This window comes from Imperialibacter sp. EC-SDR9 (assembly GCF_902498805.1).
Lineage (GTDB): Bacteria > Bacteroidota > Bacteroidia > Cytophagales > Cyclobacteriaceae > Imperialibacter.
In genome coordinates this window covers 286,895-333,994 of record NZ_LR701573.1, presented here as the reverse complement: position 1 = coordinate 333,994, position 47,100 = coordinate 286,895, and the positions used below count along the sequence as shown (strand labels likewise).

The window sequence follows — 47,100 nt, the reverse complement described above, 5'->3', positions numbered from 1 at the left end:
CCGCCTCGTTGCCACCTCTTTCTTTGGCCGTGCCTCTGAAAGCGGATGCAAAGGTAATCACTTCTTTTCCCTAAATCCAAAAATTATTTTATAAATATTTTTTGAAGGAATAGAACAGTAGGTCAGTAAACTTTTTGAGGGCGTTTCCCTCAAATGGGACTGCAAAAGTAGTGGACTGCTTTTAATATACAAGAGGCATGAGCAATTATTTATGATGTTTTTTTAAACACTGGCACCGTACTGCAAGGCTCTCCGTACATAAGACTTGAAACCCAGGGAATTAGCTTTTGCGTAGCTTCGAAAAAAGAAAAATCAGGGTCGACCAAATCGCTGCAACCTTTGATAATTACTTTGGCTCCATCGAAAGTTGACCAGTCTTTTTTCTCTAACTCTTGTAGGAATAACTTCTTTTCCAGCTCTTCAGGGGAGCCTTTCACACTGAGAGCAGCAATAGCATTTACCTTAGTGGCCACCAACATATAAGCCCATGTGGGTATAATCGCATCAGTTGAACAGTAAATAGCGACTGACTTACCCAGAAAGACTGACCAATCAAATTCCTTAATGGCAAGTCTAAAGTCTTTTTCTCTAAGGATCATTCCCTGAAAAAGATAATCCTTCAAATCAAAAACTGCTCTTTCTCCCTTAGGGATAAACTCCGCCAGGTCGAGAGATATTAAAGAACTGCTTGCAACTCTATTAATAATTGGTTGTTCCATGGGAAAATACTCTGAACTATTCGAACACTAGCTGACGGATTTTGGTTTGGTTGCTCTGAATTCTTTTAAATAAAATGGCTCGAAGTACGCCAGGTCTTTATAAGATTTGGACAGTAGCTGTTCATATGCCAACTCTCCCATGGCCTTCGCAGAAGGCACTAGGTTGGATATAAAAACGGCGTTGACATTTTTACCGATCAGTTTTTTACACTTATCGGAGCCATTCCCAAAAAACCAAACCTCCTGTTTGTCAAGGTATTCTGAAAATGAATTCTCATCTATTATGTGTGGCGAAGTTTCTTGTTCAACTCGTCCCGTCGAATTAACTACACAAGCATACACTTCCATTCGTCTGGCATCTATCATTGGGCACAATAAAGCGTCTTTCGTATTAAACTTATTCACCTCTGCTGCCATGGCTTGCAGCGTGTTAACAGCCAGTAGCGGAACTTGTAATGCGTAACACAAGCCTTTTGCAATAGAGGTGCCTATCCGAAGGCCAGTGTATGAGCCAGGGCCTTCAGAGACGGCGATGGCCGTCAGATCAGCCTTGCTGAGAGACAACCCGTGCAAAGTAGTATCAATAATAGAAGGCAACAGGTTTGAGTGTGACTTGTCTATTCTGTATTCCTGATATCCCAACAACTGCTTGTCGGCAAAAACCGCCACAGAACAAACCGTCGTGGCTGTCTCCAAACATAAAATTACGGACATGTTTAGTTGGTTGGATTTAAAAGCTCACTATACCTCCCCTCAGCTCGGAAAAGCTTTACAGCCTCGAGAATATCGGGATCATAGCTGAAAGAAGATTCGATAATGCCTGCCTCGAAGTAGTAGCGACTTAATATCTCTTCTTCAAGCACGTCTTTTATCTCATCCTTGAAATGTTCTAAGTCTGAGCTCTTCATCTTATTCAACTGATTTCTCAGCTGCTGTATTTCATTTTCCAGCGGTGTGAGATACTGCTCCTTTTTAGCGGAAGCTTCAAACCCATCAAGTGACCTCTCCATGGCGCTTGAGTACTTCAAATCTCGTTTAGCAAGCCAGCTTTTAAAACTGGCAAATTCCTCATCCGACAATTTAAATGTGGCCGGAGACGGGATGGTCTTGTGCTCAAAATGATATTTGGTTGCATAGTCGAAGACATGATTGCCATTGACCAGGCCAAGAGTGACCGGCGCATACTCAATCACTTCTGCTGTAATGTCGGGATTAACGCCACCACCGTCGAAGACCACCCGACCTTTTGATGTTTTAAAAGCCACCATCAGCGAGTCAGGAATCTTTGCCACGCTTCCGTCTGGGTTTCTATGGGCATAGTCGATCGCCTGAATGCATCGACCGCTTGGGATATAGTATTTGGCTGTAGTAATTTTTAATTGGGAATTGTAGGCCAGGGGCCTGGTGGCCTGAACGAGCCCCTTTCCAAATGTTCTTCTCCCGACTAAAACACCTCTATCGTAGTCTTGAATAACACCTGCAACAATTTCCGCCGCCGAAGCACTGCCGCCGTTCACCAAAACAGCCAAGGGGATTTCGGTGTCAACTGCATCCTGATAGGCTTTGTAAGTTTTGTTCCAATCCTTCACTTTGCCTTTGGTGGTTACGATCTCCGATCCTTTTTTAACAAATACATTAGATACATTGATTGCTTCGTCGAGCAAACCACCTGGGTTTCCTCTTAGGTCCAACACAATATATTTTGCGCCGTGTTTTTTGAGATCAGTTAATGCGTTTCTTACTTCTTTGCCTGCGTCGGTGGTGAAGTCAGACAGCCGGATGTAGCCGATATCGGATTGAAAAAGGCCATAGAACGGGACGTTGTTGATGGTGATCTTTTCCCTGACAAGTGGCACGTCAAAAGCTTTTTCGACCCCGTATCTTTCAATTGTCAAAACAATGGGGGTATTAACAGGGCCTTTCAAAAGGTCACTGATATTGTCTGAATACTTCCCTACAATGTCTTTTCCATCAATTTTGATCACCTTGTCGCCTATTTGAAGGCCTGCCCGGTAGGCTGGAAAATCCTTAAAGGGCATAATGATGGTGCTATAGCCGTCCCTCTTCCCGACCAGTGCACCTATCCCGCCATACTGGCCCGTGGTGATGGTACGAAAATCGTCATACTCGTCTTCTGAAATAAAATCTGTGTAGGGGTCAAGTGAACTGAGCATAGCATTGATGCCACTTTTCACCATATCATCAGGGCTAACCTCATCAACATAGTAGGTATTCACCTCTTTAAAAAGTGTGGCAAAAATATCCAGACTCTTGGCTATCTGAAAATATTTGTCGTCTGGCTCAGTAAATGAAAGGCTAAAAACTCCTCCAATAACCAGCATCAACAAACTGCCTCTGATAATTCTTTGTTTCATAGACTTGCTATGTTTTTGCACTTTTTACATCATTCAAACGCTTCAACGCCGCAATAAGTTGACGCTCGATAAGTTGATAGGTGGCTTTTTCTTTACCAACGTAAATATAGGCGATTAAGAGGAAATTCTCCTGATCAGGCAGGGATCGGAGTGTATGCTTGTGCAGCCGGTAAGCTTCGAACATTCTGCGTCGAAGCAGGTTTCTGTCTACCGCTCTTTTAAAGTTCTTCTTCGAAACTGAAAAAAGAATTTGATTAACCCCTTCAGGAACAGGGGATTCCATATACTTGATAAGAAGGGGGTATAAAAAAAAAGAGGAACCTTTCTGGAAAAGTTCCTTAATACGCTTGTCTCTCTTTAACCTCTCCGACTTTGAAAAGGTAGCAGGTAGACTTTTATATTCCTGCTCCTTCATAAAAGCAGTGAAGATTTATTTCTTGTGGCGACGCTCGTCAGACACAGTCAGTCTTTTTCTTCCTTTGGCCCTTCTGGCAGCCAACACCCTACGACCATTAGCAGTCGACATTCTTTCTCTGAAGCCGTGCTTATTCTTTCTCTTTCTTACTGAGGGCTGAAATGTCCTTTTCATATCTATCTATTCTTCTTTGCCTAACTTAAAGTATCTTTCCGAGGCATACAATTGTAGTTCTTCAGAAAAATTACGGGCTGCAAAGTTAAAGAGCTTTTAATTAATTGCAAACAAGGAAGAGAAAGAATAGTTGGGAATTATTAAAAAATGATCAGATATATAGCTAGTTACAACAACCCGCTCAGCCACCTTATAAATATTGTTATGACTTTTGAGGCCAATACGGCCCAAAACGTGGAAGTTAGGCTGCCAACATGGAGGCCGGGCCGCTATGAGTTAGGGGATTTTGCAAAGAATATTTTACGTGTTTCAGCAAAAGGTTCGACGGATGGGCTTCTGCCCATGAGAAAGTTAAACAAGAGCAGTTGGTCATTGCTTGTAAATGTTAAGCAGTCCATTGAGATAAGCTATCAATACTATGCTTATAAAATGGATGCCGGCAGTTCATGGCTTCATGATGACCAGCTTTATGTAAACCCTGTCAACTGTTTGATGTATCTGCCCGATAGAATGACAGAGCCGGTTGAATTGCTTCTGGAACTCCCGGACCACTATGAAGTGGCCACTGGGTTGAAAAAAGAAGGCCACCGGCTGCTGGCTGAAAGCTTTTACGAATTGGCCGACAGCCCGTTTATTGCAAGCCCCTCCTTAACTCACCTGACCTATGAAGTTGACGGCATCACTTTTCATATCTGGCATCATGGATTGACGGATGTAAAACCGGCTCAAATGCTGGAGGACTTCCGAAAATTTACAACCACTCAATTGCGGCTTTTTGGTGACTTGCCGGTTACAGACTATCATTTTTTACTTCAATTTCTGCCCTACCCGGCCTATCATGGTGTGGAGCATGCCAATTCCACGGTCATTACTTTAGGGCCGTGCACCGGAGAGCACACTGCGAGCTTCTATGAAAAGCTACTCGGTATATCGTCGCACGAGCTTTTCCATGCATGGAACATTACCAGGATTCGCCCTGCAGAGCTTCAGCCGTATGACTTTTCGAAGGAGAATTATTTTGAGACTGGATATGTGGCGGAGGGCTTCACTACCTACTATGGCGACCTGATGTTGGCAAGGAGTGGCGTTTACGGCGAACAGTGGTATTTGAATGAGTTGAATAAACTTCTCAGCCGTCACTTTCAAAACTTTGGCAGGTTCAATCAATCGGTGGCGGAGTCGTCGTTTGATCTATGGCTGGACGGCTACCAGGCTGGTGTGCCTAACAGAAAGGTTTCGATTTATGTGAAGGGGGCCATCATTGCGCTTATGCTTGATTTCACCATCAGGATTTCCAGCAACGGCAAGTATTCGATGGACGACGTGATGCGGGCTCTTTGGGACGATTTTTATAAATCTAGAAAGCCCTACGAGAAAAACGATATTCAAAAGATTGCAGAAAAATTAGCCGCTCGCCCGCTGCAAGATTTTTTTGAAAAGTTTGTAGATGGAAATGAGATAATTGAAAATGAACTCGGCACTCTGGCTGACCAGTTTGGGCTGGCTCTGCAAAAGAAGCTACCTGACGCTCTTCACGAAAGGGAGCTGGGCTTCAAAGTGAGGGCTGATGCAGACAGGTTGGTGGTTTCTCATGTACATCCTGAAAGCGGAGCATTCGAAATGCTGTCAGTCGATGATGAGATTGTGAATGTGAACTCAGAAACTGACGTCGACAAAATGCTCGCTGTTTTTGCGGCCGATTCTACAATTAGAATCAAAAGATATGGTAGGACTATTGATCTTTCTATTCCGACTGGCGGGCCATTTTACGAAAGCTACTCTCTTGAAAAGAAAAAAGACCCAACGGCCGTTGAGTCTTCTCTTTTTAAGGGTTGGTTGATACGCTAAGCTATTCGAACAGGTGATTCATTATTTCCTTTACCTGGTGCCATTCTAACCGGGGGCCGTACTGCGAAACCACTTTCGACGAGGCCAAACTGGCCATTTTTCCGGCTTCGGCAATTGAGTGGCCATGTGTGATTCCATAAAGAAATGCGCCTGCGAACATATCGCCGGCACCTACAGTGTCCACGGCATTTACTTTGTATGGCTCGATATCAATGAAGGTATCTCCATCGAAAATCATGGCGCCGTTTTTGCCTTGCGTGATGGCGAATTTTTTTGCTGCCTTTTTTAATTCCTCCCGGGCATGGAGAATGTTGGTTTTGCCGGTGAAAAGCATGGCCTCCTCTTCGTTGCAAAAGAGCAGATCGACACTTGCGCCCACAACTTCTTCCATTTGAGTCTTGAAGTACTTTACCATGCTTGGGTCAGAGAAAGTCAACGCTACTTTCACTCCATTTTCTTCGGCAATTTTCTTGGCGTGTTTCATAGCGGCAAGGCCTGTCTCACTTGTCACCAGATAGCCTTCGATATAGAGGTACTGTGAGTCCTTTAAGGCTCTATCATCGATTTCGGCATTGGAAAAATTAGACGTGATCCCCAAAAATGTATTCATAGTCCGATCTGCATCCTCGGTCACCATTACCAGGCACTTTCCAGTGATTCCCTCCGGGGCTGTCGCATCAGTCAGGTTGGTATCGACGCCGTTTTTCCGAAGGTCTTCAAGGTAGAAGTGGCCAAATTTATCATTGGCAACTTTGCAGGCATAGTAGCATTTTCCGCCAAACTGACTTGTGCCGATAATGGTATTGGCTGCTGAGCCTCCACACTGCATCATGTTCTCGTCAAGGTGAAGTGCTTCAATAAGTTCATGTTGACGGGCTTCATCCACCAGCGTCATCAAGCCCTTTTCTACTTTATATTTTTCCAGAAAGCTATTATCAGCATCAAACACAATGTCCACCAAAGCATTCCCGATACCAAAAACGTCGTAAGTCTTTTTCATTTATATCAACAGCTATTTTTTACAGCGGGCAAAGGTAGTGAATACCTGATAATTATGAAGCTACCTGTTCGATCAGGTTAGGGTAGTCGGTGATAATGCCGTCCACACCCATTTTGATGAGCTCCTGCATTTCCTTCACCTCATTCACCGTCCAGGGGATTACCTGTAGGCCTTTGCCGTGTAGCAAAGTGACATCGTCCGGCGTCAATTTTTTGAAATAGCAGCTATAAACTGCCGGGATGAAGCCTAGCTGGCTAAGGTTTTCTTCGACGGACAGGTCATTCCCGATGAGCACAGAAAGTTTGACTTCAGGGTAGGTTTCATGAAAATAACGAAGTATCCGAAAATCAAATGACTGGATGGTCAATTTGTCGAAAGGCACCTTGCCGTTGATTTCAGCGTACACAAGTTCACAAAAAACGCTTGGTTCAGGGTGGTATATATGGTCTCCCTCCTCGTCTGACTTCAATTCGATATTGTAGAAAGGAATGTTGAGGCCTTTGTCATCGGCATATTGATCCACTGCTTTAAACACTTCCGACAACAGCGGCTTATTAACGCTCATCTTTTCCTGATCTGGAAACCCTGGGTGAAGCTTGCTGCCGCAGTCGAACATTGCGAGCTCATCACTTCTCATTTGATAAATATTCCATTTCATTTCAGACCCTTCCGCAATCGAGTTGCCTAAAGAGTCGGTGCAGAAAGTTGGGGACAGAAATGAATCGTGAGACACTACTACCATGTTGTCGGCCGTTATGACCACGTCCATCTCAAGTGTCTTGATATCGTATTCCATGGCCTTCAAAAAAGCCGGAATAGTATTCTCAGGCATTAGCCCTCTTGCACCCCGGTGGCCTTGCCAATCGAAAGATGGAACCTGAGGTGTGCATGAAAATAAAAAGGCTGCTAAACCAAAACATAAAATATTGCGCATCATTTTTGAGTAAGACCTTGTGGAAATGTTTGACATAAAGATTTCGACGAATTTGAACAGGTATAAACGGTTGAGGAAGAATAGCGTTATTCCGACTGACCTTCTTCGAATTTGAAAATGAATTAGATAGCCGAAAAATAATCTTTTAATTTGAGCCACGAAACGGAACTATGAGAAAAGCCCTGGTAAATAATTTAATATTTTGTTCAATCTTTTTTTTGGGCTGGAGTTGCAAGCAAGCAGAACCCGCTGAGCTGATCAGGTTCCAAAAGCTCACTTTCGGCCCCGTTGTCAACAACGAAACACAAGTTAGAGGGGAAGCACTGTTATACAACCCGAACTCTTTTGGTGTAAGCATTAAAGAAATTCAGCTACAGATCGAAATTGAGTCGACTAAGGTGGCCTCTTTAAGGGAGGTTAAAGTAGTAAAGGCGGGTGCAAAAAAGGAATTTGTAGTCCCATTTCAGGGCATACTGGTCATGGCTGATATCCAGAGAATTGTTGAAAAAGATGGCTTGGCCTATTTGCTGGGCAAAAAAGTGCCCTTGCAATTTACCGGCGAAATTAAAACAAGCATCGCAGGCTGGTCGTCGAGATATCCTGTGAATGTGAAAGAAGAAGTAAGCCTCAGTAAATTGCTGTCAAGATAGATGGATTGGCAACTGCGGCCAGCAAAACAACCTTCCGCTTTTCATTCCTGGCATTTCGCCATTAAGACAAAACCTTGATCCGGGTGAAGATATAATCCAAGTCTTCTTTGTTAATGACCATTCTGTAAAAATCCGTGTCTTCGAGCTGCTCCGGATTGTAGCCAGTTTGTCTCAGGTATTTTTCGGTTGCTTTTTTATCGAACCAATGAATAAGAGAAATGGATCCATTCTCAATCTCGAGGCAGGTGATGCCACGCTTCCCGATGACTGTGCCTGAATTAAAAAGAACGGGAATGTGAAAAATGGAATGATACAGGTTGCCTATTTCCAGAATGGGGAGCTTCTTGCTGTAAATAGATTTCAACTCCCTTTTATAGGCCTTAATGCTCTTCAGAATCACAGACTCCTCCCCCTCCTTCAGTCCAACAAGCTCCCTGCATAGCTGCTCTATTTTGTACTTGAGTCTTTCCGCTTTTGACAGTGATTCAAACAGCGGGCGATGCGTGTGACCAATCACAGAAGCAATCTTATTGAAGACTGAGTAATTATAAACCCGCCTTTCAATTTTGTATTGCTTTCGGCTGTCGTGCGCCACAGAGAAGTTTTTGATTCGAAGCGGGTTGGCTATGTATTTCAGCGTAAAGCCAATAAGCCTGTTGCTTTTCTGATATTTTTTGGAAGCCTGGTGGCCGTGAAAAATAAAGATCGGATTATCTTTATACATCAGCTTAACCGACTCGTACAGTTCGTATTGGAACGGCTGCTCCGGTTCGGTTACCAGCGTGAGGTCATGGTTGCCGACAGTTTTTATGAGCAAGTTGTTCCTATTTATTTCATCAAAGAGCTCATAAACTTCCGCCCATTGCTTTGCTATTTTCTTAAGAGAAAATCTTTGAAGCTCCTCTACATCTCCATTCAAAACCATGGAGAAACCTTTAGGGATATAGTAGTCCTTTACCGACTGAATGAAGAGGCTGGAATTGGGAAGAAAGTCGTCTTTGGAACTTCCGTCTCCCATATGTAGGTCGCTAAAAATGACAATCTTGCTCTTCTGGTCAATTGGAAACGACGGGGCTCTTTCGAACAATTCATCGAGGTTTCTGTAGACTAATTTGGCTTCGTTCATTTGGTTAGGTTGGGATGAAACAGGAAAGTAAAGGCCTTCTTTTCAAAACGAAGAAAAGTGCATTTTAAATAATTATTAACCGATTGTTATGTCTCTGGCGGTCATCCCCAAATTCGTTGTGGAATCTGAGATAGCTACCCTTTACAAGTTAAAAATAAAGCACAATACATTGCGGCATACTTTTAGCTAAATTGCATTATCAGGTCTTACTTTTTAAAACATACTGTCATGAGACTCCTCCTAAGTTTCCTATTTTTCTTGACTTCATTCGTTGCTGGGGCACAGCTCCCTAAGCTTATTGTGCCGATTGGCCACACCAACCCGGTGATTGGTTTGGAAACGGATCCCTCCAACACCTATCTGTACAGTATTGATGGTGGTTCGGACGTTACCGTTTGGGATATCCGGACAAAAACAGTCTTCACTTTTTTGGAAGGCCACAGTGGCGCCATTACGTCAATTAGTGCCTCAGCTGATGGGAAATATCTCGCTACAGCAGATGCGGCTGGCAAAATTGTGATCCGTCATCAGTCGGACTGGAAAATTTCAGGTATTGCCGATATAGAGGGAAATGTTACTCAAATTCAATTTGATGCAGAAGGAAAATTATTGGGTGCACTTACCACAACTGGCAGGCTATTGTTGATTACAGCCAACAAGCCTCAGGAAGCTTATACTGTTGAATTGAAGGAGAAGAAAATTACCAGCTTCACCTGGAACGCTGCAGGCAAGCTTGCTCTCGGTTGCGCTGATGGCACTTTGGGCATGCGCCAACAGGGTGGTGAGGTAGCTACCATTGTCACCAATTCGGCGAAAGCGGTAACGGGCATTGTGCCAGGAGCAGAAGAAGATTCCTGGGTTTATGTGACAGGAGACGGCGAAGTGACCAATTTTCAAAACGGCAAAACCATCTCCCAAGCCATGTCACCTCTACCAAGAATTATCAGTATGCATGCATCGAAAGATTTGCTGGTATTAACCGGAAGAGGCAGCGCCAGGAACCTCCACTTTTATCCGCTGTCCGGTGGTGAAGAAGCCTCTGACAAAATACAAATCCCAACAGCTTTACTCGAACAATCAGGCAGTGCCATCGGGCTACAAACAGCGATCTTTTCGGCCAATGGGAGAGAACTATTTCTACCTGACTACCAAGGGGGCATTCACGCCTATGACCTGACCACCGGAAAGTACAATGGTGCCTTTGTCGGCCTAGCTTCCAAAATCCTTTCTCTGGCGATTAATAAAAGCGGCACGCAGCTGGCAGTCGGCAGAAACGATGGCGTCGTCCTTTTCGACCTGACAGGCGCCACCGCTCCAAAACAGCTCAAAACTGCCTCTGCACCAGTTATCGGACTTGCTTTCGGAACCAACCAGTATCTGCTGGCTGGTGTGCAACAAAATGGAACAGTGTCTGCCTGGGACACCAAATATGACGCAGTAGTATATAGCAGAGCTACGGGTGAGCAACTGACCTACCCCTACCTGGAAGTGACGTCCGACGACCAGCGCATCATCAAAAAAGTAGACAATGGCACAGGCATTTTCTCAATTAAGAGCGGGAAGAAGCCCAAAGTAATCAAGCTGAAAGAAAGCTTTGACCAACGGCTAACGCCCGACGGGAAGCTGCTACTGGCTCAGGATGCCTCGGCCGGCATTACGTTCTATGATACTGAGAACTTCAAAAAACAAAATGCTATTAAAATTGAGGGGCTTCAATATTTCGAAGTAAGCGCCGACGGAAAATGGATTGGGGCCGTTGTTAAAAACAAAGGAACCAGCCTCCAGCTTATCGATATGGGCAGTGGTAAGGCGGTGAAAAAGATTGCCGTACCTGATGGCAAAACAATTACAAGGTTGAAGTTTGATCCGACCGGCAAACATCTTGTTACGCTCTCCAATGTGATCAGTAAGGGCAGCAGCCAGGGAGATTACAGTATCACTTTCTGGGATCTTGAAAAAGGTGCTGAAACTTTCCAACTCAAAGGCCATTCTGCAGCTGTTTCAGGGCTGGCATTCAGCAGCTCTGGAGAAGTGCTTTTTTCCTCTGGTTTCGATGGGCTGATCAAATGCTGGTCGTTGAGCGACAAGAAGGAGCTGGCAACCCTAACGCCTTTAAGTGCCGCTGACTGGGCGGTGGTGGCTGGCGATGGGTTGTTCGATGCTTCAAGAGAAGCTATTTCTCTTATGCATTATTCGGTTGGTAAGGAGTCCATTGCTCTGGAGCAAATGAAAGACAAATTTTATGAGCCTTACCTTTTACCAAAACTACTTGGCTTTCATACAGATCCCATCCGGCTATCTCCTAAGCTGGACGGCTTTGACCTTTACCCGGAAATCAAACTGTCACACCCTGAACAAAATGACGGTAAGCTGGGCATCAATCTGAATGACCAGGGAGGTGGTATCGGGCGAATTGTAATTTTTATCAATGGCAAGGAGGTGATTAATGAGTCGAGAGATGTGTCAACCACTACAGATGGTTTTGCCAGCTTCGACTACGGCATTGAAAACCACCCCTACATTAAAAAAGGAGGGCTTAACAAAATCACCGTAAAGGCATACAACGAGGATGGCTACCTATCGAGCCCTGAGAAGAGTGTGTACCTGATTGACGAGAACAAAGTTGGTGGTGCCACACCTCCTAAAGTATATGGCATAGTGGCGGGGGTTTCGGACTACCAGGGAAATGACATGGATTTGAAATACGCTGCGAAAGATGCCGAAGACTTTTATGGAGCCATAAAGCTGAGTTCTGAGAGTCGATTTGGAAAAGAGAATGTGAGCGTCAAATTGCTTTCAACGCTCCCAGGCCACGAAAAGCCCACAAAAGCGAACCTCGTTTCGGAGCTGGCAAAAATCAAAAATGTGGCTACGTCAAACGACTATCTCGTTGTTTATCTTTCGGGCCACGGTGTGGCCGATAAGGGAGAAGATGCTGACTTTTATTACTTAACAGCTGATGCTTCGAGCATGGAAGTCAATGGCAATAAAGAGAGAGCTAATTTTTCGCTATCAAGCAAAGAGATCGCCAAGCTGATTATGGAAGTGCCTACTATCCGGCAGGTGCTTATCATTGATGCCTGTCATTCGGGCCAGCTGGCACAGAACCTTTCGGGCAGCAGCTTCACCATGAGCTCCGAAGAAGCAAGAGCGCTTGAAACCCTGAAAGATCGGACAGGGCTCTATATCATTGCCGGGTCGGCTGCGGATGCAGTTAGTTACGAGGCTTCTGCTTTCGATCAGGGCCTCCTCACTTACTCCCTTTTATACGGAATGAAGGGGCCTGCCTTAAGAGAAGACCGATACATTGACATTATCAGCCTGTTCAACTTTGCTTCGCAAAAAGTACCCGAGCTGGCCTCAGAAATTGGCGGCATTCAAAAACCAGAAGTGAGAGTGCCTAACGACCTCAACACTTTCGACATTGGGGAACTCAACGGGGAGCAGCGAAAGCAAATTGCGTTGAAGGCCAACAGGCCAGCCGTGGCGGCGTCTCTTTTCCAAAACGAGGCATCGTTTATTGATGACTTACAGCTGGGTGAATTGATAGACCAGCGCTTAAAGAAACTTGAAGGTCAGAACAGCCAGGCGGGCGTGATGTTTGTTGACGTAAAAACGTTCCCGGAAGCTTATGTGATCAGGGGAAGGTATACCGAAGACGGAGAGAATATATCAGCAATCGGTGCAGTGTTTCAGGGCAAAAAGAAAATTGCTGATGTAGAGGCAACGTCAAAAGATGCTAGTCAATTAGCAGACATGATTATAGATAAGGCACAGCAGTCGATCAAATAGCAGCTACTAGTTGCAGATCACACAGGTACCTCCTTCGGCTCTTTCGCAATCGGTTTGCGTAGCATAGCAGGTACCGGCTCCGGCTTTTGACCATGGGCTTGCAGCTGTGCAACCAGTACAGGTAGGGTTTTCGTCGTCCAAACCACATGACACAAAAATAAGCGTACCTGCAATCAGTACACCCAGGCTGACTGATGAAAGAATGCGCTTTTGACTTAAAAGAAAGGCTTTCATATTATCGGTTGATTGTGCTAATATAGCTAAAGCCTAGAAATTTGTTCGTCACTTTTAAAAAGTGTTGTTTTTCTTCCTACAAAACCGTGTGGCACCTTTCCACATAATTTCAGGGATTTTCATGGAATTAGTTCCTAAATTATGACCTACCCTAATTTGCAACACCTATGAATTCTGCTTCGCTCCCAACAAGGCTTCGCCTCCACGCCTTTCTCCAATTCGCTGTGGTTTTAGCCGCCAAACCAAAAAAAGCACCTCCATCTTCAGGCCCCATTCAACCTTATTGAGATCGGCCAACCTTTCCAACCTCGACTACAACGAACATCCTTCTATGAAACCCATTGTACAAATCTCCCTTGATCTTACCGATATAGCCGAAGCACTCGAAACCGCTGCCATGGCACTGCGGGCAGGTGTCGACTGGCTGGAAGCGGGCACGCCGCTCATATTGGCTGAAGGGCTTCATGGAGTGAGAAAACTGAGGGAAGCCTTTCCCGGCACCCCAATAGTAGCTGACCTCAAAACCATGGATGGTGGCTATCTGGAAGCTGAGATGATGGCCAAAGCTGGTGCTACCCACGTGGTAGTAATGGCCAGGGCTCATGAAGAAACCATTAAATGCGTGGTGCAGGCTGGGAAAGACTTTGGTGTCAAAGTAATGGGCGACAACCTTGGCTGCCCTGATATGGTAGAGGGGGCGAAGTGGCTTGAAGACCTTGGTTGTGACTATGTTGTCCATCATATCGGTTATGATGAACGAAGAGGCATAGCGGCGGCAGGAAAAAGAATGCCTAGTCCGCTGGATCAACTACGAGAAGTCGTTGGGGCGGTAAGCATCCCGGTGCAAGCGGTGGGCGGATTAAGTTTGGAGCAAGCGATTCGGTGCCCTGAATTTGGAGCTCCGTTGGTTGTTTTGGGTGCTCCGTTGACAATTGACGCCGATGCCTTTAAAACAGCTGATGGCAATCTGGAAAGCTCACTGAGGCTGATTTGCGAGAAAGTGCACGGCTATGGGGAGGTAGAAATCAAAATTGCGGCCAATAGGCAATAACTGCAAAAGAAATACCATATCGAAAAAATGATCCGAGGCGTGTGGAGACACCCGCCTCAAACAAAACACACATCACAACAAATAAAATAATGGGAAGCATTAAATCTACAGCCGTAGTCAACTACTCAGAGGTAAAAGGCTCGGTAGAAATAAGGGAGGTTGAACAGCCTGTGATCGGAGAAGACGAAGTGCTGCTGGAAGTGGCGAATGTCGGTGTTTGTGGTAGCGATCTCCACCAGTGGACGTCGGATCATAGCTGGGCTGTTAACTACCCGGTAGTGCTGGGGCATGAGTTTGGTGGGCATATTGCTCAGGTGGGGAAAAGAGTAGCTGATTGGAAAGAAGGCGACAGGGTAGTGAGCGAAACTGCTGCGGTGATCGATCAAAACAATCCCATGTCAAGAAGGGGTTTTTACAACCTCGACCCTAATCGCAAGGGCTTTGGCTATGGTGTGAATGGCGCTATGACAAAGTATGTGAAGGTGCCGGCCCGTTGCCTGCACAATGTGCCTGCTCAGCTATCCTTCGAAGAGGCTTGCCTTACAGAACCTTGCTGCGTTGCCTACAATGCCGTAGTGGAAAACAGCCGAATCAAACCAGGCGACAGAGTGGTCGTAATTGGCCCAGGCACCATCGGTATTCTTTGCGCCGCTGTGGCTCAACTTTGTGGAGCTGAAGTAGCCATTATTGGGTTGGGGGCAGATAAAAAGAGGTTGGAAATTGCCAAAAAGTACGGTCTCCAAACAATTATTGGAGATGCCTCCGAATGGGCGAAAAAGGTCGACGGCATGGGAGTCGATTGTGTGGTGGATGCGGCTGGCGTCAGCGACTCTCTTCAAATCGCTCTTGATTTGGTGCGGCCTAAGGGTCAAATTACAAAAGTCGGCTGGGGGCCTACCCCACTTGGGTTCTCACTAGATCCTATTGTGCAAAAGAATGTAACACTACAGGGAAGCTTCAGCCACAACTGGCCTGTTTGGGAGCGGGTTATTGCCTTGCTGGCAAGCGGGTCGCTCAATGTAAAACCTATCATCGGTGGTGTGTGGCCCGTTACCGATTGGCTGGAAGCATTTGAAAAAATGCACCACCACGAAATTGTGAAAAGCGTTTTGAAACCTGTTTAAACATGAGACTACAGGACAAAGTAATAATTGTTACGGGGAGCACCACAGGCATCGGCAAAGCCATTGCTTTGCGATGTGTGGCAGAAGGGGCCTCCGTCATCCTTCATGGCCTAGAAAAAGACTGGGGCGAATCCGTGTTGAAGGCCATTGGCAAGGAGCATGCGAGACTGCACATAGAAGACATCAGCAAGGAAGGAGCACCCCAGAGGCTGGTAGACTTAGCCATCAAGTCCTTCGGCAGGCTGGATGCTATTGTTAATAATGCGGCCAGTGTGCTGTCGTCCAACATTCACACGACCGACGCTGCTTTTCTTCGCAAAGTCATTGAGGTCAATACCATCGCACCATTTAACCTCATCAAAGCCGCATTGCCAGAGCTGAGAATGAACAGAGGCTGTGCACTTAATATTGGCTCGGTGAATGCCTGGAGTGGCGAACCCAACCTCCTGGCATACAGCATTTCCAAAGGTGCTTTGATGACCATGACCCGCAACCTGGGCGACACCCTCCACCGGGAGGACGGAGTGAGAGTGAACCAGATCAATCCTGGATGGGTGCTCACAGAAGTTGAAACCATCCGCAAACGGGAGCATGGTCTGGCCGATGATTGGTACAAAGACCTGCCAGACGTGTATGCGCCAGCAGGCAGAATATTGGCACCAGCAGAAATTGCCGCCGCCGCCGTTTACTGGCTTGCTGATGAAAGTGGGCCTATCAGCGGGCAGGTGGTGGATCTGGAGCAGTATCCCTTCATGGGCAGAAACCCACCTAAAGACACCACTACTATCAAACCAAAGAAAAAATAGATTATGCCTCAAATCGCTGCTTTCCCCAAAGCTTTTATGCAAGCCCTTTGCAAAGACGGAACAATGACGGTTTCAGAATGGATTGAGCTGGCCGTAAAACTTGATATCGACGGACTAGAATGGTATGCAGGGTTTCTGGAGATGGCCAATGAAAAAAACTGGTCTGAGTTCCGAAAACAAGTTGAAGGACATGGGAAGGTGATTCCGATGATGTGCTGCTCTCCCGATTTCACCCACCCCGACAGTGGCTTTCGGCAAAGAGAGATAGAGAAGCAAAAACATTGGATTGACATGACTTATGCCCTTGGAGGCAGCTATTGTCGTGTTCTTTCCGGACAAAAAAGGCCCGAGCTCACTATCAATGAAGGTGTGAAGCTGGCTGTCGATTGCATTGAGGTGTGTCTACCATACGCAGAGGAAAGAAGCATCACATTGATTATTGAGAATCACTATAAGGATGACTTCTGGGAATATCCTGAGTTCGCCCAAAAAGCTGACGTTTTCTGCCAACTGGTTGAAAGCATCGACCATCCAAATTTTGGAGTGAATTACGACCCAAGCAATACTTACCTGGCTGGGGAAGACCCCAGCGAGCTACTGAAGCGGGTTTCGCACCGGGTGGTGACGATGCATGCCAGCGACCGGTATTTGAAATACGGATCCATTGAAGATTTGCGGAATGAAGAAGGAGGAGCCGTGGGGTATGCAAAGCGTCTTAGTCATGGAGAGATCGGCAAAGGACTGAACGACTATGATGCCATTTTTACGGAATTGAAGAAGGTAGGCTTTGACGGCTGGATAAGCATCGAGGATGGTGTAGACGGCATGGATCAGCTGGAAAGGAGCGTGGCTTTTGTGAGGAGAAAGATGAGAGAATACTGGGGAGAGTGATGACCTGGCCTGAGCTTTAAGCCCTCTAGCCCGTTTTGAAGATAGCTCACGAACATAGAATGTCCCCCATTAATCAAAAAACATCTCCTGTAGAGGCTTCTCGAGGTTCAAAACATAAAAAAGCGTGAATCCACCAATAATATCACCTTCGACTTTCAACTACGTGCTGGCAGTGTGCTAATGTTCGTAATAAACCCCGCTAAACCTTTGACTCCCATTCTTGAGACTAAAGCGGGGTAAGAATGCAACGGAGGCCTTACGACTGACCGTTAACATATCTTCGCTCATTTAACTAGTAGTCGGTCTAGAATGATAATATCTATACTTCGATTCCCAATTTCGAAACGGCTCTTCTAAACTTTCTGACCTCTGCAAATCATCTTTCGAACTGCCCTTCATAACGATGGTCTGCCAATCATCTTTTTCATCATACACGTCACGTAGATAAGCTGACTTCACAGCTACTTCAAATTGCCTGGACTTAGGGCTTATGTGATCGACAAACGAAAAAGGGTGATGTAGGAAATGAGTTATTTCTGATACATAAGGAAAAATAATGGGATCAATACCTAAATCAATCAACTTTTTAAAAAAAGCTTTCGAGAATTTCTCCTTAGCAATAGGATCATTGTTTTCTGCGAACACCAACCATAAACTATTAATTTCCTGAAATTCAGAATTAAATAATTTGATTGCATTGGTGAATGTTGTCCTTTCAACCTGTCTTTCCATTATACTCTTTTCATTGTCATCACTATGCCAAAACAAAAAGGCTAGATAACTTTCAATAACTTTCTCAATAACAACCCATTCATGTGATATTAGAAAAAAATAGAAATCGACGGGGTACTCTACATTGAAATATATGTATCTATCGTGCAAGGCATTATGACTACCATTAGCGTAGGCATGGAGGTTCTTATTCACCAGAAGCTCTTCTTGGGTTGATGGGTAAAAAGTAAAGCAAAGAGCATTATCTCGAACCCTAAAGTATTTCACCGCTTTCATTCTTTCCAAGAGATCTTTAGGCGAAATTCCGGCGTAATCGTGGATCGACATATTCGGAATCCAGGCATTCCCTCGAAAATGATCCTTGATAAGGAAATTCACAAATCGAGAGAAATTGTCCTCGCTTGATTTAATTTTTTCTTCTAGCTCAGCATCAAGCCGTATCGATTTTGTGGTCATACTTGATATATTAGGTTATATGACAAATATATTAATCGGATACAAATTATAAAATATAATACAAAATACTTTTTGTATTATATCACATCTAACTAAATGCTTAAATTTGAAAGGGATAACTTAGGACTCCATCAAAGAAAGGCCTTCAAAGACCGTACTATTATCAGAGGCCTAAAAAACGTAAGACTCGATGGGAGGATAAGCATCGAGGATGGCGTCGACGGCATGGATCAGCTAGAAAGGAGCGTGGCTTTTGTGAGGAGAAAGATGGCTGAGTATTGGCAAGACTGATGGCTAGCTGCAAGCTTAGTTGCCCTTTGTGCTACAGATTTTGAAGCCAACGCATAAGTAAAGTATCGTGCAAGGTATGTCTGCCATCATTTACAATGACGAACTCCTTTTTTGTCAGCGCCTGTAAGGCTGAACTCACTGAGCTTGCCGCTCCAAAGCCATGCTTACCCAAAAACTCCTGAGAAAGTGGATTCTCCACCTCTTCTGATTTGGCAATAGCAATCAGCAATTTCCATTGAAAGGTAGTAAGCAATTGCTGGTACGTAGAAAAAATTGGCACCTCCTGGTAAATAATTTCTGCAAGCACTTCATCGAGTACCTTCTGGTCGACAACATTGCTCCTTCCATACAGCTTGTTACAAACCAGCTGTACATAGTAGGTTTGCCGCCTCGTCCACTCAAAAATTCTATCGATAAAGGCCGTGCCGATCACCTTCCCAGCGTTGCTGAATCGAACCGAAATAAAATCTGAATACTCTGCAACTGGAAGAGCCTCTAGTTTCAGCATTTGAGCACTTCTATAAAAAGGCCTCGATGCTTCACTGAACATAGATTCCATCATCTGCCGGTGGCTTCCACTGAATACGAAGCGTACCATCGGAAATTCCTGCATCCAGGTGCGAAACGTGGCCTCTGCGTGCTCCTCCTGGTAATTAACTACTTGTTGAAATTCGTCAATGCAGATCATCACGGGTTTCTTCCTTGCTTCCAGGTATTTGCCCATAGCTTCCAGGGAGGATGGCACAGACTGATCTGGAACAAGGCCAAAAGTTACCTGAGGGGTTCCGCTAAGTGGGTCAACGCCAAAAGTGGCGCCAATAGAGCCAATGAATTTGAGTAAACCAGCCCCTATTCCTTTGCTGGTATCATTTAGCTGATGGACTATGGCAGTTGCAATCCGCTTGTTAGCTTCACCCAGTGTTGAGGTTCCCAAAAGATCAACAAATACGGTGTCTGCCTTTTTGCTCTTATCCAGATGGTAGAAAAAATGCCTGATCAACGACGTCTTCCCCATGCGGCGCCACGAATAAAGCACTGTGTTTCTCTCGTTATCAAATTGCTCCATCATCCAGGCCAGTTCCTGAGTCCGGTCACAGAAGTGCTCAGGGCTATGATATCCCGAAACAATAAAAGGGTTCGCTGATGGCCTCATGATAATTCAATAATTACGAACTATTCGTAACGTAAAGTACGTAACGCAAAGTACGTAATAAAATTAAGAACTACCAAAAAGATTAGAATGGAGACCCCGGAGTACTTAGTGTTGAGAGGTCTATAGTGAAGTGCCTCACATTAGGGCAAAAAAGAAGGTGTTCTACGAGAACACCCCTTTCAACGCTGCCTATTCGCACAGTATTTCTACTTTACGATCAGACGGCTAATAATTTTTACACCTCCGGGCGTCCTCACTATGAGGAGATAAGTACCCGGAGGTGTTGAGGCAAGGTCGATTGCGTTGTCGTCGGATATAATATCTTGTTGCAAGATCAAGCTGCCTGCTAAGTTTCTTATTTCTAACTGGCCTCCCATCGGTTCATTCCACTCAACTGTAAGCAGTTGATTCGCAGGATTGGGATAGAATTTTAAGTGGCTTGAGAAAATTTTCACTCCTGTTGCTACCGAAGAACTAGTCACGGAAAATTCCACTATCACTGTCGGAGCGGCATTATAGTTATTATTTCCATCCTGAGAAGCTGTTATAGTTATGGTTCCAATATCTGTTGGAGTCAATTCCACACCATTAAGCGTAGCAGGGCCGTCCATCGCAAAACTTACCCCGAGGCCACTTGAAGCAGTGGCCTCTAAAAAAATCGGGGTAACACCATTATCCAGGTCAAAGTCATCTATGTTGGAAAAGGTAATTGTTTGATCTGCTTTACTGACAGCAAGGGTTCGTTCAACACTTTCAGCTGCCATGTAGTTATCGTTTCCGGCTTGGCTGGCGGTGATTGTGGCCGTCCCCGCACCGGTAATGATTACAGTTGTGCCGGATATGGTCGCTACCCCATCATCAGACGATGTGAACAAAACGGCCATACCAGAAGCCCCTCCAGTAGCAGGAAGCTCAAAAGCAGCAGCGCCAAATGCTTTAGATGGAATTTCGTCGAAACTAATTGTTTGAGCAGCCTTACCTACAGTCAGGGTTTGTTCTACAGGCGTTGCTGCTTCGTAAATATCATCACCAGCCTGAGTAGCAGTGATAGTAGTGGAGCCAGCACCAACAATGGTAACAATAGCACCTGAAACGGTTGCTACAGTTTCGTCTGCAGAAACAAAGGTCACTGGCACTTCTGAATCTCCACCACTTGCATTAAGGTCAAAGTCGGCATCACCAAATGTTTTAGCTTCGATTTCACCGAAAGTAATTGTCTGCGCCAGTTTTGGCACAGCCGTAACCGTAAGCACCTGCTCAACCGGCTCGGCTGCTTCATAGTTATCATCACCTTCCTGACTGGCGGTGATTGCAGTTGTTCCAACGCCGACAATGGTCACGGTGCTGCCAGATACCGTTGCAACAAGCTCGTCGGATGATGAAAAAGTAACAGGGTTGCCTGAATCACCGCCTGTAGACTCCAGCTCAAATGAATCGTCTCCAATCGTCTTTTCTGAGAGTTGATTAAATGTGATAGACTGAGCCGCCTTGTTCACAGTAAATGTTCGCTCTACTACAGCAGCAGCATAGTCATCGTCTTCGTTCTGACTGGCCGTGATGGTGGTTGTACCAGCGCCGACAACTGTTACAGTTGAGCCAGAAATGGTCGCCACTGTCTCATCAGAGGATTCAAAAACTACAGTATTACCTGTGGCCCCGGCTGTGAAGATAAGGTCAAAGGCTGCATCTCCGTAAACTTTTGACGCTGGCGTATCAAATACCAGTCCCTGACTCGCTTTTGAAACGCTGAAGGTGCGAGTGACAGATGGTGCCGGATCATAATCAATATTACCAGCCTGGGTGGCCTTTACCTGGACAGTCCCTGCTCCTGTCATCGTTAAAGTAGTACCATCTACAGTAGCCGGGCCGGAAACTATTTCGAACACTACTGTGAGTGAAGAGGTGGCAGTGGCAGTGAGCTCAAAGGCCGGATCACCAAAGGCCTTATCAGCTATTTCAGGAAAATCGATGGTCTGTTGCTCTTTGTGGAAAGTCCAGCCGATAACATTGCCGTTGTTTACAGAGTTGTAGGCGTTAAAAGTGGCGCCGCCCGTAGCAGTGATGTCCTGCAATTCCAGAAAATAGGCATCGACAGTCCCTGACGACTTGCTGATGGTCGATGTCAAACTACTGTTGACAGAAGTAATTATGATGGGGTCATCAGAAGTTCCGACGGCCACCAGATCGCCAACTGTTAAAGTAGCTCCTGTTTGAATTTTCAGCTTCTTGCCAGCTTCTATGGTAAGGGTAGCCAAATTGAGATTTCCATAAACTGATGATTCATCGCTGAAAGTGAGGAACTCAAAAGACACATCGCCAAGATTGATGTCGTTGGTTACGTTATCATAGAAGTCAAGCTGTGAACTCACCTTCAGTTCAGCATCTGTGCCATCGAAAGACAGGTTTGTGGCAGAGCCAACAGTTAAAGTCCTTGTAGTGAAGTCTGATGTGCCCAGCACCATTGTTTTGCTTTCACTCCCGAAAAAATAAAGAGCAAAATCAATCCAAATATCTTTGCTGTTGAAATCAATGGCGCCGCTGTATTGATGGAATTCTCTTGTCAAAAGTGCAGATTGAAACTCCCATGAGCCTGCGCCTGTGAAATACATATAGGCATTGTCTCCCGGAGCTGTGGCGCTGGCAGTAATAGTCTCTGCCTCGTCCGACAGAAAATAGTAGTTCTTTACATTCACACTCATTCCGTCGTCCAGTGTAAGTGAGCCGTAAATATTCATGGTTTTGGTGGTTCCAATAAATGACGGGCTGTTAGTTACGCCCAGCCATGTCATGTCGTGGAAGTTAGCATTCTGATCCAGCGTGACAATTTGGCTGGCGGAGCTGAACGAGTTCTCATCAAATATCACATCGTCCAAAACACCAGGCACCGTGGTTTGAAATGTACTTCCGCCGGAAGTGGTTGCCCAATGGTTGGCGAAGTCCGACCAGTTGCCTCCGTCTCCCACCCAGTAGTATTCAGACCCGGTCAGTTCTGAGATATTCCAACCTGTGTTATTCCCATTGTCAATGGTTTCGGCAGCATTGAAGGTCGCTCCACCGGTAGAGGCGATATCCTTCAGCACCAGATAAGTGGCGTCTACCGTGCCAGACGCCATGGAAACGGTGGCCTGAGAACCGGAAAGATCGGAGCTAAAGTTGATAGGACTGGCCTTAGTGCCACTTAAGTTGAACGCCTGATTAATCGTTTGGGTAGTGCCCTGCTGAAGTGCTATTGATGAGCCAGCTTCAATCGTAAGTACCTCAAAACTATTAGAACCTTTGATCGTCCCGTTTCCATTAAAAACCACCTCGTTAAGCTCAATACCATAGCCATAAAAGTCACGCTCTATTGTAATTGTGGAGGTGCCGAAGTTGACTACAGGAGAGGAAGAAGAATTCACCGAGAGGTCTCGGCAACTGATGCTCGAGCTACCCAGGTTCAATTCAACGGCCGCACTGCCATTACCAATGCTATAGTCTATAGAGCAATCGATGGTAACGTCACTATAGTTAACCGCACCCTTATAGTGATTGAAGCTACCGGTACTAATATCATCCATTAGGGTATAGCTGCCTGTGCCGTTGAAACTCACATAGCTGTTGTAGCCGGTGCTTGCAGCGGTAAAAGTGAGCCCTGTTTCCTCTCCAACAAAGTTGATAGAGTACACATTTTTATTAACCCCATCGTCAAAAGTAACCGAACCGTGGGGGTAAATCGGGTATGAATAAGGAGCGCTGAAAGTAGGCAGGTTGGTCACGCCTGTCCAGTCCATATCATGGAAGTGTGCAGCACTCAGGTCATTCAAAACGGTTTGCCCGGTAGTGGTAAATGAATTGGCATCAAAGAACACATCGTCCAGTGGCCCGGGATAGTCGCTATGCATAGATGATCCACCAGAGGTGGTTGCCCAATGGTTACTGTAGTCGGTCCAATCGCCTCCATTTCCAACCCAGAAGTAGTCTGACCCCGTTACATCGTTGATTGTCCACCCCGTGTTATTACCATTGTCCACAGCGTCGTTGGCTGTAAATGTGGCGCTGCCAGATGTATGGATGTCTTTCAGTTCAACCCAGGAAACAGTTACCGAACCAGAAGCTTTACTTAATGTCGCCTCTGAACCTGTAGAGGTTGTTTTAAAAATAATAGGCTCATGTTTTGTGCCGTCTGCAACAAGGCTGCTCAGGGTAAAAGTATCTCCACTTCTCAATTCAACCTCCAGGCCTGCCGAGACAGTAATTTCATTGAAGGCAGAAGGATACCTCAGATCTGCGTAATTAAAAAACTCAATGTCGTGGTACGTGTAGGGGCCCGCACCTGTCATGTCGCTATAAAACGAAGAGACGATGATTTTTGAACTACCTGCGTTAATAGTCAGGTTGGTGCCGTTCATCCACCATCTTTCCGTTGTGATTTCGGATGAGCCAAGGTTGAGAACTTTTGCGGAAGCCCCATCGGTTTGAAAGTAGGCGCCTGAGTTAATATTGTTGTTATTCGTGTTCAAAGTGCCTGCTGACATGAACAAGTTGTAGGTGTTAAAGTTGTCCTGAAAACTCCATTCTCCTCCAATGCCATTGAAGCGGGTGATAGAAATCGAGCCCAGCGAAGTACCATTGGTTGTGATGGTGTTGCCTGAGGTGGTCGACTCAAACTCTACATATTTGAAATTGGCCGTCATGTCGGGTGACAGTGTCAAAGAGCCAAAAATGTTGAGTGTGTTGCCGTTGCCGACAATGGAAGGAAAACTTGTTACCCCTGTCCAGTCCATCGACAGGCAATTCGCATCGCCATCAAGAGAAACTGCCTGGCCAGATTCGTTAAAAGAATTGGCATCAAAGTAAACATCGTCAGTACTGGCAGGTGCCTGTGTGTGAAAGGTAGAGCCTCCCGAAGAGGTCGCCCAATGATTCCCAAAGTCGGACCAGTTGCCAGAGCCACCCACCCAATAATAGCTCTGGGCGTAAGCAGTAGTTGCTAAAAACGCAAATAAGATTGTGGCTAAAAATTTCATTGGAAAGCATTTAAAGGATTCTTAGAATCCCTTTAACTATTCCAAGTTGCTCAAATGCAGTGAACCCGGGTAGCGCTATTTAGCCAACGACATGATTTTTTTAGTGATCGACAGAAGCAAACGACAATGTGATTACAGAAGGGAAATTTTAGCCATAAAATCTGACTTATAGGCCCGCCCTATGGGGATTTTTGTTTTGTCGAAAAAAATGTACCCCTCGCTGATCATCGTGATTCTGGAAAAGTTGATGAGGTAAGATTTATGCACTCGTTCGAAACCAAAGGCCAGCAGTTTGTCCTCAATACTTTTCAGTGTGTGACTGATGATGTGCGATTGACCCGAAACAAAAATTTTTGCGTAATTATCGAATGCTTCTACGTAATCAATGTGTTCCGGATCAATCGACACCAAACCTTCCTTGTCTTTTATAAAGAACTTTTCTGGTTTGGCTCGCCTTGAAGACAAGATTTTATGAAAGGCCATTTCAACGTTTACCTGTATATCCTGCTGGTTGAATGGTTTTAGGATGTAAGCAACAGGATTCACTTCCTTCGCTCGACTCAGCGTATCCGCATCGTAATAAGAGGTTATAAAAATAAACGGGGTTGGGTTTGTGCGATTAATGAACTTTGCCACATCTATACCATCTTTTTCACCCGAGAGGTTTACATCCAGCAGCACCAAATCAAATGTTGACTCGGTAAGCTTCTTCAGAGCGTCTTCGTATTTGACGGATATTTTAATATCGCTGACACCAAGATCTTGCAGATGAAACGAAAGGTCATCAGCAATTAGCGGTTCATCTTCTACTATAAGTACCTTTTTCTCCATGATCTTTTACGCCAACTTAAAACTAGAAATGAGCAAAGACGCCTCTGTGCCGTTGTCGAAATTAAAGTCGACAGTGGCTTCCAATTTCATTGCAAGTGATCTGATCATTCGGATCCCAAAAGAATCAGATTTACTAATATCTTTTTTGCTGCCTATTCCGTTGTCACAAACCTTCAATTCTAGTTGGTTGTTTGCTCTTTTTAACCATATTGAGATATTCCCTTCCTTGTCATTGGGAAAGGCATGCTTGAATGAGTTGCTTATCAATTCGTTCAGGATAAGGCCGATGGGTATGATGGTGTCTACATCGATATTAAGGTTTTCGATGTCGTAGGTCACCGAAACCCGCTCCGCTTCGACGCCATAGGAGGAACGGAGCGTGCTGGTGAGATTTTCAATGTAATCCAGGGCATCTACGCCAGCCAGGTTTTCGTTTTGGTAGAGCTTCTGATGGATCAGCGCCATTGACTTTACCCTGTTCTGTCCCTCATTCACAGCATCCTTGGCTCCTTTGTCTTCGATGTACCTCGATTGCAAACTTAACAGACTCGAAATAATTTGCAGGTTGTTTTTGACCCGATGGTGAATCTCCTTTAGAAGCAGCTCCTTATCCTTCAATGACTTGGATATTAACTTGTTAGATTTTGTTTTGGAACGAATGAGCACCCCTAGGAAAATTGCTCCCACAATTACTATAAGCGTAACAAATAAGTATATGTTTCGCTGATTGACGGACTGCTGGTTTTCGAGTTTGAGCTCAGTAATTTCCTGCGCTTTCTTTTCGCTCTCATACTTCGCTTCAAGCTCTACCAGCGCCTTTGCCGATTTCTCATTGATGAGGGAATCGTTTAACACTACATACAGATTCAGGTATTCGTTGGATGTTTTATAGTCTCCGGTGGCCTGATATGATTGATACAGTAATTGTGTTGCATCTACGGCCGAAGGAAGAGTTTCTGTTTCATCAGCGAGGAGCATCAGTCTTTGGGCGTATTCAATCACTTTTGTAAAATCTCCAAGTTCGAAAAGTATCTGTCCGGCGTTTTTCAACGAAGTCGTTCTAATATCGACATCAGGATTGGTACCCAGGAGCATCTCATCATAAAGGGACAAGGCCTCTACCATTTTACCCTGATTCTCAAACAGTCGGGCTAAATTAATCTTGTTGTAGTCCCTTAAGTAAGGATCACTATTTTCCCTTTCCATTAGCTGGGAAGCCAGTTGATGATACTCAAGTGCCTTTTCGTATTCCTTTGTCTTATTGTAAATCAGAGCCAGACCAACATAGCTGTACTCCATTTGTGCAGTGTCTTTTATCGACTTTGCATGCTCAAGCCCTCGCAGGCTGTATTGCTCTGCTTTCTCATTGTCTCCCATGCTGAAGTAGATGCTGGAAAGATTGGCAATAATGGAACCTTCAAAACTTCGGCTCATAAAGTCAGGCTTCCCTTCCACAGTCCTCAAAGCATTCTGGAAGCTCTCAAATGCCATCTCATTGTTGCCCTTTTGCCGGCTTACATTGCCTATACCGTTGTGAGCCCGGGATTTGAGTAAATGTTGTGATTCGTTGCCTAATTGCAGCGCCTGGTTGAAGAAGTATATCGATGAGTCGGCTTTCCCTGAAATTCCATAGATAATGCCACAACGAAGAAAGAATTCAGCTTTAACGGAGTCGTCTCCCTCCTTCTGGAGTAGGTTTTCTCCAAGTTTAATAAGCTTCAGTTTATCTCCCGGGTTTTGATTTGTGTCTACCTGACTGATGACTTCAGGGAGGGATTCCTGCGCATTGGCAATAGAACAGCACAACAACAAAAGTGCTAATGAGTGAACTTTCTTTAACATATAATATAGGCAGTCGGTCGATTGAGTCATTCCGAAGAATCGCTCAGCAGTGCCTAAGATAGTAAATTTGAGTTTTAGACAGTCGTTTGTGGGGATGCAATACAGGAATGGCAAAAATAAAAAAGGCCATTCATTTCTGAATGACCTTTTATCGTGGGCCTACCCGACTGGAGGGAAAGTTTCGAAGCCGAAAACGGGCGTTTTCATATCTTTTTATCCTTGCACTAAATAAAACGTATCGTCAGACTTAGAGAGTTGCCTATTTACCTTTTGGGCTCCCTTTTGCTTGTAGTTTAAGGATTTTTTTTAGTTCATGGGCATCCACTAAGTCTTGCATAGAATCATCAAGTCGCTTCGTGTTTTCCTTCATCTGTATTAGATGATTGATGTGAACAACCGGAAATTTAATGTCTTTCAGCGTAATCACATTTGAATGCTGCTTGCACTCGTCCCAACTGAAAATTCTCTGAAATGTATTAGTCATCAAATCGACGTAGGTTGCTTCATCATCTGAAAAAAGTCTTATCGGTGTCGGGCTCTCAACAGGTCTGTTTTTTTTTATGGCTGTTATCGATGCATGGTCATATTTTAACACGTCAACAAGCGCTGAGTAAAGTTTGCTCATGTTGCTTTCGGTAGACTTTACCCAAAGATCCATATCTCCGGTATACCTGTGGAATCCATAGTAGGCAACTGCAAGGCCACCAACGAGGACATATTCGGTGCCCGTGCTATTGAGCGCTTTTGCGATCTCGTAATAAAACGGATCGTTTATGTCCATTTTATGATTCTTTTCTCAAATGTAACAGCTGTCGTGCGGCCCACATTAATTAGTCGCATCATGGCGTTCCAATATTCGTGATCACTCATTGCCATGCAGCGAATCCGGTCTTCGGTCTGAGGGTCGCTCTCTGGGCTCCAGGACAAAGAAGACTTCATTCCGTTGGGCAACACGGTGGTGGAAGAAACCGCCTTTAATGTCTGCTTAGTCTTCATGTTCTTTGTAGTCAGCACCCTTAAAGTTACAAAAACTGGCTTTTAAAAATTAATCATACTAAAGTAATGGGCAAATAGTTGGCAGAATCTTTCAAAAAAAAAGTCACCCATTTCTGAGTGACTTTTGTGGGCCCACAAGGATTCGAACCTTGGACCCCCTGCTTGTAAGGCAGGTGCTCTGAACCAGCTGAGCTATGAGCCCCTTTCAAAAAAGCTGGCTGTTTTCACAACCCGCTTCCCGGTTAGGGAGTGCAAATGTAGTACCCTTTTGTATTTTTGCAAATAGGTTAATAAAAAATATTTCTTCTCTCATAAAATTTATATCGTCAGCGTTGTATCGTAGAAACGCCTTTGATTTGTTTAATTTTATCCTGTGAAAATTCCACGGCTAGCCGCACTGATACTTACCGGAGTAATTGCTTTTGTCACTGCCACGCTATTGGCGTGCCTGCTGTACATTCAAATCAACCGTGATGAGTTCATTCAATACTTTCTGGACAATGTAAATGAGAGACTCACCACCCCGGTTAAAGTAGGGCACATCGACATTTCGTATTGGGACAGTTTCCCCAACATATCGATTGTCTTGCAAAAGGTTGAAGCAGGCACACCAGAAAGCCCACTGGTAAGCATTGGGCGACTATCGTTCAGTTTTCACCTTTGGAACTTCCTTGATAAAAATTACCACATTCGTCAGCTCAACGTAGAAAAAGCCGAGATCAACCTACTCATAGACGAAAACGGCCTCAGGAATTTTGATGTGTTCAAAAAGAAAGTGGTGGATGAGGAATCGCCAAAGTTAACTATTGGCAAGCTGAGAATTTCCAACAGCAAAATCCGCTACGAAGACAGGCCTTCAGAGCTACTGAGCTATTGGGAGTTCAGCCAGGCCCACTTCGATATCCAGTCCATTAACAGCCCTCAGGTTTTCTCAGGACATTGGAAAGGCACCAATCTGAAAACGGTTTACCAGGGCTTTCCCTACCTGGAGGGAAGATTGCTGGAAATAGAACTTCTAGGAATGAGGATCGACAAGGGGCATTTGACCGAAATCAAGGCCTGGGAGCTAAAGGAGGCCAGCCATAACCTGACCGGTACGCTGACGTCATCAAGCCCTGACGAACTGCTACTGGAGTGGTCTGGCAACACAAAATCCCTGAAGGATTTACTAAGCAATATCCCCGCTGGATGGCCGACTGACTGGGCCAGTTACGATTTAGAAGGCGAGGCGACATTCAAAGGAAGCTACACAAAACAAAATGGGAAGCCCACCCTGGTCACCGACTTTAGCGGACAGCATGTCCGGTTCCTTTACCCTAGCCGCCAGCTAGCTTTTTCGGACTTTAGTTTGGATGGTCGGCTGACAACGAACCTTCAGTCGGAAGGCACGAGTCTTCAATTGCAAAACCTATCGGGAACGATGAACGCCTTTCCTGTCCAGGGCAACGCCACCATCACCAACATGGCCACCATGCACACCAGGGCCGAGCTGGAGGGTAATATGACACTAGCGCAGTTTGAGAAAATCGTACCCGACTGGGGCATAAAAAGCGAAAGCGGCACGCTGACCTACCTACTTGGCTTTGAGGGAAAACTGGATGAAAAAGCAACAGGCGATTGGCTGATAGATGGAGAAACAACTATCCAGGATGCAACCTTTTCATGGCAAAGCTACCCGCTGTTGTTCAGGGAGTGGAGTGGGATTTTACTATTCAACGACCGTGATGTCGCATTTACAGAAACTACCGGCAAGCTGGGAAACAGCGATTTGCGAATTAATGGACTGCTGAGAAACTTTCATTTTTTCTATGAGGAGAAGAACAACCTGCTGCTGGTGGAAGGCAAGGTGTCAGCCAACAGACTGGACTTGAATGAACTGCTGGCCAATAAAAACACCTCTAACGGGGACGGCGGGGCTTATTCGCTTACAGTGAGCCCCAGGCTCCGTGTGAAACTAACGGCAGAGGCTGAAACGGTGGTCTTTGACCGGTTTACCGGCAAAAATGTAAATGCCGAAGTGCTTATTCAAAACCGGCAGGTATATGTGAAAAAACTTGATTTCTCCACCATGGGTGGCGATATCAAGCTTACCGGTAACTTGTCCGACCAACCCGGGGATACCCTGCTCACCTACTTCTCAGGGGAGGTAAAAAACCTCTACATCGACAGCGTCTTCTACGTTTTTCATGACTTCGGGCAAACCTGGATGCAAAGCAAGCACATCAAGGGACAGCTTTTTGCCGACTTTGATGTAGACATGGGCGTTCACAACAACCTCAGCTTTATGTCCGACCTGTTCAGGGCCCGCATCAATGCCAGGGGCGTTAACGGTCAGCTCATAGATTTCGCCCCTATGCAAGAGCTTTCAAGACTTGTGAAAGAAGACAAACTGGGGCACCTGACCTTCGGAGAGCTCACCAACCAGTTCCTTATCGAAAACAGAAAGATCCTTATTCCAAGCATGGATATCAAATCTAATGTATCCAATATCACCCTTAGCGGCACCCATACTTTCGATCAGCAAATCGACTACCGCCTGAAGGTTCCTTTATTCAACAAGCAACGCCGGCGTGACAACGATGAAAGCTTTGGTGCTATAGAAGAAGACGAAAGGGGAAACATCTACGCTCACGTGAAGATTGCCGGAACAACCGATGACTACAAGGTAAGTTATGACGCCCGCAGCGCCGCCAAAAGCCTGATTGAGAACATCAAAGAGGAAGGGAAAGTGTTGCTACAGGAAATCAGAAAAGAACCCGGGAAAAACGCTAAAACGTTACAACTGAAGGAGGAAGAGTTTTTCGAGTTTGAGGCCGACACTACAAAAAAGGGAAATTGACAAAAAGAGCTACTCTCTCCTCAATAAGCTTCCGGTTCGCTCTTCGACAAACTCGCCATTGTTTCTCGCCAACTTACCATTGACCAAAACAAAATCGACACCCTCAGTGAGGTGGTGCGGATGCTGGAAGTCGGCCTTTACCTTGACGTTAGCCGGATCGAAAATTGCCACATCAGCTTTGTAGCCTACCTTCAGTAGCCCTCGGTCTTTCAGCCCAATAATTTCAGCGGTTTGTCCGCTCATTTTATGAACGACTTGCTCCAGCGTAAAATAATCACCTTTCACAGTGTAAGTCTCAATCATTTTACCAAAGCTGCCATAGCCTCTCGGGTGTCTCATGCCGGGGCTGCCATCGGACGACACCACCACATAGTCGCTTGTCATCAAAGCCATCTGTAGTGAGTCGTCCATTACAAAATAAGCAGCACTTGCTCCTCTGGGCCCAATATCATCAATCAGTATGTCTTCAAACGGTTTGCCGAGCTCTTTTTCAAGGTCGGCCAGCGTTTTGCCTGCATAGGGAGGCGTGCCGAAGAGGGTCGCAGCCGACCCATTTCTTTGAGCAATCTTATTTCGCAGAAACTCCTCCAATTCACCCCTTCTCGCCTTTTTAACCGCATTGAAATTGGCTGGTGGAATGGCCCAGTCGGGGAACACAATACCTATGCCTGTAAAGCTGGCCATGTAGGGATAAACATCAGCACTTACCTTGTAGCCAAGCGATTCATACTTCGTAAGGATGGAAGTAATTTCCAGGGCCCTTTTTGTACCCTCGCCGTATACCGACTTGAGGTGGGACACGTGCACAGGAGCCCATTCACCCAGGCTCAGAAACTCATCTAAAGAAGCCTCCAGCTTGTCGTTGTCTTCATTGCGGATGTGAGCCATTAACACGCCCTGGTAGCTGCCCACTATTTTTGCCAGCGCCTGCAATTCCTTTTCTCCCGAGTATCTGCCTGGCACATACTCCAGCCCCATCGTCAGGCCAAAGCTGCCCAACCGTAGCTGATGATCCAGTTCAGTAGTCATCATCGCCATATCTGCCTCACTTAATTCCTCTTCAAAAGGTGTTTCTATTTCCATTCGCAACGAACCATGACCAGTGAACGGAGCAATATTAAGTGCTGGCCTGACACTGTCGACGGAAGCCTGCCATGCACCAAATTCTCCTTTTGAGTCACTTGAGCCATCCTGCCCCAGGCAAATAGTAGTAACTCCCTGCGCAAGAAAGTTGTAAAACTGAGGCGTTTTGATCGGATCACCGTGCGCATGAGCATCGATAAACCCAGGCGCAACCACCTTGCCGTTGGCATCTATCTCAAGCGTGGCAGTGCTGGTGGAATCCAGCTGACCGATGTAGGCGATTGTGTCAGCCTGAATGATGATGCTGGAGGCAAACGCTGGCTGACCCGATCCGTCTATTATCCTCCCATTTCTTATAACTATATCAAATTTTTCAATTGCCCGAAGTGTTTCCGGAAGGCTGGGCTTGGGTGCACACCCCAGCATGCAAGCGCCAATGACCACAAGATGGGCGGCAGTCGATTTCCATTTCATACGGGAAGATAATGGAATTAAAGCAACTGAGGAGACCAAGCAAGAGGGATGGAAATAATAAAGGTTGTCGACTCTTCGTCCGACGACTGTAGCGCCAGCGATCCTCCGACCCTTGCAAGAGCGCTGGATGCAAGGTAGAGCCCCAGACCTGATCCCTTTGATTCTTCGGCACCTCTGTAGAAAAGTGTGAAAATATGATCCTTCACTTCTTTCTTTACGCCTATGCCGTTATCAGTTACCCTAACCTGCAGATGAGTTTCCGTCCTGACATAATCAATTACAATTGTTGCCTTTCTTACTCTTGCAGGCGCTCTAAAATTGATGCTGTTTTCGATCAGGCTATCAAGTGCCACCCGAAAAAAATACTTATCGCAACAAACAGTGGTGTCCGGACCTTCGGTTAGCGTGAGCGCAACATTCTGGTCTGCCAGGTCAAAACTAAAGGCCTTGACAGACTCGTTGATCATGGAATGAAGACTTCGCTCTTTCGCTTCAAGCTCCCGGCCTTTAATGCTGTTGATAATTAAAAGCCTTTGCAAAGACTTATCCAGCTTGTAGGCGGTTTGACCAATCAGCCCGAAGTATTCCATCGAATCCGACACGTCGTGAACAGTTTTTCCCAATTCGGACAAGCCAATCATTCTGGCGATTGGGCCCCTCAAATCGTGAGAAGCCCGATACACAAAGTTGTTGAGTTCATTCACAGAGCTGGTCAGGTCTTCCTGCGATTTCAGCATATCGGAAATGTCGTGCACCAAAACCATGTTAGCACTAACTCCTTTATAGTCTACTGCGTGCGTAAATATCTCGACAAATATGCTGGCTCCGTTTTTCTTTAGGTGCTTCCGCCTCCCTGTCAGGCGGAAAAAGTCTCCCTGCTCAGCTGGTTTTGGCGAAACATCGCCGGGCTGCGCTTCCAATTGTATATCTTCAAGGATCATAGTCAAAAACTCGGCCCTTGAATAACCATAAATACTTACCGAAGTTTCATTCACATCCAGTATTCTATGTGTGCCGGCGTCGTACACCCACATGGGCAGTGGGTTTTGGTTAAAAAGCAATCGGTATTTCTGCTCATTCCTTAAGGCTTCTGTTTTCTCCTTTCTCAGCTCTCTGGTATTGATCTTTATGAGATAGTAAAGCAATACTGATGTAGAAGCAACAAAGAAAAGTCCTTTATAGCTCTGAATCTCAGAGAGCAAATTTATATCTCTCACCAGGTAGGATACAATTTTATCTGACAGCACGATGTACATCGTAGCGATCAGAAAATAAACCATGACTATGCGAAATGAAGTTAATTTCATCAATTGTGCCTTTATTGATCAAATGCAGTCAAAGTAAGCGCAGAAAGGCAGCACCACAATGATGTGCCTCAGCACAATTTCAGGAATAAATCATACATAGCAGGGAAACTATGGGCAGTGAGCGCTCGAATCAGGCTAAAACCTGAACAGACGAGCCGACTCTGACCAGGGGATTCGAGAAAGAATCAGTATCAATGCGATGCCGAAAAATATGGCCTGGAGCTTGAATTTCTTCTTATCAACCGAAGTTTTCTTCACTCGGATACTTCCAATTTGGGCTACAATCACGGCCACTATCATGATCGAGATATGCTCAACGGCCCAATATCTCACAGCACCCACTTTCATGGCGATCTTCATATTCTCCATTGCTGTAGTAGTGATAGGGCTATACACGAAATAAAGCAGCAACCCAATCAGCAGCTGAAGGTGAAGCGTTCCAATCAAAGAGGTCGTCAGTGTCTTGTCCTTTTTTAAGTATTCCTTGCCTCCATTCATCCCGCCAAGGGAGTTAAAGAGCACAACAGCAAAAAGAATGAGGGTGACCCAACGAAGCCAGGAATGAGCAAAAAGAAGTATTTCGTACATTATTCGAGTTATTTAGCGGAAAGGTAATTACTATTTGCCTATAGATCAAAAAAGTAGTGTGTTGCGGTGACGGCCAGGGCACGCAACACAGGCTTCCCGATCATTTAGGCCGACACTGCCTGCTCGGAGTCCACGCAGTCTGGAATTTCGACAATAAATCTGCTCCCCTTATCAAAAGCTGTTTCTACGTGCACAGTGGCAGATAGCTTCTCAGCAGCCTTCGAAACGATATAGAGCCCAAGGCCATTCCCTTTTGACTTCTCGGTCGCTTTGAAGTACATGGCAAAAATGTTCATTTTATGGTCGTCGGGAATTCCATGGCCATTGTCTTCAACTTCAATAACCAGGCTGTCTCCCTTCAAGTAAGCATTGACTTTTACATACGGTTCCGATCTGCTGGAGAAATTCAAGGCATTCTCAATGAGATTGTCCATAATGATTGAAACAAGTACAGGATACGTGGTAATGGGCCCTTCCACCTGAACATTTAGGATAACGTCAACACACAAATCCTTTATTTCCTGCGCATGTTTTTCGAGGCAATTTTCAACAAGATCCCGCACAATCACATTTTTATAGGACAACTCCATTGCACCTATGTCAGATATCGACTGCAACTTATACAGCATCTTGTCCAGGTTTTCGGCAGTCACCCTCACCATTTTGAACAATTCGATGGCTTGCTCGTCTTTGACAGTAATTTTGGCAACATCGGCCAGGCCCATCAGCGTTGTAAGTGGCCTTCTAAAGTCGTGTGATGACCTGTAGAAAAAAGTATCTAACTCGGCATAAGCTGCCCTGAGTTGACTTGTGCGATCATTCACTTTTCGCTCCAGCGTATTGTTTGCCTCCAACACCGTGAGGTTTGCCTCTTTCAGCTGGCTGTTGGCCAACGCCAGGCTCTTTTGTACATGATTCAGCTTTCGATATAAGTGTATCATTATCGCCACAAACACGGAGACGATTGCCAGAAAAAAGACAGCGACATAAATCTGTAATTTCTGGTCTCGTATTTCGGCATTTTGCAGGAGCAGCAAATCCTCGTGCATTTGCCGTTGATTTTTCAATGCCGCAATCTCGCTTTCTTTCTGTTTTAGGTTATACGTTGCCTGCAATACGGCAATCTTCGCCGAACTTTTGTCTGAGAAGATGCTGTCAGTAAGTATCTCATATTCTTTCCTGTAGGTTAAAGCCGATTTGAAGTCCCCTTTTGCTTCATGCAGCTGTGAATACAAAAGATAACTGGCTCTTAGCGACAACCTGGAGGTTGATCTGTCATCCATCATGGTCGCCTTTTCAAGAAAATTCTCAGCCTCGTCAAAACGACCCATTTTTATCAATAGCTTGGCAATTTGTTGATAGTAATTGGAGAAACTCAAAGCATTGTTTATCGGAGTGACAAGTTCGATCGCTTGTAATAGTTGCTTCAGCGCCCTTTCGTTTTCTCCCAGCTCTTCAAACACAAGTGCCTCGTTATAAAGAGTTGCCACAATCCCCCTTGCGTAATTGATTTCCCTTCGCAGCGCCAAAGCCAGCCTGAACTGCCCGATGGCTTCCGGAAACTTCTTTTGAAGAAAATAAATAAGCCCCTGCGTGTTATGAACATAGGCAACGCCGTATTTGCTGCCAATTCTTTCATTTATCTCCATCGAGCGTTCTGCAAAATCAAGCGCCAAATCCAGCTTTCGCTCTTCCTTGAACACCCATGCGATTTCGATCAGGATATTGGCTGTCTCGGCATCCAAACCAATTGACTCACTGAGGCTGAGGGCCTTAAAATAATAGTCAAGTGCAAGATCAAAATCCGTTAACTGAAAATAGATCAACCCAGCCTGATACAAAATTTGCACCTGCTGTGCTGGGTAGTTGTAAACCTTGGTGATTTCCAATGCATCCCTGATATTCTCAAGCGCCTCTGGATAATTCCCTCTGTCATAAAAAAAATCCGCTTGCCGAAGCATACACTTAATTCTGAAGTAGTTGTCGTTGAAGGATTCAGCAATGGAGCACATTTGGTCAAACGCCTGATGCGACTCGTCTAACTTGAGGAGGTTGTTTTGGGCCTCGCCATACAATGTCAGTAACTCCATATTTCTGAAGTCCTGTATGGAATCAGGAATCAACGACCTGGCGCTGTCGAGGAAAAGTAATGCCCTATTGTTGTCCCATTTTCTTAACGATATCCTGGCAAACCCAAGGTAGGCTCTGGGTAGCCAATATGAATTGGTGCTTTTCGCTTTCGCCAGCATTTTATCAAATGCAATTTCAGCTGAATCATATTTCGCCAATACTGTAAGGCACTCTCCAATCAGCGCCGAGGCGTAGAGGTCAATTTCACGGCTGCCTTCATCCTCAATTTTCTGCGATTCACTGAATTTGAAAAGCGCTGAATCGTAAACAGCCCGGCCATAAAAACCAATGCCCTGCAAAAGAACAGCATACTTTAAACCTGCCTGATAATCTATTTTTCTACTAAGACGGGCTGCACTATCTGCGTAGGAGTTTGCGATTGTGTCATTGGAGTCAAAGTAGCTATATGATATCTCATTCATCAAATCGACCCTCTTTCGATTGTCGGTTTCAATCCTTAGCTTTTCGGTCAAATCCCTTCTCAAATCGTTGGGAGCAACAATAGCCTTGACAATGAAACTTTGTACAAGTAGACCTACAACAGCAAGGTATTTAGATCGGATCAAGATGGTTCAAGGTGATGAATGGATTGTATAATTTATCCAAAAAATATCAATTTTAAAAGTAAATGAATGACAAATGCCCCGATATGATGTCTTATCATAACGTGGATTAATTTCAGCTCGCCTACATTAGATAAACTTCTGAGCAAAACAGTATATTAGCCCACTTTTGCAATACCTAACAAACTACCATAGTGGCTTCAATCTCCGTAAATTCTACTTCAGGCACATCTCAGGGAGCACCCTCCGGCGGCCAGATACAGGCTCAAATCTCGCTGTTCTCACTGTTCTTTATGTGGGGTTTCATTACCTGTCTCAATGATATCCTGATTCCCTATCTGCGGGGGGTATTCACACTCACCATCTTCCAGGCAACACTTGTGCAATTTGCCTTCTTTGGCGCCTATTTTCTCGGAGCCTTGTTTTACTTTCTGTTTTCGGTGCGATTTGGTGACCCAATCAACCGCATTGGCTATAAGAATGGGATTATCATCGGGCTTGTTGTGGCGGGTGCTGGCTGTTTCCTTTTCTACCCGGCAGCCATCTTCCTGCAATACGGCTTATTCCTCGGCGCCTTATTTTGCCTGGGACTTGGCCTCACCATGCTGCAAATTGCCGCCAACCCATATGTCGCCTTGCTTGGCAGACCAGAGTCCGCAAGTAGCCGCCTTAATCTGGCGCAAGGGTTCAACTCATTCGGAACAACCATTGCGCCGGTCATTGGAGGCTTCTTCATCTTTCAATATTTTGTAACTGATGCCTCTGCAGGTGAAGTGGCAGTGAAAATTCCTTACATCGTGTTGGCCGGTCTTTTCTGGCTCCTGGCTGTAGTCATCTTCTTTATCAAACTTCCCAAGTTTGCCAATGAGGACGTAATCGAAAAAGGAGCCAAAGTGCTTGGTTTTAGTCATCTTCGGGGAGGCATCTTTGCGATTTTTGCCTACGTGGGTGCTGAGGTAGCTATTGGTAGTCTGCTCATCAATTTTATGGGGCTTGAAAACATCACAGGACTGGAGGAAGGAGCCGCCAGTAAATTGCTTTCCTTCTATTGGGGTGGAGCTATGATCGGTCGCTTTATGGGCGCCATCATGATGAGCGACAAGTCTACCGCAGGTAAGAAGCTAGCGGGTATGTTTGCTTTGGGCGTGGCTGGCTATGCCATCGTTTCACTTATTGCTGGGGTGGATTTCATGGATTCACTGCCCTATTTAATTGGTCTGGCTCTGAACTATGTCATCTTTATGATCTTTGGTGCACATCCTAACAAAGTGCTGGCAGCCTTTTCGCTGGCGGCCATTGTGTTGCTGCTGGTTGCTGTGTTCATGAATGGAGCTATATCTATGTGGGCACTGCTTTTCATAGGACTTTTCAATTCAATTATGTGGTCCAACATTTTCACCCTGGCCATTAAAGACTTAGGCCGATACACCAGCCAGGGATCTTCTCTGCTGGTGATGGCAATACTGGGCGGAGCCCTTATTCCTCCCTTACAAGGAATACTAGCAGACACTTTTGGTATACAAATGTCCTTCCTGCTGCCCGTGGTTTGCTACATCTACCTGTTCTACTACGGATGGAAAGGCTATGAGGTAAAGCAAAAGGCCACCTAGCCTACTTTGCATGGCCAATTGCTTGATAAACGGCCATGACTTTGGATAACCTTTTCAGTATATTGTTGACATCTACTAATACTACAATGTTATGTCAGCAAATCAGAACAGAAGAGACTTCCTGAAAAAAACGACCGCCGCCAGCGTTGGCATTGGTCTGCTGGGCAGTCACGGCTACAAAGCCTTTAGTACACCCGCCAGCGACAAGCTTGTGGTTGGCATTATGGGTGTCAACTCACGGGGCTCTGCACTTGCGACGGGCTTCACCAAAACACCAGGGATAGAAGTCGCTTACATCTGCGATGTGGATGACAAAGCCCTGGCCAATGGGCTGAAGGCTGTGGCAGATGCTGGCCAGAAGAAGGCCCCCAAAGCTGTCAAAGATTTTCGTCAGGTGCTCGAAGACAAAGGTGTTGATGCGCTGGTAATCGCCGCACCCGACCATTGGCATGCGCCCGCCTCACTACTGGCACTAAATGCTGGGAAAAATGTATACGTAGAAAAGCCCGGAAGCCACAACCCCTATGAGGGCGAAATGGTCGCCTCGGCCTCCATAAAATATGGCAAGGTTGTGAAAATGGGCAACCAGCGCCGATCCTGGCCTTTTGTGGCTGAGGCTCTTGGAGAACTGAAAAACGGCATCATTGGCAATGTGTACCTGGCCAAAGGTTGGTATGCCAATACACGTGCTTCTATTGGCTACGGAAAGACGGTGCCTGTTCCTGCTGGCCTCGACTTCGACATGTGGCAGGGCCCGGCGCCACGAATGCCCTATAAAGACAACCTCATTCACTACAACTGGCACTGGTTCTGGCACTGGGGCACCGGGGAGTTGCTGAACAATGGCACCCACTTTGTCGATTTGTGCCGCCTGGGCCTTGGCGTAGAATTTCCGACCAAGGTTAGCTCGCAGGGCGGCCGGTATGCCTACAAAGACGACTGGCAAACGCCGGACACGCAAATGACGCTGTGGGACTTCGCCGGCAACAAAACCATCTCCTGGGAAGGGAGAAGCTGCAACGGCCACCGGCTCGAAGGTGCCTCCACCGGTGTTTCCTTCCATGGAGAAAATGGTACGCTGGTGATTGACGGCAACAGCTATGTGGTGTATGACAATCAGGACAAGCTCGTAAAGAAAGCAAGTGCCGAAAATACAGGCAAACCATTGGATGCCACAGGCCCCGGCTTCGACCTCGATGCAGATCATATTGCTGACTTCTACAAATCCATCAAGGAAGGAAAAACGCCGGTCTCAGATTACAAAGACTCCAGAAAAAGCGTGTTACTCTGCCACCTTGGAAATATTTCCCAAAGGGTGGGACGGTCACTGAATTGTAATCCTGATAACGGAAATGTTATCGGCGACGATGAAGCCATGGCCCTGTGGAAACGCAGCTACGAGCCGGGCTGGGAACCAAAAGTTTAACTTTCAAAAAAGACTTCCTTTTTATGACACCCTTCAATAGAAGAGCATTTTTAAAGAAATCGGCCGTGGCGGGCGTTGGTTTTGGCATTCTGGCCAATGAGGCTTCTGCTCGAAGCTTGTTCCAGGCAAAACCAGTGCGGGTCGGCATCATTGGCCTCGACACCTCCCACAGTGTGGCCTTCACCAAATTGCTCAACGACCCCGAGGTGGCTGCTGACCTGGCTGGTTACCGGGTAGTGGCAGCTTACCCCCATGGCAGCGCCGATATAGAATCGAGTGTGAGCCGCATTCCAGGATACATTGAAGATGTGAAAAAGCTGGGGGTAGAAATCACCAGCTCCATCAAAGAGCTGCTCGAAAAAACCGACGTCATTCTCCTTGAAACAAATGATGGAAGGCTCCACCTCGAGCAGGCCAGGCAAGTAATCAAGGCGAAAAAGCCTATGTTCGTTGACAAGCCAGTGGCAGCCTCGCTTAAAGATTGCATCACCATTTACAAAGAAGCGGCAGCAGCCGGAGTCCCCATCTTCTCAGCCTCCTCACTTCGCTATATGAAGGACGCCAATGAGGCCAGAGAAGGAAAGCTCGTGGGCAAGGTACAAGGTGCAGACACTTACAGCCCGGCACATTTGGAGCCTCATCATCCCGACTTTTTCTGGTATGGCATTCACGGAGTGGAATCGCTTTTTACTGTGATGGGAGCGGGCTGCAAAGAAGTAACCAGGACGCAAACGCCCGACACCGACATGGTGGTTGGTGTATGGAACGACAACCGGATTGGAACATTCAGGGGTATGCGCAAGGAGAAAACAGGTTATGGAGGTACTGTCTTCGGCGAGAATGGTATTGCCCCAGTTGGGCCCTACGATGGCTACCGGCCCCTGCTGGTGGAAGTCATCAAGTTCTTCAAAACAGGGAAAGCACCGGTTAGTCCGGACGAAACCCTGGAGATATACGCCTTTATGGAAGCTGCCGATGAGAGCAAACGACGTGGTGGCAGCAAGGTGACACTGGCGGAAGTAATGAACAAAGCGAGAGGTTGACGACAACAGAATTTTTTCACCCTAACCACTCCTACCTTGCAACTAAGTACTCCTGACTTTATCGTAATCGGCCTATTCTTCGTGCTTATGTTGGTCATTGGCCTGTGGTCGATGGCCAGGAACAAAACAGCCGAAGACTACTTTGTGGCCAGTGGCCAGCTGCCCTGGTGGCTGTCGGGCATTTCGCATCATGTTTCGGGCTACAGTGGAGCCGTATTCGTAGCATACGCCAGTCTTGCCTACACGCATGGGTTCTCTATTTATGTGTGGTGGGCATTCACAATCGGCATTACCGTCCTTCTAAGTGCCAGGCTATTTCCCGTCCTCTGGGTGCGGCTGCGAAAGCGTCTACAGATACAGTCGCCGCTGGAATACCTCACTGTTCGCTACAACCTCCTCACCCAACAAATCATGGCATGGAGTGGGGTACTGCTGAAACTTTTTGATGTGGGTGCCAAATGGACTGCCATAGCTGTGTTGCTCAACGTATTTACAGGACTTCCACTTATTTATGGCATTCTTATTTCCGGAGGTGTTTCTCTGGTATACGTGACCTTCGGCGGCCTATGGGCAGTAATTATTACAGACTTTGCTCAGTTTATTGTCCAAATTTTAGCTGGCCTCATCATGCTGGTCATGGTTGTTCGACACCTGGGCGGATGGAGTGAGATCCTCACCTTTTGGAGCGACCTGCCAGAAGGCAACAGTGAGCCTTTCAACAGTCCATATACTGTTGGCTTTGCACTGGCGTTTCTTTGTATCAATTTCCTCAGCTACAACGGCGGCACCTGGAACCTCGCCACCCGCTACATCTCGTCTCCTGATGAAACCCAGGCCAAAAGAGCGGCCTACCTCTCCGGCACCTTGTACCTGATCTGGCCTTTGATTTTGTTCCTCCCAATGTGGGCAGCACCTCTTATTTTGCCAGGACTACAGGATCCTAGCCAATCGTACGGACTGCTGACGTTAAAGCTCCTGCCCGCCGGCTTGGTAGGCCTGGTGGTGGCGTCTCTCTTTGCCAATACAATGACGATGACTTCCTCCGACATCAATACCATCTCGGCGGTGCTCACCAGAGACATACTGCCTGTGCTCTCAAAGCGGTTGAAAGAAAAGCGAGCTTCTCTGGTGGTAGCCAGAGCCACCACCTTCATCTTTACGCTGATGACGCTCGTGGTGGCCTCCCAAAACGAGCGGTTCGGTGGCGTGTTTGGGCTTATTGTCACCTGGTTTGGCGCCTTGGTTGGCCCTATTGCCGTGCCGATGCTGTTTGGCATGTTGCCTGTGTTCAGGCACTGCGGGCCAATGGCTGCGATTGGCTCGATTGCGGCGGGCTTTGTCACTTTCATTGTCACCAAGAACATTGAAATTACCAGCCTGGCACTTGCTGTGGCCTTGCCATTGATTGTATCTTTATTCGTGTTTATCGGCCTCGGGCTGCTGAACCGGAGCAAACCGGTTTCCGAAGCCGTAAGCGGTCTGCTAAAATCATTGGAGCATGAAGGTTAAAGTATGCAAAGATAGAAGGGAGATGGGGGTTGCTGCGGGGAAGGCAGTAGAACAAGAGATACTAAACCTGTTAAAAAAACAAGGCGAAGTCCGGATGATATTTGCCGCTGCTCCTTCACAAAATGAGGTGCTGAACTTTCTGAAAGAGAGTGAATTCATTCCATGGCAAAAGATAGTGGCTTTCCATATGGATGAATACATCGGGTTGCCTGCCGGATCGCAGCAGTCTTTTGGCTACTACCTGAGCAATCATTTGTTTGATCATGTCCCTTTAAAGCAAATCAACCTCCTCGACGGAAACGGCGGGGACAACGAAGTTGAAAGATACGCTCAGCTTTTGACCGAAAAGCCTATCGACATCATCTGTCTGGGCATAGGAGAAAACGGCCACATTGCCTTCAACGACCCACCTGTTGCGGATTTTAACGACCCTGAAACAGTGAAGGTGGTAGAGTTGGATGTTCCCTGTCGTCAGCAGCAGGTCAATGATGGTTGCTTTCCATCTTTCGGCGCCGTGCCTACGCATGCACTTACGCTTACTATTCCCACACTGATGGCTGGAAAGAATTTGTTTTGCGTCGTGCCCGGTAAAAACAAAAAAGCGGCCGTTGCAGCTACCCTTCATGGCCCCATTGCCACCACGTGCCCTGCTTCTATCCTGAGAAAGCACGAGGGTTGCCAGCTTTTTCTCGATCCTGATGCCTTCAGCGAAAACTACATTCCATCTGCCTGATGAAAGAAGCGTCATTTATCGAAGCAATCGACTGCCTTAATGGTCGCCACGTAACAGTGAATGCTGCCAGCGGAATATCAGCTTTATCAAAATCACGTTCCGTGTCCGACCAGGTTTTGTTTGTGGGCCCCGGCCTTGTGGACCTCCAGGTAAATGGCGTTAACGGCATCGACTTCAATGATACCTCTCTGACCGCAGACGATCTTTGGAATGCAGCTAAATACCTATTGAGTCAGGGCGTGACTACTTTCTTTCCCACGATTATCACCAACTCAGAAGAAAACATTTGCCAACTGCTGGCCACTATCAACGATGCCTGTCAGCGCAATGATTTGCTTCACCAGTGCATTGGCGGTATTCACCTCGAAGGGCCCTTTATTTCAAAAGAAGAGGGAGCCAGAGGCGCCCATGATAAAAAATATGTGCAAGCCCCGGACTGGGAGCTGTTCATGCGGTTTCAGAAAGCTGCTGGCAACCGGATCAAGATGATTACCCTTTCCCCCGAGTGGGACAACTCGGCGGCGTTTATTTCCAGCGCAGTAAAAAGTAGAGTGCTGGTGTCAATAGGTCACAGTCTGGCTTCACCCGAACAAATTCAAAAAGCAGTTGATGCCGGGGCCACCTTGTCAACGCATATCGGCAATGCGGTGCCGCTCATGCTGCCAAGGCACCCCAATATTATTTGGGAGCAACTGGCTCAGGAAGGGCTTTATGCCAGCATTATCGCAGACGGTTTCCATCTTCCCGATAGCTTCATGAAAGTTGTCATGAAGGCAAAAGGAAAAAACTGTTTCCTGGTAAGCGATGCCACCCTATTTACTGGCATGAAGCCTGGTGTTTACAACACTCATATTGGTGGCCAGGTGAAGCTCGAACCTAATGGTCGACTGAGTATGGAGGGTGGAAACGGACTGCTTGCCGGTGCCGCCATGACATTGCTTCAGAATGTGGAATGCCTGGTAACACATCAAGTGGCAAGCTTAAGCCAGGCCTGGAAAATGGCATCGGTCATTCCAGACAGTTTGATGAATACCTACAGAGAGCCCAACAAACTAGCTTGGGAAGACGCTGTCATCTTTACTTTTGAAGAAAAGATAAATGTTCAAAAGGTCTACAAGTGCGGAGCATTGGCTTTTGAAACGTAAAAAAACGGAGCTCCCGACCTGGCTGGGCGAAAGCTCCGGCAATCAATAATGCTTTACTGAATATTAATCTTCTCTACCTTGTCGTAGCCAAATAGCTCTTCCAGGGTCAACTGCTTCACTTCACCGTATTGCTGAAGACTCTTGAAGTCGATCTTGTCCTTGTCGCCCAGCACCATCATGTTATACTTCTTTCCTTTCACATATTGCTTCTGAAAGGCGACGACATCCTCCATGGTCATGGTCGGAATCTTTTCGTAAATATCCTGTCTGATATCATGATCCAGCCCCATATCTCTGGCACTCTCATAATTAAAAAGCTTGCTCCCACGAGTAATTCGTTCGCTCTCGATTTGGCTCATGATTGACTTTTTTGCAGTTGCCAAACCATTTTCTGATGCTGGAAGGTTTTCAATAATATTTAGCAAAGCTGGCACAGCTTGGTTTTGCTTGTCGGCTTGTGTGCCTATGTAAGCAAAGAAGTGATCGCTTTTGCCTTGTTCATCAGCGGTTGAATAATTGGCCCAAACGGAATAGGCCAGACCTTGTGCCTCTCTTATCTCCTGAAAAACAATAGAGCCCATGTTACCTCCGAAATACTCATTGTAGAGCTCTGTTTCCGGCATCAGCTGCACGTTAAATTCCTCGCCTTTTGTCAGGAACAGAATTTCTTCCTGCACCATGTCGTAGTCGGCCCAGAAAACTTTCGGCTTGTCTACTTCCTGCTTGGCGAATTCCTTTGGCTCCGGAAGCGGCAACATGGTTTCTGGCAAAGTATGCCTGGTGTTCAATATATTCACAAGGTTTTTCGAATCTACTGGCCCATAATACAACACCTTGTGTGTCGTCTTGGTGAAGTTTTTGGTGAGGCCAAGCAGTTCCTCCGAATTGAGGTTCATCAGTTCAGTATTGGACACCACGTTGGTAAATGGCGACTGTGCCCCGTAAAGTCCGTAGTTCATTAGCCCGCTGAAAAGTATGGCTGATTTGTTCTTTTTCTGATCTTCTCTTTCCTTTAGTATCCTGTCTTTCAGCTTGGCCAGCGCCTCCTCGTCCGGCTGGGCGTTGGCGAGCAAGTCTTCGAAGATTTCCATCGCCTTTTCCATGTTTTCAGAAAGCCCTGCAAGCATTACATAGCTTTCCTCAGCCGAAGAAAATACTGAGAAGCTGCAACCGAGTTTGAAAAGCTCCTTCTGGATTTCTTCAGCAGAATGAGTTGGCGTACCAACAAACTCAAGGTAGTCAACAGCTACTTTTATTTTCGGGTCGATATTCGTACCAAAGTTTGCCTTATAGTACAAGTCGAACAAATCGTTCTCATCATTGCGGGTATAGAGCACCTCCAGGTCATTTTTCATTGTCAGCTTTTCAATGTCTTTGTCGTAGTCCACGAACAACGGCTTCAACTTTGGCGGTTCGCTGTTGATAATTGCTTCATGAAAAGGAGACTTGGCTTCCCGGTTCAGTTCCACTTTGGTGATCTCCGGCTTTTCCACCTGCTGGGCATTCGGATCTTTGCCCGTCCGCTTGTAAACAAGCGCATAGTTGTCGCCAAAGTTGGCTTTGGCATAGGCCATCACATCTTCCTTTGTCACCTTCGACATCCTGTCGAACTCCGACACGAAATCGCCCCAGGGCATGTTGCTGGTGAAAGCCACTACCAGGTCGTTGGATCTTGCCCAATTGTACTGATACTGATTGAGCTGGTTCTTTTTCAAATCGTTTACCACAGCAGAAATCAGCCAGTCGTCGAAGTTTCCAGTTTTGATTTTCTCAAGCTCTTCCAGAAAAAGGTCACGGAGCTGATCCAGTGTTTGGCCGTCTTTGGGGCTGGCCATCAGCACCTGCATGCTATAATCATTCATGTCGTACACGAAGGTGGACGCCTCCAGTACTTTTTGTTGTTTCACAAGATCAAGGTCTACCAAACCAGCCTGGCTGTTGCTGAGAATATTGTCTATCAGCCTCACCATGATATAATCTTTGCTCGACCTCCCCGGCAACCTGAAACCCATCATGATTCTTTCCGCATCAGGACCTATCACCTCGTTGACTATAGGGGCGGCAATGGACGCTTCCTGCACGGGCGTCCATGTAGGTAGCGTTTCATTGGGCTTCCAGCTTCCAAAGTATTTGTCGATCAAGGCAATGGTGGCATCGAAATCCAAATCACCACTTAGGCAAATACCCACATTGTTGGGTACATA

Annotated in this window: 36 protein-coding genes and 1 tRNA gene (1 of these 37 running past the window's edge); 15 read left to right on the top strand and 22 right to left on the bottom strand. The window is 46.1% G+C overall.

Annotated elements, in window-relative coordinates; all coding sequences use genetic code 11:
- Positions 1–209 precede the first annotated feature (209 nt).
- The 5 genes from GC130_RS01485 to rpmH are packed head-to-tail and all read right to left on the bottom strand — an operon-like array spanning position 210 to position 3,683.
- Positions 210–719: a DUF2480 family protein gene (locus GC130_RS01485; RefSeq protein ID WP_151996463.1), complete on the bottom strand. Its 510-nt coding sequence runs from the start codon at positions 717–719 to the stop codon at positions 210–212.
- A 27-nt stretch (positions 720–746) separates the two neighbouring features.
- Positions 747–1,433 (bottom strand): tRNA (adenosine(37)-N6)-threonylcarbamoyltransferase complex dimerization subunit type 1 TsaB, encoded by a 687-nt coding sequence (gene tsaB / locus GC130_RS01480; protein ID WP_151996462.1) that lies wholly within the window; start codon positions 1,431–1,433, stop codon positions 747–749.
- 2 nt (positions 1,434–1,435) lie between these two features.
- Positions 1,436–3,094: a S41 family peptidase gene (locus GC130_RS01475; protein ID WP_151996461.1), complete on the bottom strand. Its 1,659-nt coding sequence runs from the start codon at positions 3,092–3,094 to the stop codon at positions 1,436–1,438.
- A 7-nt stretch (positions 3,095–3,101) separates the two neighbouring features.
- Positions 3,102–3,509 carry a ribonuclease P protein component gene (gene rnpA / locus GC130_RS01470; protein WP_151996460.1) on the bottom strand — a complete coding sequence of 136 codons (408 nt, stop codon included), beginning with the start codon at positions 3,507–3,509 and terminating at the stop codon, positions 3,102–3,104.
- 15 nt (positions 3,510–3,524) lie between these two features.
- Positions 3,525–3,683 (bottom strand): 50S ribosomal protein L34, encoded by a 159-nt coding sequence (gene rpmH, locus GC130_RS01465; RefSeq protein ID WP_151996459.1) that lies wholly within the window; start codon positions 3,681–3,683, stop codon positions 3,525–3,527.
- A gap of 147 nt (positions 3,684–3,830) precedes the next feature.
- Here rpmH and GC130_RS01460 point away from each other — a divergent pair, with 147 nt between their 5' ends.
- Positions 3,831–5,531, top strand: coding sequence for a M61 family metallopeptidase (locus GC130_RS01460; RefSeq protein ID WP_151996458.1), 1,701 nt, complete (start codon positions 3,831–3,833; stop codon positions 5,529–5,531).
- A gap of 1 nt (position 5,532) precedes the next feature.
- On the opposite strand, the gene GC130_RS01455 is transcribed toward GC130_RS01460, so the two are convergent.
- Both GC130_RS01455 and GC130_RS01450 read right to left on the bottom strand, forming a co-directional pair.
- Complete coding sequence (locus GC130_RS01455; RefSeq protein ID WP_151996457.1) at positions 5,533–6,531, bottom strand: adenosine kinase; 999 nt, start codon at positions 6,529–6,531, stop codon at positions 5,533–5,535.
- Between the two features lie 52 nt (positions 6,532–6,583).
- Positions 6,584–7,465 (bottom strand): glycerophosphodiester phosphodiesterase family protein, encoded by an 882-nt coding sequence (locus GC130_RS01450; protein ID WP_151996483.1) that lies wholly within the window; start codon positions 7,463–7,465, stop codon positions 6,584–6,586.
- A gap of 170 nt (positions 7,466–7,635) precedes the next feature.
- On the opposite strand from GC130_RS01450, the gene GC130_RS01445 reads away from it, so the two are divergent.
- A complete protein-coding gene (locus GC130_RS01445) occupies positions 7,636–8,115 on the top strand; it encodes an LEA type 2 family protein (protein WP_151996456.1) in 480 nt (159 codons plus the stop codon).
- Between the two features lie 61 nt (positions 8,116–8,176).
- Here GC130_RS01445 and GC130_RS01440 read toward each other — a convergent pair whose 3' ends face one another.
- Positions 8,177–9,241, bottom strand: coding sequence for a metallophosphoesterase (locus GC130_RS01440; protein ID WP_151996455.1), 1,065 nt, complete (start codon positions 9,239–9,241; stop codon positions 8,177–8,179).
- A 228-nt stretch (positions 9,242–9,469) separates the two neighbouring features.
- Here GC130_RS01440 and GC130_RS01435 point away from each other — a divergent pair, with 228 nt between their 5' ends.
- A complete protein-coding gene (locus tag GC130_RS01435) occupies positions 9,470–13,033 on the top strand; it encodes a caspase family protein (protein WP_151996454.1) in 3,564 nt (1,187 codons plus the stop codon).
- A gap of 6 nt (positions 13,034–13,039) precedes the next feature.
- Here GC130_RS01435 and GC130_RS01430 read toward each other — a convergent pair whose 3' ends face one another.
- A complete protein-coding gene (locus GC130_RS01430; protein WP_151996453.1) occupies positions 13,040–13,267 on the bottom strand; it encodes a hypothetical protein in 228 nt (75 codons plus the stop codon).
- A 331-nt stretch (positions 13,268–13,598) separates the two neighbouring features.
- Here GC130_RS01430 and GC130_RS01425 point away from each other — a divergent pair, with 331 nt between their 5' ends.
- The 4 genes from GC130_RS01425 (at position 13,599) to GC130_RS01410 (ending at position 17,139) form a co-directional block, all read left to right on the top strand.
- On the top strand, positions 13,599–14,318 hold the full coding sequence (locus tag GC130_RS01425; protein WP_151996452.1) for an orotidine 5'-phosphate decarboxylase / HUMPS family protein: 720 nt from the start codon (positions 13,599–13,601) through the stop codon (positions 14,316–14,318).
- Positions 14,319–14,407: 89 nt separating this feature from the next.
- A complete protein-coding gene (locus tag GC130_RS01420) occupies positions 14,408–15,442 on the top strand; it encodes a zinc-binding dehydrogenase (RefSeq protein ID WP_193217725.1) in 1,035 nt (344 codons plus the stop codon).
- A 2-nt stretch (positions 15,443–15,444) separates the two neighbouring features.
- Positions 15,445–16,248, top strand: a complete 804-nt coding sequence (locus GC130_RS01415) for an SDR family NAD(P)-dependent oxidoreductase (protein WP_151996451.1) — start codon at positions 15,445–15,447, stop codon at positions 16,246–16,248.
- Positions 16,249–16,251: 3 nt separating this feature from the next.
- Complete coding sequence (locus tag GC130_RS01410; RefSeq protein WP_151996450.1) at positions 16,252–17,139, top strand: sugar phosphate isomerase/epimerase; 888 nt, start codon at positions 16,252–16,254, stop codon at positions 17,137–17,139.
- A gap of 288 nt (positions 17,140–17,427) precedes the next feature.
- Here the strand turns inward: GC130_RS01410 and GC130_RS01405 are convergent, their stop codons facing one another.
- Positions 17,428–18,327, bottom strand: a complete 900-nt coding sequence (locus GC130_RS01405; RefSeq protein ID WP_151996449.1) for a hypothetical protein — start codon at positions 18,325–18,327, stop codon at positions 17,428–17,430.
- Positions 18,328–18,423: 96 nt separating this feature from the next.
- Here GC130_RS01405 and GC130_RS29190 point away from each other — a divergent pair, with 96 nt between their 5' ends.
- Positions 18,424–18,618: a hypothetical protein gene (locus GC130_RS29190; RefSeq protein WP_370455724.1), complete on the top strand. Its 195-nt coding sequence runs from the start codon at positions 18,424–18,426 to the stop codon at positions 18,616–18,618.
- Between the two features lie 31 nt (positions 18,619–18,649).
- Here GC130_RS29190 and GC130_RS01395 read toward each other — a convergent pair whose 3' ends face one another.
- The 7 genes from GC130_RS01395 to GC130_RS01365 form a co-directional block, all read right to left on the bottom strand.
- Positions 18,650–19,771: an ATP-binding protein gene (locus tag GC130_RS01395; protein WP_151996448.1), complete on the bottom strand. Its 1,122-nt coding sequence runs from the start codon at positions 19,769–19,771 to the stop codon at positions 18,650–18,652.
- A 206-nt stretch (positions 19,772–19,977) separates the two neighbouring features.
- Positions 19,978–24,777 carry a T9SS type A sorting domain-containing protein gene (locus GC130_RS01390; protein WP_151996447.1) on the bottom strand — a complete coding sequence of 1,600 codons (4,800 nt, stop codon included), beginning with the start codon at positions 24,775–24,777 and terminating at the stop codon, positions 19,978–19,980.
- 132 nt (positions 24,778–24,909) lie between these two features.
- Entirely contained in the window at positions 24,910–25,608 is a 699-nt protein-coding gene (locus GC130_RS01385) for a LytTR family DNA-binding domain-containing protein (RefSeq protein WP_151996446.1), read from the bottom strand.
- Positions 25,609–25,614: 6 nt separating this feature from the next.
- Positions 25,615–27,450: a histidine kinase dimerization/phosphoacceptor domain -containing protein gene (locus GC130_RS01380; RefSeq protein WP_193217724.1), complete on the bottom strand. Its 1,836-nt coding sequence runs from the start codon at positions 27,448–27,450 to the stop codon at positions 25,615–25,617.
- A 259-nt stretch (positions 27,451–27,709) separates the two neighbouring features.
- Positions 27,710–28,231 carry a nucleotidyltransferase gene (locus GC130_RS01375; protein ID WP_151996444.1) on the bottom strand — a complete coding sequence of 174 codons (522 nt, stop codon included), beginning with the start codon at positions 28,229–28,231 and terminating at the stop codon, positions 27,710–27,712.
- Positions 28,222–28,446 (bottom strand): hypothetical protein, encoded by a 225-nt coding sequence (locus GC130_RS01370; protein WP_151996443.1) that lies wholly within the window; start codon positions 28,444–28,446, stop codon positions 28,222–28,224. Before GC130_RS01370 ends, GC130_RS01375 begins: the two co-directional genes overlap by 10 nt.
- A 127-nt stretch (positions 28,447–28,573) precedes the next feature.
- A tRNA-Val gene (locus tag GC130_RS01365) sits at positions 28,574–28,648 on the bottom strand.
- A 171-nt stretch (positions 28,649–28,819) separates the two neighbouring features.
- Here GC130_RS01365 and GC130_RS01360 point away from each other — a divergent pair.
- A complete protein-coding gene (locus GC130_RS01360) occupies positions 28,820–31,285 on the top strand; it encodes an AsmA-like C-terminal region-containing protein (RefSeq protein ID WP_151996442.1) in 2,466 nt (821 codons plus the stop codon).
- Positions 31,286–31,294: 9 nt separating this feature from the next.
- Here the strand turns inward: GC130_RS01360 and GC130_RS01355 are convergent, their stop codons facing one another.
- The 4 genes from GC130_RS01355 to GC130_RS01340 all read right to left on the bottom strand — a co-directional run bounded on the left by GC130_RS01355 (position 31,295) and on the right by GC130_RS01340 (position 37,433).
- Complete coding sequence (locus tag GC130_RS01355) at positions 31,295–32,842, bottom strand: amidohydrolase family protein (RefSeq protein WP_151996441.1); 1,548 nt, start codon at positions 32,840–32,842, stop codon at positions 31,295–31,297.
- Between the two features lie 17 nt (positions 32,843–32,859).
- Complete coding sequence (locus GC130_RS01350) at positions 32,860–34,149, bottom strand: ATP-binding protein (RefSeq protein WP_151996440.1); 1,290 nt, start codon at positions 34,147–34,149, stop codon at positions 32,860–32,862.
- Positions 34,150–34,284: 135 nt separating this feature from the next.
- Complete coding sequence (locus GC130_RS01345) at positions 34,285–34,737, bottom strand: hypothetical protein (RefSeq protein ID WP_151996439.1); 453 nt, start codon at positions 34,735–34,737, stop codon at positions 34,285–34,287.
- A 104-nt stretch (positions 34,738–34,841) separates the two neighbouring features.
- Positions 34,842–37,433, bottom strand: a complete 2,592-nt coding sequence (locus GC130_RS01340; RefSeq protein ID WP_151996438.1) for a tetratricopeptide repeat protein — start codon at positions 37,431–37,433, stop codon at positions 34,842–34,844.
- A gap of 191 nt (positions 37,434–37,624) precedes the next feature.
- On the opposite strand from GC130_RS01340, the gene GC130_RS01335 reads away from it, so the two are divergent.
- From GC130_RS01335 to GC130_RS01310, 6 genes are all read left to right on the top strand, one after another.
- Entirely contained in the window at positions 37,625–39,040 is a 1,416-nt protein-coding gene (locus GC130_RS01335) for a sugar MFS transporter (RefSeq protein ID WP_201568630.1), read from the top strand.
- Between the two features lie 91 nt (positions 39,041–39,131).
- The gene (locus GC130_RS01330) at positions 39,132–40,466 is read left to right on the top strand and encodes a Gfo/Idh/MocA family protein (protein ID WP_151996436.1); all 1,335 of its coding nucleotides are present in this window, start codon (positions 39,132–39,134) and stop codon (positions 40,464–40,466) included.
- Between the two features lie 23 nt (positions 40,467–40,489).
- Positions 40,490–41,509 carry a Gfo/Idh/MocA family protein gene (locus tag GC130_RS01325; RefSeq protein ID WP_151996435.1) on the top strand — a complete coding sequence of 340 codons (1,020 nt, stop codon included), beginning with the start codon at positions 40,490–40,492 and terminating at the stop codon, positions 41,507–41,509.
- Positions 41,510–41,545: 36 nt separating this feature from the next.
- Complete coding sequence (locus tag GC130_RS01320) at positions 41,546–43,018, top strand: sodium:solute symporter family protein (protein ID WP_151996434.1); 1,473 nt, start codon at positions 41,546–41,548, stop codon at positions 43,016–43,018.
- Entirely contained in the window at positions 43,008–43,751 is a 744-nt protein-coding gene (locus GC130_RS01315; RefSeq protein WP_151996433.1) for a 6-phosphogluconolactonase, read from the top strand. The genes GC130_RS01320 and GC130_RS01315 overlap by 11 nt, the downstream gene beginning before the upstream one ends.
- The gene (locus GC130_RS01310; protein ID WP_151996432.1) at positions 43,751–44,896 is read left to right on the top strand and encodes an N-acetylglucosamine-6-phosphate deacetylase; all 1,146 of its coding nucleotides are present in this window, start codon (positions 43,751–43,753) and stop codon (positions 44,894–44,896) included. The genes GC130_RS01315 and GC130_RS01310 overlap by 1 nt, the downstream gene beginning before the upstream one ends.
- Positions 44,897–44,949: 53 nt before the next feature.
- Here GC130_RS01310 and GC130_RS01305 read toward each other — a convergent pair whose 3' ends face one another.
- Positions 44,950–47,100, bottom strand: partial view of a pitrilysin family protein gene (locus GC130_RS01305; protein ID WP_151996431.1) — the 3' portion only. 816 nt of this gene lie beyond the right edge of the window; only the last 2,151 of its 2,967 coding nucleotides appear in the window; its start codon lies beyond the right edge, outside the window — the gene reads right to left on this strand; it ends in the stop codon at positions 44,950–44,952.

What these genes read in the sequence shown, in the direction of transcription:
- GC130_RS01485 (WP_151996463.1), bottom strand. Translation starts at nt 719, where the DNA reads ATGGAACAACCAATTATTAATAGAGTTGCAAGCAGTTCTTTAATATCT.
- GC130_RS01430 (WP_151996453.1), bottom strand. Translation starts at nt 13,267, where the DNA reads ATGAAAGCCTTTCTTTTAAGTCAAAAGCGCATTCTTTCATCAGTCAGC.
- rpmH (WP_151996459.1), bottom strand. Translation starts at nt 3,683, where the DNA reads ATGAAAAGGACATTTCAGCCCTCAGTAAGAAAGAGAAAGAATAAGCAC.
- GC130_RS01355 (WP_151996441.1), bottom strand. Translation starts at nt 32,842, where the DNA reads ATGAAATGGAAATCGACTGCCGCCCATCTTGTGGTCATTGGCGCTTGC.
- GC130_RS01420 (WP_193217725.1), top strand. Translation starts at nt 14,408, where the DNA reads ATGGGAAGCATTAAATCTACAGCCGTAGTCAACTACTCAGAGGTAAAA.
- GC130_RS01405 (WP_151996449.1), bottom strand. Translation starts at nt 18,327, where the DNA reads ATGACCACAAAATCGATACGGCTTGATGCTGAGCTAGAAGAAAAAATT.
- GC130_RS01410 (WP_151996450.1), top strand. Translation starts at nt 16,252, where the DNA reads ATGCCTCAAATCGCTGCTTTCCCCAAAGCTTTTATGCAAGCCCTTTGC.
- GC130_RS01350 (WP_151996440.1), bottom strand. Translation starts at nt 34,149, where the DNA reads ATGAAATTAACTTCATTTCGCATAGTCATGGTTTATTTTCTGATCGCT.
- GC130_RS29190 (WP_370455724.1), top strand. Translation starts at nt 18,424, where the DNA reads ATGCTTAAATTTGAAAGGGATAACTTAGGACTCCATCAAAGAAAGGCC.
- GC130_RS01370 (WP_151996443.1), bottom strand. Translation starts at nt 28,446, where the DNA reads ATGAAGACTAAGCAGACATTAAAGGCGGTTTCTTCCACCACCGTGTTG.
- GC130_RS01390 (WP_151996447.1), bottom strand. Translation starts at nt 24,777, where the DNA reads ATGAAATTTTTAGCCACAATCTTATTTGCGTTTTTAGCAACTACTGCT.
- GC130_RS01395 (WP_151996448.1), bottom strand. Translation starts at nt 19,771, where the DNA reads ATGAGGCCATCAGCGAACCCTTTTATTGTTTCGGGATATCATAGCCCT.
- GC130_RS01455 (WP_151996457.1), bottom strand. Translation starts at nt 6,531, where the DNA reads ATGAAAAAGACTTACGACGTTTTTGGTATCGGGAATGCTTTGGTGGAC.
- GC130_RS01345 (WP_151996439.1), bottom strand. Translation starts at nt 34,737, where the DNA reads ATGTACGAAATACTTCTTTTTGCTCATTCCTGGCTTCGTTGGGTCACC.
- GC130_RS01425 (WP_151996452.1), top strand. Translation starts at nt 13,599, where the DNA reads ATGAAACCCATTGTACAAATCTCCCTTGATCTTACCGATATAGCCGAA.
- GC130_RS01380 (WP_193217724.1), bottom strand. Translation starts at nt 27,450, where the DNA reads ATGTTAAAGAAAGTTCACTCATTAGCACTTTTGTTGTTGTGCTGTTCT.
- rnpA (WP_151996460.1), bottom strand. Translation starts at nt 3,509, where the DNA reads ATGAAGGAGCAGGAATATAAAAGTCTACCTGCTACCTTTTCAAAGTCG.
- GC130_RS01450 (WP_151996483.1), bottom strand. Translation starts at nt 7,465, where the DNA reads ATGCGCAATATTTTATGTTTTGGTTTAGCAGCCTTTTTATTTTCATGC.
- GC130_RS01415 (WP_151996451.1), top strand. Translation starts at nt 15,445, where the DNA reads ATGAGACTACAGGACAAAGTAATAATTGTTACGGGGAGCACCACAGGC.
- GC130_RS01385 (WP_151996446.1), bottom strand. Translation starts at nt 25,608, where the DNA reads ATGGAGAAAAAGGTACTTATAGTAGAAGATGAACCGCTAATTGCTGAT.
- GC130_RS01330 (WP_151996436.1), top strand. Translation starts at nt 39,132, where the DNA reads ATGTCAGCAAATCAGAACAGAAGAGACTTCCTGAAAAAAACGACCGCC.
- GC130_RS01475 (WP_151996461.1), bottom strand. Translation starts at nt 3,094, where the DNA reads ATGAAACAAAGAATTATCAGAGGCAGTTTGTTGATGCTGGTTATTGGA.
- GC130_RS01440 (WP_151996455.1), bottom strand. Translation starts at nt 9,241, where the DNA reads ATGAACGAAGCCAAATTAGTCTACAGAAACCTCGATGAATTGTTCGAA.
- GC130_RS01315 (WP_151996433.1), top strand. Translation starts at nt 43,008, where the DNA reads ATGAAGGTTAAAGTATGCAAAGATAGAAGGGAGATGGGGGTTGCTGCG.
- GC130_RS01310 (WP_151996432.1), top strand. Translation starts at nt 43,751, where the DNA reads ATGAAAGAAGCGTCATTTATCGAAGCAATCGACTGCCTTAATGGTCGC.
- GC130_RS01325 (WP_151996435.1), top strand. Translation starts at nt 40,490, where the DNA reads ATGACACCCTTCAATAGAAGAGCATTTTTAAAGAAATCGGCCGTGGCG.
- GC130_RS01375 (WP_151996444.1), bottom strand. Translation starts at nt 28,231, where the DNA reads ATGGACATAAACGATCCGTTTTATTACGAGATCGCAAAAGCGCTCAAT.
- GC130_RS01445 (WP_151996456.1), top strand. Translation starts at nt 7,636, where the DNA reads ATGAGAAAAGCCCTGGTAAATAATTTAATATTTTGTTCAATCTTTTTT.
- tsaB (WP_151996462.1), bottom strand. Translation starts at nt 1,433, where the DNA reads ATGTCCGTAATTTTATGTTTGGAGACAGCCACGACGGTTTGTTCTGTG.
- GC130_RS01435 (WP_151996454.1), top strand. Translation starts at nt 9,470, where the DNA reads ATGAGACTCCTCCTAAGTTTCCTATTTTTCTTGACTTCATTCGTTGCT.
- GC130_RS01460 (WP_151996458.1), top strand. Translation starts at nt 3,831, where the DNA reads ATGATCAGATATATAGCTAGTTACAACAACCCGCTCAGCCACCTTATA.